Origin of the sequence: Pseudomonas sp. TNT2022 ID642 (genome assembly GCF_028656995.1) — a bacterium.
Taxonomy (GTDB): domain Bacteria; phylum Pseudomonadota; class Gammaproteobacteria; order Pseudomonadales; family Pseudomonadaceae; genus Aquipseudomonas.
On the sequence record NZ_JAMDGW010000015.1, the window covers coordinates 170,478 to 228,148 of the forward strand.

Sequence of the window (57,671 nt, forward strand, 5' to 3'; positions counted from 1 at the left end):
CGATGAACAGGCCGAGGCGTTTTATGCTGCGGTGACGGCGCTGCCGGAGGTGATTTCAGCGTTTCTGGTCTCGGGCGAGTCGGATTTTCTGTTGCAAGTGGTGGTGCCGGATCTGCGCGCGTATGACCGTTTTCTCAGCGGCTGTCTGTTGAAACTGCCGGGGGTGAGCGATATTCGCAGTAACTTTGCGATTCACACGGTGAAGACGCCGGGGGCGTTGCCGCTGGGGCATCTTCCGCTATAGACCGAGTCGCACCCTTCGCGAGCAGGCTCGCTCCCACATTCGACCGCAGTTCTTCAGAAGGAACACGGTCAACTGTGGGAGCGAGCCTGCTCGCGAAAGCGGTGTTTCAACCACCTGGATTTCAGAAGCCTACATCTGCGTCGCCATCCCCTCGACATTCATCGCCGCCTGGCGCAACGCTTCCGACCGGGTAGGATGAGGGTGACACGTCAACGCAATGTCTTCCGCCGAAGCACTGAACTCCATCGCCACACAGAATTCGCCAATCATTTCACTCACACTCGGGCCGACCAGGTGTACGCCGAGTACTTCATCGGTGCGCTCATCGGCGAGGACTTTGGCGAAACCCTCGGTCTCGTGGTTGATCTTCGCTCGGCTGTTGGCGGTGAACGGAAACTTGCCGACCTTGTAGGCGCGGCCCTCGGCCTTGAGTTGTTCTTCGGTCTTGCCGACGCTGGCCAGTTCCGGTTTGGTGTAGATCACGTTAGGGATCAGGTCGTAATTGACCTCGCCAGCCTTGCCGTGGATCTGCTCGACGCAGGCCATCGCTTCGTCTTCAGCCTTGTGCGCGAGCATCGGCCCGGAGGTCACGTCGCCGATCACCCAGATGCCGGTGGCTTCGGTGCGGTGTTGTTTGTTGGCGAGCATGCCGCGTTTGTCGGTGCTCAGGCCGACGTTCTCCAGACCGAGGTCTTTTGTGTAAGGGCGGCGACCGATAGCGACCAATACGTAATCGGCTTCAAGCAACTCGGCAGTGCCGCCAGCGGCCGGCTCGACGCTGAGCTGTACGCCGTTGGCGGTAGATGTGGCGCTGGTGACTTTCGAACTCAGTTTGAAAGTGATGCCCTGTTTGCTCAGCGAGCGTTGCAGGGTTTTACCGGCCTCACCATCAACACCCGGACAGATGCGGTCGAGGTATTCGACCACGGTGACCTGTGCGCCCAAACGCCGCCATACCGAGCCCAGTTCCAGACCAATCACCCCGGCACCGATCACTACCAGATGCTTGGGCACTTCGCTCAGCGACAGCGCGCCGGTTGAATCAATAATGCGCTGGTTGTCGATCTCGACGCCGGGCAGGGGAGTGGGCTCGGAGCCGGTGGCGATAATGATGTCCTTGGCGGTCAGTTCGATTTTGCTGCCCTGATCGTCGGTCACGGTGACTTTGCCCGGGCCGTCGATGTGGCCCCACCCCTTGATCCACTCGACCTTGTTTTTGCGAAACAGAAACTCGATGCCTTTGGTCAGGCCGGCCACGCTCTCGTCTTTCTGCTTCATCATTTGCGCGAGGTTTAGCGTCGGTTTGACCTCGATGCCGAGGTTGGCGAATTCCGCACCCATCGCCGCGTCGTACAGCTCCGAGGCATGCAACAGGGCTTTTGACGGCATGCAACCGACGTTCAGGCAGGTGCCGCCGAGCGTTGCCCGGCCTTCCACGCAAGCGGCCTTGAGGCCCAACTGGCCGGCGCGGATTGCTGCATTGTAGCCACCGGGGCCGCCGCCCAGAATCACCACGTCATAGTTGCTCATGCGCTTGCTCCTGTTTGATGGATGCGGATCGCTAAAAGTAGTTCCGGATGAAAATTACGAACGTAATATGTGCGTTTCCCCGCATTTCGGTCAAGGCTTCAGGGAAGCGACAGGTTGGGCATCTTTGAATAAGCGTAATTGTGTACGAATATTTCACCTATTTCGTTATATCGTAACGATATACAGGTGTGAGCCAATGAATTTGGGGTGATATGCAAGTCGATCTGGACGTAGAAGGCCCGCAAGTGACCGGACTGCCGCGCTTTCAGCAAGCAGCCGTGCAAAGCCGACGCCTGCGACGTTGGGCGATCGGTCTCGGCGGATTGGCCGGGGCAGGGTGGGTGCTGGCGTTCTTTGTCGGGCTGTTTGCCCCGCAGTCCTTGTGGCTGCCGCTATTGGTCAACCAGAGTGCGGCATTGCTGGTGCTGGTCGCAGGTCTGCAATCGGCGTGGTGGGTGACGCAATGGCGCGCGCAGGTGATCAATCCTGCTGTTGTGCTGGTGCCACTTACTGACGAGGAACAATCTGCGCCGCAGGGCTGGTACGAGCGGCTGTTGGAGCGCATGAGTCAAGGCAGTCTGCATCTGCTCAATCAGCTCGGTGCGGCGACGCTGTGGTTGGCGGGTTGGTCGCTGCTGGTGATGCTGAGCATCGAGCCGGTGTGGAACCTCGCGTTGCCCGCCGCTGCCGTGGGGGTGTCTGCCACTGTGGGTGCTGCGTTGGCGCTGTTGCTGGCGTTCGGTTTGCTGGTACTGGAGCGGCAACTCGCTCAGGAAAATCCGGCGCAATGGCCCGAAGCGGGAGTATTGGCGCAACTGACGCGCGTGGCGATCGTCAGTCTGGTGCTGGGCGCGTTGTGTTTGCTGTTCGCCGGCGAGAGCTCAGTGTGGCCGGTTCGCGTTGCCGTGCTGATCGGTATCTTGCCAGGATTGGTCTCGATCGAGCTGCTATTGCGCGCTGTTCTCTCGGTATTCAGCCCTCGCCGTGAGCGGCTTGAACCGACATTGTTGGCGCGCAGTTTTGTCGCCGATATGCTGCGTTGGCCACCACAGCCGTTACTCGCCTTGCAGCATGAATTGCACAACCGCTTTGGCATCGATCTGCGCCAGATCTGGGCGTTCAGTTACATGCGCCGGGCTTTTCTGCCGGTGCTGACCTTGGTCGCTGCAGTGGGCTGGTTACTCACCGGCGTCCATGAAATCCCGTTACAGGGACGGGGTATCTATGAGCGTTTCGGCAAACCGGTGCAGGTGTTCGGCCCGGGACTGCACACGGGTCTGCCGTGGCCGTTGGGGCGGGTGTTGATCGTTGAAAACGGCGTGGTTCATGAATTGGCAACCAGCGTCGGCGAGAACTCTGCGCCGCTGCAAGCCGACCCAGCTGAAGGTCCGGCGCCCATTACCGCCAACCGTTTGTGGGACGCCAGTCATATCAACGACAAGTCGCAAGTCATCGCCAGCAGCCATGGCGAGCAGCAGAGCTTTCAGATCGTCAACATGGACGTGCGCTTCGTCTATCGCATTGGCCTGACTGATCAGGCTGCGCTGGCCGCCACCTACAACAGTGCCGATGTGCCGACGCTGATCCGCAGCACCGCCAGCCGGATTCTGGTGCACGACTTTGCCTCACGCACGCTCGACGGTTTGCTCGGTCAAGACCGTGTCGGGCTGGGCGAGGAGATCGGTCGCGCGGTGCAAAGCGATCTGCAAAAACTCGACAGCGGTGTGGAAATTCTCGCCACGGTCGTCGAAGCCATTCATCCGCCAGCCGGTGCCGCCAATGCCTATCACAGCGTGCAAGCGGCACAGATTGGCGCCCAAGCCTTGATCTCCCGTGAGCGTGGCGCGGCGGCGGAAGCGAGCAATCAGGCGCAGTTGCAGGCCAGTCTTGCTCGTGACCAGGCCAGCGCTAATGCACGGGAAACCAGCGCTACGGCGCAGGCGGCGGATCTGAGATTCCGTGCCGAGCAAAAAGCCTTCGCCAGCGCTGGTCAGGCCTTTGTGCTCGAGCAATACCTCGGCCAGCTCAGCCAAGGCCTGAGCAAAGCCAAATTGCTGATACTCGATCATCGTCTGGGTGGCAGCAGCAATGCGCCGACCATCGACCTGCGTACGTTCTCGCTGCCGGCTGACCCGACGCCCGCGCGCACCACCGCTCAACCAGGAGTCGCCCATTGAGCCAGTCGCACACACACGATCATCATGACCACAGCGGCCACGATCACGGTCACGGCGGGCATCACCATCATCATGGCCATCATCACCATGGTGCACCGGAAGAGGCCGGGCCTTTTCCGTGGCGACGGATGGGCTGGGCAGCCTTGCTGGTGGCGTTTGCCATTGCGGCGGCGAGCCTGGTGCAAGTGCGTTCCGGCGAAGCCACGGTCATTACCCGTTTCGGTAATCCATCGCGGGTGCTGCTTGATCCGGGTTTGAGCTGGCGCTGGCCGGCACCGTTCGAGGCGGCGATACCGGTGGATTTGCGTCTGCGCACCACCTCCAGTGGCTTGCAGGATGTCGGCACGCGCGACGGTTTGCGCATCATTGTGCAAGCCTACGTCGCGTGGCAGGTACAAGGTGATCCGGACAATGTGCAGCGCTTTATGCGCGCGGTGCAGAATCAGCCGGATGAAGCGGCGCGGCAGATTCGCACCTTCGTGGGCTCGGCGCTGGAAACCACCGCCAGCAGCTTCGATCTGGCGAATCTGGTCAACACTGATGCCAGTCAGGTGCATATCGCTGAATTCGAAGCGCAACTGCGCGAGCAGATCGATCAGCAATTGCTCGCGACCTATGGCGTGCGGGTGGTTCAGGTTGGTATCGAGCGATTGACCCTGCCGTCGGTGACGCTGACTGCCACCGTCGATCGTATGCGCGCCGAGCGTGAAACCATCGCCACTGAACGCACGGCGATCGGCAAACGTGAAGCCGCGCAAATCCGTTCCGCTGCTGAACGCGATGCGCGGATTGTTCAAGCGGATGCGACGGTGAAGGTAGCAGAAATCGAAGCGCAATCCCGGGTCGAAGCGGCACAGATTTATGGCCGCGCCTACGCCAGTTCACCACAGCTCTACAATTTGCTGCGCTCGCTGGACACTCTCGGCACCATTGTCACGCCGGACACCAAATTGATTCTGCGCACCGACGCCGCGCCATTCCGCGTGCTGGTCGATGGCCCACCGACACTCGACAGTAAACCCGGATCGCAGCCATGAGTGATGAAGTTCCACGTGGAACACATTCGCTGAACAGTCCGTGGATTCAGGCTGGGCGTTTGGCGTTTTTTGCCCTGTATGCGGTGACAGTATTGGCCGCGCTGGCGTGGGCATTTTCTAATGTGCGGCAGATCGACCCGCAGAGTCGTGCGGTGGTTTTGCATTTCGGCGCACTTGATCGCATCCAGAATGCCGGTCTGTTATTGGCCTGGCCACAGCCGTTCGAGCAGGTGATTTTGCTGCCGGCAGCGGATCGGGTCATTGAACGTCGAGTGGAAAACCTGCTGCGCAGCGATGAAGCACTGAAGGCTGATCGTGTCGCTTCGTTCGCCGTACCGCTGAGCGATGCGCTGGCTGGATCTGGTTATTTATTGACCGGCGATGCCGGCGTAGTGCAGCTCGATGTGCGGGTGTTTTACAAAGTCAGCGACCCTTACGACTTCGTATTGCAGGCCGATCATGTGCTGCCAGCCCTGGATCGATTGGTCACCCGAAGCGCCGTGGCGCTGACTGCCGCGCGGGATCTGGACACCATTCTGGTCGCGCGCCCGGAGTTGATCGGCACTGACAATCAAGCGGCCGAACGCCGTGAAAGACTGCGCGGTGATCTGGTGCAAGGCGTCAACAAACGCTTGGCCGGGTTGAAGGCGAGCGGGCAGGGCATCGGTATCGAAGTGGCGCGGGTTGATGTGCAATCGAGTCTGCCGGCTCCAGCGGTCAGTGCGTTCAACGCGGTTCTCACAGCCAGCCAGCAAGCTGACAAAGCCGTGGCCAATGCACGCACGGACGCCGAGAAACTCACTCAGACTGCCAACGAACAAGCCGATCGCACGCTGCAAGTCGCTCACGCGCAGGCCGGTGAGCGTCTGGCCAAGGCTGCTGCCGACACCGCCACAGTATCGAGTCTGGCCAGCGCCACCGACCCGCAAATGCTCCTGCGCCTTTACCGCGAACGCATGCCGAAGATTCTCGGTGCGGCCGGTTCGGTGACCACGGTCGACCCGAAAGACGATTCCCGTCTGATCATTCAGGGAGCCAGTAAATGACTGCGACGACTGCCGCACCCAGCCTGTTGTCTTCTGCCGAACAACGCCGCGCTGCACGGCAATTGACCCTGGCCATGCTTGCGCTGGGCCTGCTTGGCCTGGGTCTGATCTGGCGCTGGTGGGTGCCGGAGCAAACCGGGGTCAGCCAATTGCTGCTCGGTTTTGCTTCCTTATTGGTGGCCGTACCGGTGATGCGTTCAGCGTGGTTCAGCCTTCGCTATCCGAGCCTGCATGGCATCACCGATCAACTGATTGCCCTGGCCATGCTCGGCGCGTGGGCGACCGGTGATCTGCTGACGGCGGCACTGCTGCCGATCATCATGATCTTCGGCCATGTGTTGGAAGAGCGCAGTGTCATTGGTTCGCAGGAAGCGATTCACGCCCTCGGTCAACTGACCCGCAGCCATGCGCGCAAGGTTCAGGCTGATGGCACGATCATCGAAGTGGATAACGCCACGCTGAAGGCCGGCGACATGGTCGAGGTACGTGCGGGTGATCGGGTGCCGGCGGACGGTCGGGTGCTGTCCGGCCAGGCGAGTCTCGATACGGCTTCTATTACCGGTGAATCGGTACCGGTCGAAGCGGGCGTCGGCATGACGGTGTTTGGTGGTGCGATCAACCTCGACGGTCTGCTGCGGATCGAAGTGACGCGCACTGGAGATGAGTCGACGCTGGGCAAAGTCATCGCCTTGATGCAAAACGCAGAGCGTTCGAAACCGCCGATCACGCGCTTGCTCGAACGTTATGCCGGCAGCTACATGGTGCTGGTGTTGCTGCTGGCGGCGGTGACCTGGTTTATCACCCACGATGCCCAAGCGATGCTCGCCGTTCTGGTCGCAGCCTGTCCGTGCGCGTTGGTGCTGTCGGCTCCGGCCACGGCGATTGCCGGTGTCGCGGTAGCGGCACGCCACGGCATTCTGATCCGCAGTTCGGCGTTTCTTGAAGAACTGGCTGACCTCACTTCTCTGGTCGTCGACAAGACCGGAACCCTGACTTACGGCACTCTCCGCTTGCAGTCGATCAATAGCCCGCGCGCAGAGTCTTCCACGGTCATGGCGCTCGCCGCCAGTCTCGGCGCGGCAAGCAGTCACCCGGTCAGTCGTGCGCTTGCGGGGTTGGTCGGTCAGGCAGAATGTTTACCGCTGAGCGATATTCACGAGCGCCAAGGCCTCGGCGTGGTGGCCATGACTTCGCAGGGCGAAGCGGCGCTCGGCCGACCGGAATTGTTCGCGCAGTTGGGGATCGCAACCACCGCGGTCCCTGAGCACGATGGACCGATCGCCGGACTGGCACTGAACGGTGAATTCCTCGCCTGGTTGTTGTTGGCCGACACGGTTAAGCCGGAAGCCCGCTTTGCCCTCGGCGAATTGCGTGAACTGGGCCTTGGTCGGCAACTGCTGCTGACCGGGGATCGTCAGAGCGTGGCCCAGACTCTGGCGCGTGATGTCGGTTTGCACGAAGTTCAGGCCCAGGCCTTGCCCGAAGACAAACTCAATCGCGTGCTCAAGGAAATCGACAACGGCTTCCGGCCAATGGTGGTGGGTGACGGCATCAACGATTCGCTCGCGCTCAAGGCGGGCGTGGTCGGTGTAGCGATGGGCGCAGGAGGGGCGGATATCGCGCTGGCCTCGGCTGACATCGTTTTGATTGGCAGCGATCTGCGTCGGCTCGGCACCTGCGTACGACTCAGTCGTCAGTGCCGCAGGACGTTGCAGGTCAACGTGATCATCGGGCTGGGCTGGACGCTGGCCATCGTCGTGTTCGCTGCCTTCGGTTGGCTCGGCGCTGCCGGGGCCATGATCGCCGCGCTGCTGCACAACCTCAGCACGTTGCTGGTGCTGGGTAACGCCGGTCGTTTGTTGCGTTTTCAGGAGCCTCTGCTAAAGATCAAAGAGCAGAATTGATCATTTTTTGAACTGCGCACCGGGCTGTTTGTCATCAGATCAGGCGCATTGAAAACGGATCAAGCAGCCTTCCAGGTTCATAGTCGGCGGCTATCAAATCGATAGCCTGCTATTTTTCAAGGATGGTCTACCCTCAGATCAGACGTCTGAAACAAGGGGGGATTTTCCATGCTCGCGCAACTTCCACCGGCCTTACAGAATCTGCAGCTACCGCTTCGACTGCGGCTCTGGGACGGCCATGAGTTCAATCTGGGGCCGGCGCCCAGCGTTACCATCGTGGTCAAGGACCCGCGGATGGTCACTCAGTTCACCCATCCTAGCCTTGATGCGCTCGGAGCGGCATTCGTTGAAGGCAAACTCGAACTGGAGGGCTCGATCAGCGAAGTCATCCGGGTCTGCGACGAATTGAGCAATGCTTTGCTCGGTGAAGATGAAGACAGTAACCCCGTGCGTTCGGTGCACGACAAGGAAACCGACGCCAAAGCCATCTCCTACCACTACGACCTGTCCAATGCGTTCTACCAGCTCTGGCTGGACAGCGACATGGCGTATTCCTGCGCGTATTTCGAAACGGGCAGCGAAACGCTTGAGCAGGCGCAACAAGCCAAATTCCGTCATCTGTGCCGCAAGCTGCGTTTGCAGCCGGGTGACTATCTGCTGGATGTCGGGTGCGGTTGGGGTGGGCTGGCACGGTATGCCGCTCGAGAGTTCGGCGCCAAGGTCTTCGGCATCACCCTGAGCAAGGAACAGCTTGAACTGGCACGTGAGCGGGTCACAGCCGAAGGCCTCGAAGACCAGATCGAACTGCAGTTGCTCGACTACCGCGATCTGCCCCAGGATGGGCGTTTCGACAAGGTCGTCAGTGTCGGCATGTTCGAACACGTCGGCCACGCCAATCTCGCCGAGTACTGCAAAACCCTGTTCGGCGCGGTGAAGGAGGGCGGTCTGGTGATGAACCATGGCATCACCGCCAAACACACCGATGGCCGTCCGGTGGGACGCGGTGCCGGGGAATTCATCGAGAAATATGTATTCCCCAACGGTGAGTTACCGCACCTGGCGATGATCTCGGCCGAGATCAGCGAAGCGGGCCTTGAGATTGTCGACGTCGAAAGTCTGCGGCTGCATTACGCGCGCACGCTGGATCACTGGAGCGAGCGGCTGGAGGACAATCTCGAAGCCGCTGGCAAACTGGTACCCGATCAAGCGCTGCGCATCTGGCGTTTGTACCTCGCCGGTTGCGCCTACGCGTTCGCGCGTGGCTGGATCAATTTGCACCAGATCCTCGCGGTGAAGGTGCACCCGGATGGCAGCCATGAACTGCCGTGGACTCGCGACGACATCTATAACCCTTAACACTGAATAATCCGCTCTCCCCGGGAGAGGGGTTTTTACAGAATCGGCGAAATCAGCCGGGCGATTCGCATACCGACCTGTTGCAGGCGGTGGATCTCCCGGCTTTCTTCTTTGGCGATTTCGTAGGCTTGTTCGAAATCTTCTTCGAGCATGCTTTCCACACTGGCGGCGAAGTCACTGTCGACGGTCAGCAGCATCACTTCGAAATTCAGCCGAAATGAACGGTTGTCCAGATTGGCGCTGCCGATGGCGCTGATCTCGCTGTCGATCAACACCACTTTCTGATGCAGGAATCCCGGTTCGTAGCGGAAAACCCGCACACCAGCGCGCACGGCTTCAAATGCGTAAAGGCTGGAAGCGGCGTAAACGATGCGGTGATCTGGACGCGACGGCAGCAGTAAACGCACATCCACTCCACGCAACACGGCCAGACGCAATGCGGCAAACACGGCCTCGTCGGGAATGAAATACGGGCTGGTGATCCATACCCGCTCCGTCGCTGCGTGGATCGCTTCGACAAAAAACAGCGAGCAGGTTTCGTACGCATCCGCCGGGCCGCTTGCGAGCAATTGGCAGAGCACGCCGTCATCCGGGTATTCATCGGGCAGGATCAGTGGCGGCAGGGTGCGCGCGGCCCAGAACCAGTCTTCGGCGAAGGATTCCTGCATACACGCGACGACCGGGCCACGTACCTTCACATGGGTATCGCGCCAAGGTGCCAACGGTGGTTTTTCACCCATGTATTCATCGCCCACGTTGTGCCCGCCGACAAATCCGACGACGCCATCGACCACGACGATCTTGCGGTGGTTACGGAAGTTGACCTGAAAGCGATTGAGCCAGCCGCTGCGTGTGGCGAATGCTTTGACCTCGACGCCGCCATCGCGCAATGCCTGCACATAACTGTGGGGCAGGGCGTGGCTGCCGATGCCGTCGTAGAGCAGGTGAATAGACACGCCTTCAGCAGCCTTCTTCAGTAGCAAATCACGCAAGCGCTGGCCGAGCCGATCATCGTGAATGATGAAAAACTGGATCAGCACCGCTTCTTTGGCTTGATCGATGGCCTGGAAGATCGCGTCGAAGGTGGCCGCTCCGTTTATCAACAGTTGCACTTGATTGTTCGCCAGGCACGGCATGCGGCCGAGCTTGGGCATTGCGCGTAACGAGGCGTAGGCATTCGAGGCGCGCGCAGTCAGTGCCTCTTCTACCCACGGGCGCCAGTTCAATTCGGAGATGGCCTGACGCATCTGTTCATTCGCCTGGCGCCGCGCCTTGATGTAACCATCAAAGGTGCTGCGGCCGAACACCAGGTACGGAATAAGCGTGAGGTAGGGAATGAAGATCAGCGACAATGCCCAGGCGATCGAGCCTTGAGCCGTGCGCACGGTGAGCACCGCATGGATGGCGGCGATCAAGCCAAGGGTGTGTATCAGGGCGATCAGATAACCGAAAATGTGCGGTCCAAAATAATCCATGGGGCAGCCTTGCTCCGGAAGATTCAATGCTTAACAGACCATGTTCCGTCGCGAATGTCGCTATTTAATTGGTGCATGAACCGAAGCAATCGGCCGACGTCTAACGGCCACTACTGATCAGGAGTTTTTCGATGAACGTTCGTCTGCTGGGTTTGGCGCTGGGCCTGGGTTTGGCATTGCCGGTGGTTGCGCAGGCGCAGATGCTGCAGCCGGGGCTGTGGGAAATGACATCGAGCAACGTCAAGGTCGATGATCAGCCAATGGATGTGCAATCGATCCTCGGCCAACTGCAAGGCCAGATGACCCCGCAACAGCGTGCGGCACTGGAAAAAAACGGCATCAATATCGGCGGCAAGGGTATTCGCGCGTGTCTGACGCCGCAGCAAGTGGCGACCAACGATATTCCGCTGGCCGATCCGCAATCAGGCTGCAAACAGCAGATCACCGAGCGCAGCGGCAACCAATGGAAATTCCGTTTCAGTTGCCCGAAAGCGCAGGGCACCGGTGTGGCGACGTTCCTCAGTGATCGCGAGTTCACGACTGTGGCCAACGGTACGTTCAACGCGATCGGGATCAACCAGAAGGGTAGTCTGGAGACCCGTGCGGTTTGGCTCGGCCAGGATTGCGGCGCTGTGAAACCCCGCGCTTAATGCGATCCCTGTAGGAGCTGCGGCACGCTGCGATCTTTTGATCTTGATTGTCAAAAACAAGATCAAAAGATCGCAGCCTCGTTTCACTCGTCAGCTCCTACAGGGTTTTTGAATCAACGCATAAATCGTAGCGCCAACCCCCGACACCCCTCGTTCACCCGTCCCTCCCGCCAGGCAATCTGCCCCGAGACAATCGTCGTACTCACCCGATGCCGAAAGCTGCGTCCGGCAAACGGCGTCCATCCGCACTGCGACAGAATGGGTTGCCGATCGACCTCCAGTGGTTGCCGTTCAACCAACACCAGATCCGCCCAGTAGCCTTCACGTAAATACCCACGATCGGGAATCGCAAACAGATCCGCGACTCTGTGGCTGGTCTTCGCTACCAACGTGGTGATTGGCAATACATCGTCCGCAACCAACTCCATCAGTGCCGGCAACGCGTGCTGTACCAGCGGTAATCCAGAAGGCGCCTGCGCATAAGCTCGCTGCTTTTCTTCCCAGGTATGCGGTGCATGGTCACTGCCAATCACGTCCAGTAGATTGCTGCTCAGGGCCGCGCGCAACGCATCGCGATCCGCCTGGGTCTTGATCGCCGGATTGCATTTGATCAGGTTGCCGAGGCTTGGGTAGTCGCGATCATCGAACAACAAATGATGCAGACAGACTTCAGCGGTAATGCGTTTCTGCGCCAGTGGTTTATCTTCGAACAACGCCAGTTCACGCGCCGTGGTCAGGTGCAGAACGTGCAGCCTTGTACCGTGGCGTTTGGCCAACTCAACCGCCAGTGAAGAGGATCGATAACACGACTCGGCGTTGCGGATGAGCGGGTGAGCATAGGGCGGGATTCGTCCGTCGTACACCTCACGCAGGTTGGCTGCGTTGGCGTCGATGCTCGGCGTGTGTTCACAATGCGCCAGCAGGATGGTCGGCACCTCGGCGAACAGTCGCTCAAGGATCTGCGGATCATCGACCAGCATGTTGCCGGTCGAGGCGCCCATAAACACTTTCACCCCGGCCACTTCACAGGGATTGAGCGCGGCTACCGTGTCGAGGTTGTCCCGGCTCACGCCAAAGTGAAAGCCGTAATTGGCCACCGAGTTGATCGCCGCCCGACGCTTTTTATCCGCCAGCGCTTCGAGGGTAAGGGTGGCCGGGTTGGTGTTGGGCATGTCCATGAAGCTGGTGATGCCACCGGCAACCGCCGCACGCGACTCGGTGTGAAGGCTGCCCTTGGCTGGCGCACCTGGTTCACGGAAATGCACCTGGTCATCAATCATTCCGGGAAGCAGCCATTGACCGTTCGCGTCGATTTCCACCGTGGCGTTTTCGCCTTCGATACTGCGCGCAATCTTGACGATGCGTCCGTTGCTGACCAACAGATCGCCGTCGAACTCGCGCCCTTCATTGACCAGTCTTGCGTTGCGAATCAGCACGCTGCTCATGATTCAGAACTCGTTCTGCAAGGCTTTGTAGCCGCGCACCAGATCGACATTGGTGCGTGCCACGTCTTCGGAAAACTCCGAGGCGCTGACACTCACCGGTGGGAACAATGAGAGGTCGGTGTTCGGGCCGATGCGAGTGGTGGAGGGTACGTAAAAGGCGTCCGGCAGATCCCGACCATCGACCACCGAGTTGTGCCGCACGACACAACCATTGCCGACAACGCAGTTGAACAACACGCTGTTGAAACCGATGAACACGCGGTCGCCAACCGCGCAGGGGCCATGCACGATCGAGCGGTGGGCGATGGAACTGAACTCGCCGATGGTGACTGCCGCGCCGGATTTGGAGTGGATCACCACGCCATCCTGAATGTTCGAGTTGGCGCCGATGGTGATTGGCTCCATCTCTCCAGACGCGTCCACTTCATCGGCGCGGATCACCGCGTAGGGTCCGACAAAAACGTTCTCACCAATCACCACCTTGCCGCAGATGATTGCGGTTTTATCGACATAGGCCGACTCGGCAATCTGTGGCAAATCACCTGAAGGGTTCTTGCGGATCATGGTTGGCTCAGTGCGTCGTAAAGGGTGTTGAGGTTGTATTCGAACAGACCCGTGAAGGTGCTGGCCGGGCCGTTGGCGGCGAGGGCGTCGGAGTAGAGCGTGCCGCCGATATGCGCACCGCTTTCGTCGGCGATCTGTTTGAGCAGGCGTGCATCCTTGATGTTTTCCATGAACACCGCTTTGACTTTGGCCTGACGAATCTGAGTGATCAGCGCCGCGACTTCAGCGGCTGATGGCTCGCGTTCCGTCGACAAACCCTGCGGCGCCATGAAGTCGATGCCGTACGCCTGGCCGAGATAACCGAAAGCATCGTGACTGGTGACGATCTTGCGGTTGCCCGGTGGCAACGAACCGAGTTTGGTTTTGGCTTCGGCGAGCAAGGCGTAGATCTGCTTCAGATAGGCTTTGCTGTTACGTTCGTAGTCGGCCTTGTTCGCCGGGTCGGCAGCGGTCAGTGCCTTGGTGATGTTGGCGACGTACAACTCGGCATTCGCCAGATTGTGCCAGGCGTGCGGGTCGGGAACGGTTTCGCCGTCCTCATCCAGTGATCGGGGAATCACGCCATGGCTGGCACTGATGACGGTGGCTTTGGTCTCGGTGCTGGTCACCAGTCGGTCCAGCCATGGCTCGAAACCGAGGCCGTTCTTGATGATCAGTTTGGCGCTGAGCAATGCCTTGGCATCGTCCGGTGTCGGCTCGTAGGTGTGTGCGTCGGCGTCCGGGCCGACCATGTTGGTGATCTGGATATGCTCGCCGCCGACCTGATGAACCATGTCGGCGAGAATGCTGAAGCTGGTGACCACCGGCAATTTTTCTGCCGCCGACAAGGACATCGACAGCATCAGGCTGAACAACACGACTAGAGCACGCATCGGGAAACACCTCATTGGGATGTGAGCAAGGGCGGGCGGCGCAGCAGACCGTGTACCGGTCCGAACACCACGGACAGCAGATAACCGAGACCGGCGACCAGCACGATGGCCGGACCGCTGGGCAACGAGTAATAGAACGACAGCAGCAGGCCGAACCAGACCGAGAGGCAACCGATGACGGCCGCGATGGCTATCAGGATCGGCAGGCGTCGGCTCCAGAATCGCGACGCCGCGGCGGGGAGCATCATCAGCCCGACCACCATCAGCGCGCCGATGGCCTGGAAACCGATGACCAGATTGAGCACGACCAGCGTCAGGAAGACGCCGTGGGCGAGGGGGCCAAGTCGGCTGACGGTTCTCAGGAACAGCGGGTCGAGGGTGTCGAGCAACAGCGGTTTGTAGATCAGCGTCATGGCGATCAGGCTGAATGCCGAAACCCATAACATGCCGTTGAGAGTCGGGCCGTCGACGGCCAATGCCGAGCCGAACAGCAGGTGCAACAGATCGAGGCGTTTGCCGGCGATGCCAAGAATCAGCACACCGCTGGCGAGGGAGATTGGGTAGATTGCGGCGAGGCTGGCGTCTTCGCGCAGACCGGTGCGACGGGTAATCCAGGCGGCGAGACCGGCCATGCTCAGACCCGCACCGAGGCCGCCGAGTGTGAGAGCGGGGAGACTCAGGCCGGCGAACCAGAAACCCAATGCCGCACCGGGGAGGATGCCGTGGGCGACTGCATCGCCGATCAGGCTCATCCGTCGCAGGATCAAAAATACGCCGAGTGGCGCCGTGCTGCACGCCAATACCACACCGCCAAGCAGGGCGCGGCGCATGAAGACGAACTCGTTGAACGGCTGCCAGAGGTGGGCGACGGCGAGCATCAGGCCACCTGCGTGTGAGGTGTTTGTTGAATGAGTTCCGCACTCGCGCCGAATACGCAGTCGCGGTTTTTGATCAGCAACGTCTTGGGAATGTGCTGGCGCACGGCGGCGAGGTCGTGGCACACCACAACCAGCGTTCGGCCTTCACCATGCCAAGCGTGGATGTGTTGCCAGAGCAACCGTTGGCCGAGTTCATCCAGTGCGGCGTGGGGTTCGTCGAGGATCAACACCGCAGCATCGGTCAGACTCAGTCGAGCGAGCAGGGCGCGTTGCAGTTCACCGCCGGACAGGGCCATCAGTGGACGCTGTTCGAGCCCGCTCAGGTGCCAGTTTTCCAGTGCGTCCTTCAAGCGTTGTGCGCGCAGTTGGGTTGAGAGTCGACGTCCCCAGAAACCCGCCGCGATCAGCTCTTCGAGGCTGATGGGGAATTGACGATCGAGATGTTGCTGTTGAGGGAGGAAGGACAATCCGCTTTGACGAGGAACACTCAGGGCGACGTTACCCGCCAACGGCTTTTGTAGTCCGGCGATGACTTTCAGCAGGCTGCTTTTACCGCAGCCGTTTGCACCAATGATGGCCGTCAGGCTGCCACTGTCGAGCTCAAGAGTCAGAGGAGCAGTCAGTGGGTTGCCGGGTGCGCCCCAACTCAGGGATTGGCAGCGGATCATGCTTGCTCACGCTGCCAGTTACTTTCGGCGACCGCGTCGTGAGCATGCAGGCTTTCGGCGTGGATCACTCGGAGGTGGAACTGGTTGACGCCGGGGGTTCGACGAAGTGCGAGATTCAGTCGGCGCGCAGCGTCTTCACAGAACATCAGGTTCTGCCCGTTGGCGAGTGCGAAGGCTTGTTCGTCTGCGCGTTTTACGGCGGTCTGTACAGCCGTCCCGAGCGCAGCCTCGGCGTCGTTGATGATTGTACTCAACGGCAACTCATCAATGAATTCGTCCAGGTGAAGGTGCAGTTGTGCAGTGCTGCGTTGGCTGTGGGGTGTGGCGACGATGCCTTGGGTCGAGCCGAGCCAAGCCAGAATGTCAGCGTGTTGAAGCGGCTTGTTGGCGAAGTCATCGATGAATTGCTGCTGAATCAACTGCCTCGCCAGCGCAGCTGAACATGGGCAAGTTGAGGAGTAGGGCACTTCGATTTTGAGTTCCACGTGGAACATTTGGTTTTTCAGGCTTGCGGAAATAGTCGCTGGATAGGATTTCCAGCCCGCTAACGGACTGACCAGTGCCGGTCTCTTCAGCAACAAATCAGTGTGAATATTCAGAAAGCCACAGTTGGATAAACCCGCGTGACTGTGCAAAAACTCCTCGAGAATCTGCCGCAACAAGGCAGGAGAAAGGTTCTCCCGCTCAAGCACTTCTAGCGCCAGATACAGGCGCGACATGTGAATGCCACGCGCCGCGCCATCATCCAGGCTGACGCCAGCGTCGGCCTTTGCGCTCAGTCGTTTTCCTTCCAGCAAGACAGGCAATGCGATGCCGTGCATGCCCACCCATTCGAGTGGTAAAGCTTGTCGGTTGGCCTGCGCGGCGATATCCGGGAGTGTCAGCGAATTCATGTACGGGACCATCGTGTTGATTGAAATCGATGTTACATTATAACAATTCAAATCACGATGTCTTTTTCATGAACGGGTTTTCATATGCGTCGACGTCACGTGCTCAATCTGATTCTGGCCTGCGCGGCTTTCGCTTTGCCCTTCAGTGCGTCGGCTACGCAAATTCGCAATGCGCGGCTTTGGCGTTCGGATGAAAAGCTGCGATTGGTCTTCGATTTGAGCGGGCCCGTATGCTACAAAACCTTCACGCTCAGCGCTCCGGAACGGCTGATTGTCGATGTAGTCGGTGCGAATCTGAGCGGTGACTTCAGTCAGTTGGTGCTCAGTGGCACGGTGATTCGTTCGATTCGATCCGGGCCTTTTGGTCAGGGAAACACGCGGATTGTTCTCGATTTGAGCAGTCCAGTGCTGCTGAGCAGCTTTCTTTTGGCGCCGCAGGATGGCCAGAGTCATCGGCTTGTTCTGGATTTAGTCAGCGCAAAAGCGGCGCCAACAACACCGATGGTTCCACGTGAAACACCCAGGATTGGCGCTCACCCGAAGCGCGACATCATCGTTGTTGTCGACCCGGGACACGGCGGGAAAGATCCCGGTGCGGTCGGCGCCAAGGGTGAAAGAGAAAAGGATGTGGTGCTTTCCATCGCACAATTGCTCGCCAAGCGTTTGAAAAAAGAGAAAGGCTTCGACGTAAAACTGGTGCGCAATGACGACTTCTTCGTGCCTTTGCGCAAGCGCGTGGAGATCGCCCGACGGCACAAGGCCGACATGTTTATCTCGGTGCACGCCGATGCTGCGCCGCGTCTGACGGCTTCAGGCGCGTCGGTCTATTGTCTGTCGGAAGGTGGTGCAACGTCGGCGACGGCACGTTTCATGGCGCAGCGGGAGAACGGCGCGGATTTGCTCGGCGCCTCCAGTCTGCTCAATCTGAAGGATAAGGACCCGATGCTCGCCGGGGTGATTCTCGACATGTCGATGAACGCAACGATCGCCGCCAGCCTGCAACTGGGCAATACGGTGCTAGGCAGTCTGGCCGGCATCACCACCCTGCATCAGAAGCGCGTGGAACAGGCCGGATTCGCCGTGCTGAAGTCGCCCGATGTGCCGTCAATTCTGGTGGAAACCGGCTTCATTTCCAATGCGCATGACAGTCAGCGTCTGGTCACGACGCGGCATCAGCAGGCCGTGGCGGATGGTTTGTTTGAGGGATTGCAGCGTTACTTCGAGAAAAATCCACCGATCGACAGCTATCTCGCCTGGCAGCAGGAGCAACGCAAAGCGCAGGCCTAGCAGCCAGCAATTCGGCTGCAAGTGAATTTCGCGCTACTCCCGCCCGAGCTGGAGAAGCGATTGATGGTCGTCCAGCCGACGCGGCGGGTGTAGCCGACCCAGGCTTCCCCGTCGGAGGCGATGCCAGTGAAGAACGTCAGTTGACCAAAACGGCTGTTGGTTTGTGCCCAATAACGCTGACCAGTCTTTTCGAATCCGCGCAGATAAAGCGTATTGCCGACGGTGTTGACGCTATACGCGTTGCCCTCGGCATCGACGCACGCCAGCAAGTTAGCGCTGCGTGTACAGCTCGCGAGCGCCGGTAGCTGCGCCCACGCGCTATCAGCAACCAGCAATCCAAGGCTCAAAAACCAGCATTTCAATACAGTTTTCATTACCAATTCCGGGTGTGAGGCTGGCTCAGCTTCCTGCTGTTTATCGCTAAGAACAAGAGCGGGCTGGTTTATTTGTGTTGTTATACTATAACATTAATATCAACTGAGCCTGAGCGGGCCGATTTCAAGCGTTTACCTCGTATGAGGTACCAAAACGCCAAGCGCTAGCAAAAGCGCCAGTCGGCTGCCTTTCTATGAGGATTATCCAATGTCAGCTGAATTGCCCGTTACCGTACTTTCAGGATTTCTTGGCGCCGGAAAAAGTACACTTTTGAATTACGTACTACGTAATCGAAGGGGTCTTCGCGTCGCTGTAATCGTTAACGATATGAGCGAAATCAACATCGATGGCAGCGAAGTCCAACGCGATGTCAGCCTTAATCGCGCAGAAGAAAAAATCGTCGAGATGAGCAATGGTTGTATCTGCTGTACGTTACGCGAAGATCTTCTGGAGGAAGTCAGCAGGCTGGCCCGTGACGGTCGCTTCGATTATTTGCTGATTGAATCCACCGGCATTTCCGAACCATTGCCCGTGGCAGAAACTTTTACCTTTCGCGATGAGCAGGGCCAAAGCCTCTCCGACATTGCGCGTCTCGACACCATGGTCACTGTAGTCGACGGTGTGAACTTCCTGCCGGACTATCAGGCGGCCGAAAGCCTCGCCTCCCGTGGCGAGATTCTCGGTGAGGAAGACGAGCGATCGATCACTGACCTGTTGATCGAACAAATCGAATTCGCCGACGTCCTGGTGATCAGCAAGATCGACCTGATCAGCCAGCGCGAGCGCGAGGAACTGGTCGCGATCCTCAAACGCCTCAACGCCCAAGCCGAAATCATCCCGATGGTGATGGGCGAGGTGCCGCTGGAGAAGATCCTCAATACCGGTCGCTTCGATTTCGACAGAGCCGCGCAGGCACCTGGCTGGCTGCAAGAGTTGCGCGGTGAGCACGTGCCGGAAACCGACGAGTACGGCATCGCGTCCACCGCCTACCGCGCGCGTCGGCCCTTTCACCCACAACGCTTTTTCAGCTTTATCGATCGTCCATGGCTGAACGGCAAACTGCTGCGTTCGAAAGGCTTTTTCTGGCTGGCCAGCAAACCCACTGATGCCGGCAGCTGGTCGCAGGCCGGTGGGTTGATGCGCCACGGCTTTGCCGGACGCTGGTGGCGTTTTGTGCCGAAAAACCAGTGGCCGCAGGATCAGGAAAGTACGGCGGCCATCATGGAAAACTGGACGGCGAGCGTAGGAGACTGCCGTCAGGAGCTGGTGTTCATCGGTCAGAACATCGATTTCCTACAGCTCTCCGCCGAACTGGATGAGTGCCTGCTGACCGATGAGGAGATGGCCCTTGGCGTGGAGGGCTGGCGATCACTGCCGGATCCGTTCGGCCCTTGGCATGAAGAGGCCGCCTGATGCTTGCCCTCAAACAAATGCAAATCCGCACGCGTCATCAGCACCAAGGCCCGACCCCAAAAACGCTGACGCGCATTCTGGACGACGACACCAATCTCGCCGTCTGGACGCGCCAACTGCCGTTGCACATCAGTGAATTCGCCCACTTGCTGCTGTCGCTCAATGAACCCTTGGCGGAATCGTTGTGCCTTGAATTGCCGGATGAGGACGCGGAGCCTGACCTCAGTGGCCTGGCCTCAGGGTTCCGCGATCTGGAGGGCTATGAAGGCTTTATTGCCGACCTGAAATGGCTGGTCGGCGCCTTCGCCTGTTTGCTGGGAGCCAAGCGAATCGGACTGCGTCTGCGAGTGCTCGATAAAGCCATGTGCCCACGTTTCCACGTCGATCACGTGCCGGTGCGGCTGATCACCACCTACGCCGGCGTCGGCAGCCAATGGCTCAAGGAAGGCGCGATGGATCGCAGTCAGCTGGGGCAGGCCAATGCCGAACCTCGAGCGCCAATCGAGCAACTGAGCAGCGGCGACGTCGCGCTATTGAAAGGCGAGAAATGGCACGGCAATGAAGGCTTCGGTTTGATTCACCGCTCGCCGCAACCGGACGCGGGAGAGCGTCGATTGATACTGACTCTCGACTGGCTCGGCTAATGCCTCAAGGCTTGAGCCACGAACCCTGGCTCTGGCCTTCGCAATACGGTTTCAGATATGCCGCGTCCGTGGCCACGCCGTAATAGTGGATGTCCTGGCGATAAGGCATATTGGCGACTTGCGCGTTGCTGCACACGCCAAACGCACCGCTCGGGCACTGATCGACGTATTGCACTTCGACTTTTTGCCCGGCCAGCGTTGGCTGGCAGAAACCGTCGTTGAACAGTTTCTCCGGGATATTGCGGTTCTGCTGACAGACTTTGACGTCGAGGCGCTCACCCTGACTGTGCACGACACAGGCCTGAGCCCACGCTTCGCTCGACAGCAGCGCCAACAGCAACGACCATCCCATCCAACGCATCTTTGAATCTCCCAAGAAAGCTCCCGGCCATGTTGCAGAACATTCCTACCCATGTCATTGCTGGCCCTTTGGGCGCCGGCAAGACCAGCCTGATTCGCCAGCTCATGGCCCAGCGGCCGGAAAGCGAGCGTTGGGCGGTGCTGATCAACGAGTTCGGCCAGATCGGCCTTGATGCTGCGCTGTTGACGAGTGACGCCGATGGTATCGCACTGGGCGAAGTGGCCGGTGGCTGCCTGTGTTGTGTCAATGGCGCGCCGTTTCAGATTGGCCTGGGGCGGTTACTGCGCAAGGCGAAGCCTGATCGGCTGTTCATCGAACCTTCCGGGTTGGGGCATCCGGCGCAGTTGCTCAAGCAATTGAATGAGGCGCCGTGGTTGGGCGTGCTGGCGGTTCAGCCGTGTGTGCTGGTGCTGGATGCTCAGTCGCTTGAAGCGGGGAGAGCATTGCCGGCAGCGCAACAGGCAGCTTTGCCCAGTGCGGGCTTGTTGTTGCTGAATAAAGCAGAGAACCTTGATGAAACTGCCCGAGCGCAAATCACTAGCCAGTTGCCGCCAGTCAGGCTGATCTGGACGCAACAGGCGCGATTACCGCTTAGCGAACTGCCGGGTGTGGCTGCGAAAGCGATCAGTGGAGTGGATCACCTGGCCGTGCCCAAGGGAATGGGACAAATGCCGGCAGTCTGGACTGATCCGACGCTGCCGATGTGTCTGAGTCAGGCACAGGAGGGAGGCTGGAGCATTGGCTGGCGTTGGCATCCGAGTCAGACGTTCGACAAGCAACGCATTGCTGAATGGCTCACCAGCCTCAATTGCAAGAGAGCGAAACTGGTTATCCACAGCTCGGATGGCTGGGTGTCTGCGAATGCCCTGGATAATGCCGACCTGAGCTGGCAGGCCAGTGAATGGCGGAAAGATTCGCGCATCGAGCTGATCTTCAGTGATGTGCAGGATGTTGAGGTGCTGCAGAGAGGGTTGTCGGGGTGCCGGGAGGGTTAAGATCAAAAGATCGCAGTCTTCGGCAGCTCCTACATGGCCTTCAGGGCTTCCATTTGGTGTGTTCCTGGCGCCACTGGCTTAGCTCGATGACTTCGGCGCGCGGCTTGTGCACTTCAACCACCGGTGGCGTGTCGTCGAACGGTGCCGGGTAGGGCGCCAGCTCGATTTGTGCACTGTGCGCACCAAACTGGGTGATGGTGCCGTTATGGCGGGTTTCGCCGGTCACGGTGAACTCGAAGTTGTACACCCGCGCCAGTCGTCGGCGACCGTTGGCGTCCTTGATGAAACCGATCTTCTTCAGGGCAACGTTGCCGTCGAGCAACTCGACCCGCACATTCAGGCAATGCTGTTTGACCCGCTCCAGCGCGCGTTCGCGCAAGCCGTGGTTGTGCCATAGCCAAGCGCCGGCAGCGGCGAACAGTATCAGCACAAAGATGTTTTCCAGGGTCAGCATCAACATCGAACTCCAAAAGATAGCGTCAGCTTAACTGCGTCGCCGGTCTGTCGTACAGGCTGCGTTTCGTCGCATACTGCGCGGCTTGAATTTCAATCGTTTTACGGAATGACCCGAATGAAACGTACGCCTCATCTGCTCGCCATTCAGTCCCATGTGGTGTTCGGCCACGCCGGCAACAGCGCCGCGGTTTTTCCGATGCAGCGGGTCGGGGTCAATGTCTGGCCGCTGAACACTGTGCAGTTTTCCAACCACACCCAGTACGGCCAGTGGGCCGGCGAAGTGCTGGCGCCGCAGCAGATTCCCGAGCTGGTCGAGGGCATCGCGGCGATTGGCGAGCTGGGCAACTGCGACGCAGTCCTGTCCGGTTACCTCGGCAGCGCGGCGCAGGGCCGGGCGATTCTTAGCGGTGTCGAGCGCATCAAATCGGTCAATCCGAAAGCGCTCTATCTATGTGATCCGGTGATGGGCCATCCGGAGAAGGGATGCAGCGTGCCGACTGAGGTCAGCGATTTTCTCCTGGAAGAGGCGGCGGCCGTAGCGGACATCATGTGTCCAAACCAGTTGGAGCTGGACAGCTTCTCCGGGCGCAAGCCGCAGTCGCTGTTCGATTGCCTGGCGATGGCGCGGGCACTGTTGGCGCGCGGGCCGAAAGCGGTGCTGGTCAAGCATCTGGATTATCCGGGCAAGCCAGCCGATGGCTTTGAAATGTTGCTGGTGACAGCCGAAGGCAGCTGGCATTTGCGCCGTCCGCTGTTGGCGTTTCCGCGTCAGCCGGTGGGCGTGGGTGATCTGACTTCGGGCTTGTTTTTGGCGCGGGTGCTGTTGGGCGATAGCCTGGTGGCGGCGTTCGAATTCACTGCTGCGGCAGTGCATGAGGTGCTGCTGGAGACTCAGGCGTGCGCCAGTTATGAGTTGCAGCTGGTGCGGGCGCAGGACCGGATTGCGCATCCACGGGTGAAGTTCGAGGCGACGGCGATCAGCCTGTAATCGCCTAATCGTTCAAAAAGATCGCAGCCTTCGGCAGCTCCTACATGGGAATGCAAAACCCTGTAGGAGCTGCCGAAGGCTACGATCTTTTGCTTTTGATCTCAGGCGTCGCCCTTGATCTCCTGATAGCGCTTCTCCAGCTCCTGACGAATCTGCCGGCGTTGCTGCGCCTGCATGTAGCGACGCTTGTCTTCGCTGTTCTGCGGTTGCAGCGGCGGCACCGCTGCCGGCTTGCGCTGGTCATCCACCGCCACCATGGTGAAGAAGCAGCTGTTGGTGTGGCGCACAGAACGCTCGCGGATGTTTTCGGTCACGACTTTGATGCCGACTTCCATCGAGGTGTTGCCGGTGTAGTTGACCGACGCAAGGAAGGTCACCAGTTCGCCGACATGGATCGGCTCGCGAAAAATCACCTGATCCACCGACAGCGTCACCACGTAGCGGCCGGCATAACGGCTCGCGCAAGCGTAGGCCACTTCGTCGAGGTATTTGAGCAGGGTGCCGCCGTGGACATTGCCAGAGAAGTTGGCCATGTCGGGGGTCATCAGTACCGTCATCGACAGCTGGGCGTTTCCGGGTTCCATAACGTTCTCACGGATCAAGGCTGGTTACTGGAAGCACCTCTGCGGGTGCCTGGTCGCTTTTCTAAAGCACCGTTATCGGGACGCCGGGCGACTCGCCGCCGTCACGCCGGAATCGATCTGTTTCCATATATTGCACCGCCTTCCAGCCGCAAGTCGCGGTGTTAACCTGCAAAAGCCCCTTACAAAGGCAATTCCCACACGAAAAGCGGATTTTTACTTCGCTCGCCCAGACATTTCTGACGTCTGCTGGCGAGCCTCGTCATTCAAGGAGCCCACGCCATGCATGCCATCAGTTTTATTCAGGATCTGGCAGTGATCATGTTGGTCGCAGGTGTGGTGACCGTGTTGTTCCACCGTTTCAAGCAGCCGGTGGTGCTTGGCTATATCGTCGCCGGCTTCATCATCGGCCCGCACACGCCGCCTTTCGGCCTGATCCACGACGAAGAAACCATCAAGACCCTCGCCGAACTCGGGGTGATTTTCCTGATGTTCTGCCTCGGCCTGGAGTTCAGCCTGCGTAAGCTGTTCAAGGTCGGCGCCACGGCGTTTATTGCGGCGTTCCTCGAAATCGTTCTGATGATCTGGATCGGTTATGAAATTGGCCGCTGGTTCGACTGGAACACCATGGATTCGCTGTTCCTCGGCGCCATCCTGGCGATCTCTTCGACCACCATCATCGTCAAGGCGCTCAATGACCTGAAGATGAAGAACGAGCGCTTTGCGCAGTTGATCTTCGGTGTGCTGATTGTTGAAGACATCCTTGGTATCGGCATCATTGCGCTGCTATCGAGCATCGCCGTCAGCGGCACGGTCAGCTCAGGCGAAGTGTTTTCCACGGTCGGCAAGCTGTCGCTGTTCATGATCGTCGCGCTGGTTATCGGCATCCTGTTGGTGCCGCGTTTGCTGGCTTACGTGGCGAAATTCGAGAGCAACGAGATGTTGCTGATCACTGTGCTCGGCCTGTGTTTCGGCTTCTGCCTGCTGGTGGTCAAACTTGAGTACAGCATGGTGCTCGGCGCGTTCCTGATCGGTGCGATCATGGCCGAGTCGCGGCAATTGCTGAAGATCGAGCGCCTGATCGAACCGGTTCGCGACCTGTTCAGTGCGATCTTCTTCGTTGCCATCGGCCTGATGCTCGACCCGATGATTCTTCTCGAATATGCGTGGCCGATTGCGGTGATCACCGTGGCCGTTGTCCTCGGCAAGATGTTGTCCTGTGGCCTCGGGGCGTTTATCGCCGGCAATGACGGACGCACCTCGCTGCGTGTGGGAATGGGTCTGTCACAGATTGGCGAATTTTCCTTCATCATCGCCGCGCTGGGCATGACCTTGCAGGTCACCAGTAACTTCCTTTACCCGGTCGCCGTGGCCGTGTCGGTGATTACCACGCTGTTGACGCCGTATCTGATCCGTGCGGCTGATCCGCTGTCGATCAAGCTGTCTGCGGCGGTGCCCAAGCCTCTCGGCCGTGTGTTGGGCATGTACGGTGAATGGCTGCGCAGCATCCAGCCGCAAGGCGAGGGCGCGATGCTGGCTTCCATCATTCGCAAGATCTTGCTGCAGGTCGGGGTCAATCTGGCACTGGTCATCGCGATCTTCTTCGCCGGCGCGTATTTCGCCGAACGCATCTCGCTGTGGCTGCAAGACTGGATCAGTGATCCGAGCTGGCAGAAGGCGTTGATCTGGGGTGGGGCGTTGCTGGTGTCGTTGCCGTTCCTGATTGCCGCTTACCGCAAGCTCAAGGCGCTGTCGATGCTGTTGGCGGAAATGGGGGTGAAACCGGAGATGGCCGGGCGTCACACGCAGCGAGTGCGGCGGGTGATCTCCGAAGTGATCCCGATTCTCTCGCTGCTGGTGATTTTCCTGCTGTTGGCAGCCTTGTCGGCCAGTATTTTGCCGACCAACAAGTTGCTGGTGCTGATCGCCGTGGTTGCGGCAGCAGTAGCGGCGCTGCTTTGGCGCTGGTTCATCCGCGTGCACACGCGGATGCAGGTGGCGCTGCTGGAAACCCTCGACAACCATAAAGAGTCGTCGGGGCATTGACCTGGCGGGGCGGCTGGCCGATCAGCTTTCCAGCCAGACGTCCCGCGCCCAGTGCCATACCGATTCCCAGGTTTCTTCGGCAATCAGCTCTTCTTCGGCCTGCCACAGCACCACCGTGCCATCTTCTTCGACGCAGTAGTAGTCATCGCCGTCCTGACAGATCGGGATCAGGCTGCGATCAACACCGACATCCCAGGCGTTGGCGGCAACATCCGGCAAGTAGGTGTGGGATTGCGGGTCGGTGACGGTCACCGGCTCAAGGCTGCCGTAAACCACATCGCTGACGGTCAGCAGAAACTCTTTGAAGACAAACGGAATGTCGATGAACAGTTGTTCTTCGATTTCGACCAGCAGATCTTCGTCAGGCAACTCCAAAGGAACCGGCACGGGTTCGTTGGCTTCACGCAGTTGTTCGATGATTTCTTCCACGTCCGGGATCCTCTTGCTTGAATGGCGCGGTTTATATGGGCCGGTTTATACAGTAGCTCGCTATAGATGCAACCGCGAAATAGAAAACCCCAGCCGAGGCTGGGGTTTTCTATTACGGCAAGTGACGCCTGGAAGGGATCAGCCGTTCTGGCGGATACCGGCCACCAGCCAAGGCTGGTTCTCGCCCTGCGGACGTTCCATGTTCCAGCTTTCGCTGAACACTTCGCCCTGGTCGAAGCGCGAGGTTTTCGACACACCGCTGAAGGTCAGGGTGGCGATGGTCTTGTCGGCACGGTCATCCACGCCGTCCAGTTGTACCTGGAGGTTGTCGATGTAGGTCGACTGGAACGCGTCGCCCAGATCTGCGCGCTCACGCTTGAGGAACTCGAGCATTTGCGGGGTCACGAACTCGGCGATCTTGTCCATTTCATTGGCGTCCCAGTGCTGCTGCAGCGACTGGAAGTGGCTGCGTGCAGCTTCAAGGAAGTTCTGCTCGTTGAACCAGGCCGGCGCGTTGATCACCGGACGGGCGGCAGCAGGTGCAGCCGAACCACCGAAGATCGAACCCATGGCGGCAGGCTTCTGCTCGAACACTTCACGCTGCATCGGCGCACCGGCCGGAGCGAATTGCTCTTGCTGCTTGCGGCGACGCGCGGCGATGAAGCGGAAGATCACGAACGCGATCACGGCCATGATCAGGATGTCGAAGATCTGCATGCCCTGGAAGCCGCCGCCCATGAACATGGAAGCGAGCAGGCCACCGGCGGCGATACCGGCCAGAGGGCCGAGCCATTTCGAAGCACCGCCGGCCTTGGCGGCAGCGCCTGCGGCACCGGCAGCACCAGCGGTCGCTGCTGCGCCGCCGACACCTGGAGAAGAAGGAGCCATCTGGCTGGTCTGGTGCGTCGGCGCAGCGCCGGCGCTTTTGCCACCACCAAAGCGCTTGGCGTTGGCGTCGAGGCTCATCGTCAGGCCGATGCACAACGCCATGGCGATGCTAAGAAAACGTTTCATAAAGGGTATTCCCGTTTGTGGAGACACGCGCGCCATGTTGCACAGCTGAAGTGTTACTGGCTAGCGAGAGAGTGTTTCGGGCTTTTGCCTGACAGGTCGCGTTCAGCTTCGCGAGGCAATAAGAGCGTGTACTTTTGGCTGTAGGAAAAGGAGATAGGTTCCGCAGGATTGTTGGACAGAACACCAAACCCTGGGAGCGAGCCTGCTCGCGAAAGCTGCACCACGGTCTATCAGATCAACCGCGGTGATTTCATTCGCGAGCAGGCTCGCTCCCACAGAAAAGCGAAATCGGCGTCAGATCGCTTCCAGCTTCGCGTAACCCAGCATCAGCCACTTGCTGCCTTCGCTGAAGTTCACCTGCACCCGCGCCTGCGCACCGGCACCTTCGAAGTTGAGGATCACGCCGTCGCCAAAGATCGAATGGCGCACCGTCTGACCCAGGCTGAAACCCGTTTCCGGAATCTCGCTGCCGCTGAACAGGTTGCTGCCGCTCATCGACTGATTGCCGCCGAACGGTCGGCTGACGCTGTTCGACAGGCGCACTTCCTGAATCAGCCCCTTCGGCACTTCGCGGACGAAACGCGAAACCTTGTTGTAGGTCTCGCTGCCGTACAGGCGTCGGGTCTCGGCATAGGTCATGACCAGATTCTGCATCGCCCGGGTAATGCCGACGTAAGCCAAGCGCCGTTCTTCTTCCAGACGTCCGGGTTCTTCCAGGCTCATCTTGTGCGGGAACAGGCCTTCTTCCATGCCCACGAGGAATACGTAAGGGAATTCCAGGCCTTTGGCGCTGTGCAGGGTCATCAGCTGAATGCTGTCTTCGTGCTCGTCGGCCTGAGTGTCACCGGCCTCCAGCGAAGCGTGGCCGAGGAACGCCGCCAGTGGCGTCAGCTCTTCGTCTTCTTCGGTGTTCTCGAAGTTACGTGCGGCGCTGACCAGTTCCTCAAGGTTTTCTACCCGGGCCTGGCCTTTCTCGCCTTTTTCCGCTTCGTGATAAGCGATCAGACCGGACTGCTCGATGACGGTTTGCGTCATCAAGTGCAGCGGCATTTCCATGCACTTGGCCGCGAGGTTTTCGATCAGCTCGATAAATGCACCAAGGGCACCCGCCGCGCGACCGGTCAGGCCTTTGTTGGCGACCAGTTGGCGCATTGCTTCCCACATCGACACATCACTGTGACGCGCGTGATCGCGGATGGCTTCGACGGTTTTCTCGCCGATGCCACGGGCCGGCACGTTGATCACTCGTTCCAACGCCGCATCGTTGCCGCGACCTTCGAGCAAGCGCAGGTACGCCATGGCGTTCTTGATTTCCGCACGCTCGAAGAAGCGCTGACCACCATAGATGCGATACGGAATGCGTTCGCGCAGTAAAGCTTCTTCCAAAACGCGTGATTGGGCGTTGGAGCGATACAGAATCGCGATATCGCTACGGGCCAAGCCGGTTTTCAGCGCGCTTTCGATGGTTTCGACAACGTAGCGTGCTTCGTCGTGTTCGTTGAACGCGGCGTACAGATTGATCGCTTCGCCATCGCCGCCGTCGGTCCACAGTTCTTTGCCGAGGCGCCCGGTGTTGTTGGCGATCAGGGCGTTGGCAGCCTTGAGGATGCCGGCGGTGGAGCGGTAGTTCTGCTCCAGACGAATGGTCACCGAATCCGCGAAGTCGGAGGAGTACTGATGAATGTTCTCGATCTTCGCGCCACGCCAGCCGTAAATCGACTGGTCGTCGTCGCCAACCACCATCAGGCTGTCGCCGCCCTTGCCGAGCAGGCGCAACCAAGCGTACTGCACGGCGTTGGTGTCCTGGAACTCGTCCACCAGAATATGCCGGAAGCGCTTCTGATAGTGCGCGAGCAGGCCCGGGTGATCGCGCCATAGATCGAGGGCGCGCAGCAGCAGTTCGGAGAAGTCGATGACGCCGGCACGCTGGCACGCCGCCTCATAGGCTTCGTAAATGCCGCGCATGGTCGCCAGATACAAGTCGCCGCTGGCCTGAATGTGTTGCGGGCGCAGACCCTCGTCTTTCTGGCCATTGATGAACCACTGCGCCTGACGCGCCGGCCAGCGCTGCTCGTCGAGGCCGAGCTCGCGGATCACCCGCTTGACCAGCCGTTGCTGGTCGTCGCTGTCGAGAATCTGGAAAGTCTGGCTCAGGCCCGCCTCCTGCCAGTGCGCCCGCAGCAAGCGGTGCGCCAGGCCGTGGAAGGTGCCGACCCACATGCCGGCCGGGTTGATCCCCAGCAACTGCTCGATGCGATGACGCATCTCGGCAGCGGCCTTGTTGGTGAAGGTCACCGACAGAATGGAGTGGGGCGAGGCGTTTTCGACCTGGATCAACCAGGCGATACGGTGCACCAGCACTCGGGTTTTACCGGAGCCAGCACCGGCCAGGACCAACTGACGGCCAACGGGGGCTGCTACGGCCTGGCGTTGGGCATCGTTGAGGGAGTTCAGCAGAAGGGAGAGATCATCGCGCATCGGGGCATTCTAGGGTGCGGCGCAGGCCCGGGCAAACCGAGCTTTGCATTAGCCGATGAAAGTGCTGCTGATGACGACCGGTCAGTCACTGGCTACAAGCATCGGCCCGCCGCGCTCCAAGGGTTTGGCCGGTGCCAAAGAGCGGAAAAGTTTCGCTGAAATTATGATCTGGGGCAGTTTGGCAACGGGATCGGCTTGTGTATGCTCCGTCCACGTTTCGGGTGCACGCCCGCCTTATAAGAACAAGAACGTTGCCCATGACCCTCAGCTCCGAACTGTCGGGCCCCTCTGTGGAACCCCGGGTTATCCGCAAGCACTATGCCGTCGAAATGGCGGTGGAGCGCACGCGTCTGCTGTATCAGGGCTCGTTGTTGCCCACGCTGTTCATGTTGATCAATGGTCTGGTCTGCGCCGGTTTGCTTTGGAGCCCGCAGCGCTACTTCGTGGTCAGCGTCTGGCTGGTGTGGTTGTTGTCGCTGGTGGCGTTGCGGGTGATTCAGGTCGCCGCGTTCGATTCGGCAATCCCTGACCGTCAGGCACAGCCGATCTGGCGGCGGATGTTTTTGCTCGGCTCGACCATGACCGGCCTGACCCTGGCCGGCGCCGGCATCGCTCTGGTGCCCGCCGACAACTTCATGCAACAGGCCTGGGTGTTCGGCCTGATCGGCGCCGCGACCTTGTCGGCCAGCGTCGCCTATGCGGTGAGCCTGCCGGCATTTCTGTCTTTTACTTTGCCGTGTCTGTTGCCAGCGATCGGTTATCTGTTCTGGGGCGGTGATGAGCAGGCGCGTGGCTGGGGCTGGCTCGGGTTGATCTTGCTTGGCTCGTTGAGCGTGGTGGCTTGGCAGGTCAATCGGCTTATCGATCGCGGCTTGCTGCGACGCTTCCAGAATCAGCATCTGATTGAACACCTGCAACGGACGCAGTCGCGCAGCGAGCAGCTCAATCAGGAGTTGGCCAAAGAAATCGAACACCGGCGTTGCGCCGAAGGAAAACTGCGCGAAGCTCAGGTCGAACTTGAAGATCGCGTTGCCCAGCGCAGCCGCGAACTGGATGCGGCCAATCAGGCCCTAAGCAAGAGCGAGGCGCGGCTGGCGCTGGCGTTGAAGGCCAGTGAGCTGGGTCTGTGGGACTGGAACCTGCAAACCGACGAAGTCCACCACACGCAGATTCAGGAACTGTTCGGTCTCGCCCCGGAATACGTTACGGCGATCCTTCGTGACCTCAAGCCACGCCTGCACCCGGAAGACGTGCCGTCGCTCAAACACGCATTGATCGAGCATTTGAAAGGTCGTACCGAGGACTATCAGATCGAATACCGCGTGCGCCATGGCGATGGCCATTGGGTGTGGATCGAAGACCGTGGCCGTGCTGTGGAACGTAGCGACAGCGGGCAGGTGATCCGCATGGTCGGTACCCGACGCGATATCAGTGCCAGCAAGCGTCTTGAAGAGCAGCAGCGCCTGGCCGCGACGGTGTTTGAAGCGGCCAGCGAAGGCATCGTCATTCTTGACCCGAACTACGCGTTGATCGCGATCAATCAGGCGTTCAGCCGCGTCACCGGTTACGACATCGACGACATGCTCGGGCGCAATGTCGTCGAGCTGCCATGCAGCCGCGATGCCCGGCGCCATTACGTGGCGATCCGCCATGCGCTGGAGCAGCACGGCAGTTGGCAGGGTGAACTGGTTGAGACCCGCAAGAGCGGCGAGCTCTACCCGCAGTGGCTGCAACTGAATGTGGTGCGCGATAGTCGAGGAGATGTGAGCCATATCGTGGGCTTCTTCGCCGATCTGTCAGCGCGCCGTGAATCCGAAGAGCGTATGCGCTACTTGACCCAGTATGACGAACTGACCGGGCTGGCCAACCGCTCGCTTTTCCGCGAGCGCTTGCACGAAGCGCATCAGCGTTCGCGTCAGGGCCGGCGCAGTCTGGCGTTGCTGCACATCAATCTGGATCGCTTCAAATTGCTCAACGACAGCCTCGGCCATGAGATTGCCGACCAGTTGCTGCAGAAAATGGCGCGCCGGCTGGTCAACGCCTTGCCGGAAGCCGACACCATCGCCCGTTTGTCCGGTGATGAGTTTGCCGTGCTGTTCGATGCCTACGGCAATCTGTCGAGTCTGGCCCGGGTTGCCACGCGATTGTCGTCCAAGCTGCGTTTACCGCTGACCGTCGAAGGGCACGAACTGGTGGTCAGCGCTTCCATGGGCATCAGCATGCTGCCGGACAATGCCCGGGAGATTTCTGCGCTGGTCAGCCAGTCGAACATGGCCATGCAACACGCCAAACACCTGGGCGGCAACAACTTCCAGTTCTACACCGACAGCCTGCAGGCCAGCACCCTTGAGCGCTTGCAGCTGGAAAACCAGTTGCGCAAAGCCATCGAGGAAAAACAGCTGAAGGTGTTCTATCAGCCCAAGCTGTGTCTGGAATCGGGACGGCTGAATGCCGCCGAAGCGCTGGTGCGTTGGGATCATCCGATCATGGGTCGAGTACCGCCGGGGGATTTCATCGGGCTGGCCGAGGAAACCGGTCTGATCGGGCCGATCGGCGAATTCGTCCTGCGTCAGGCGTGCTGGCAGGCCTGCGAATGGCAGCGCCAGGGGCTGGAGCCGATCCGCGTTTCGGTAAACCTGTCGGTGCATCAACTGCGCCAGGGCAAGCTGGTCAGTCTGGTGCGGCAGGTGCTGGAGGAAACCGGTCTGGCGCCGCACTTCCTCGAGCTGGAATTGACTGAAAGCCAGTTGCTCGACAGCGTCGAACACATCATCGCGACCTTCCAGCAACTGCGCGATCTGGGGGTGAAACTGGCTATCGACGACTTCGGCACCGGTTACTCGTCGTTGAGTTACCTCAAGCGCATACCGGTGGATTACGTGAAAATCGATCAGGCGTTCATTCGCGGCTTGGGTGAGGGTAGCGAGGATGCGGCAATCACTCGCGCGATCATTGCCATGGCCCATGGGCTGTCACTGAAGGTGGTCGCCGAAGGTGTCGAGCGGCAAGAACAGCTGGAATTTTTGCGGGCCGAGCATTGCGATGAAGTGCAGGGTTATTTGATCAGCCGGCCGGTGGAGGCGAGCTGTCTGGCCGGGCTTTTGCGCGAACAGGAAAAACCGTTTTAAGGGCTACATGCACCCCATCGCGCCTGATATGGGGACATGGAGTTACGCATTGAGCAGGCAAAAAGCCAATTCATGTAGTATAACTACAAGCGTGCTACATCCTTGCCCATAAGAAGAGTCCAGCCCCTTGAATCTGCTGCAACACATCGCCCAGTCACGTCACCTGTTACGCAAGTCGGAGCTCAAGGTCGCCGACCACGTGCTGCTTGACCCTGCGGCGGTGATGCACAGTTCCATGGCCGACCTGGCCCACAGCGTCGGCATCAGCGAGCCGACCATCGTGCGCTTCTGTCGCGCCATCGGTTGTTCCGGTTTTCAGGATCTCAAGCTCAAACTGGCGCAAAGCCTGGCCGCCGGTGCCAGCTTCGGCCAGTTCGCGATCCATGAAGACGACTCGGTTGCTGATTACAGCCTGAAGATTTTCGACACCACGTTGCACACCTTGATGGAGGTTCGCGAGAAGCTCGACCCGATCGAGTTGCAACGCGCGGTGACACTGATGTCGCAGGCGCAACGGGTCGAGTTCTACGGCTTCGGCGCGTCGGGCGCGGTGGCGGCGGATGCACAGCACAAGTTCTTCCGCCTGTTGCTGACCGCAGCGGCGTATTCCGATCCGCACATGCAGGCGATGTCGGCAGTGACGTTGAAGCCGACCGACGTGGCGATCTGCATTTCGCAGTCGGGACGGTCCAAGGATCTGCTGATCACCGCCAATCTGGTGCGTGAGAGCGGCGCTTCACTGATTACCCTGTGCCCGAGCCAGACGCCGTTGGCCGAATTGTCCACCGTCAATCTGGCGATCGATGTGCACGAAGACACGGAAATCTATACGCCGCTGACTTCGCGCATTGCTCACCTTGTGGTGATCGATGTGCTGGCGATGGGCGTGGCCATGGCGCGCGGGCCGAGCCTGGTCAATCACCTCAAGAGCGTGAAGCGCAGTCTGCGCAGCTTGCGCTTGTCGCCCAAGGCCGCCAAAGCCCTGGATGATTAAGATCAAAAGATCGCAGCCTTCGGCAGCTCCTACACGGATCAATGTAGGAGTTGCCGAAGGCTGCGATCTTTTGCTTTTTGGGCGGCAACTTTCATCAAACCGTCATCCCTCCCGCCTATCGTGAAACTCCCGTCATCGCCTTGGGAGAATCGAAATGGCTCAGCCCTACGAAGAACGCAACAGCGCCGCGAAAACCCGTCGTCAGCAGGAAGACCAGCGCCGCATGGAATTTCGCCGCGCTATCGAAGATCGCTTCGAACTCCGTCAGCTTCAGGCCGAAATCGGCGACTTTCCCGAGATCACTCACTGGCAGGCGGCACCCGCAGCTTCCCGTCGAAGCGCTCAACCAGCGCGCTGATCTGCACCCGTTCGCTGCGGATAAACGCCAGGAAGGCGTGTGCCACCGGGGACAAGCGTTTGGCTTTGGCTTGCACCAGGCACCAGCTACGCAAGAGCGGCAATTCCTCGACCGGCAACTCGACGAGGCCGCCGGTCGCCAGCTCCAGGTTCAGGGCGTGGCGCGTCAACAGCGCCAGGCCCAGACCCGCCTGCACGCATTCACGCTGAGCTTCGGCCGAGGCCACTTCCTGGGTCTGGGTGAAGTGCACGCGCTTCTCTTTGAAATATTCCTCGCACGCCAACCGCGTTCCTGAGCCGGGTTCGCGGATCAACAGCGTGTAAGGCTCAAGATCTTGCAGGCGTAGCGGCCCCATGTGCGCCAAAGGATGATCCGGGCGCGCCACCGCTACAATCGGGTTATTGAGGAATGGCAAGAACTCCAGGCCCATGTCCTGCGGCACCATCGACATGATCACCAGGTCATCGCGGTTGTCCGACAGCCTGCGAATCACCTGGCCACGGTTGACCACGGTCAGTTGCAGATTTACTTCCGGGTGCTGGCGCTTGAACGCGGCGAACAGGTGCGGCACGAAGTATTTGGCGCTGGATTCCACCGCCAGTTTCAGCTGACCTTGCAACGATCCCTGCATGTCCGACAGCTGCATATCGAGGTTTTCCAGGCGCCCGAAAATGTCCCGACTGGCACGCTGCAAGGCTTCAGCGGCCTCGGTCATGTAGAGTTTTTTACCGACATAATCGAATAATGGCTGGCCGATCAGCTCCTCCAGCTGACGAATCTGTAGGCTGACGGCCGGTTGAGTGAGGGACATTTCCTCGGCTGCGCGGCTGTAGGAGCGTAAATCACAGACTTCATTGAAGATCTGCAATTGACGTAATGTCATACGCATCAAGGACTTACGCATTTGTTATTGGCTCTGACGGCGGGCTGATGTTTCAACTATAAGTCTTTGCTTATGCCTGACCCAATTTTTATTCATTTTTGTTAATCCCTCATGAGCGCTAGTGTGGACCTGCGACTAAATTGAAACATTTGGTCACGCGTCGACCTGGGTCTAGCAGGTCGTGGTGCCACCGGCTCAAGGGAACCTCCAAGTGATAACAAAGATCCTGATCGCCAACCGTGGTGAGATTGCCGTACGAATCGTGCGAGCTTGCGCCGAAATGGGCATTCGCTCGGTTGCGATTTTTTCCGACGCCGACCGCCATGCGCTGCATGTGAAGCGTGCGGACGAGGCCCACAGCATCGGTGCCGAGCCACTGGCCGGTTACCTGAACCCGCGTAAGCTGGTGAACCTGGCGGTTGAAACCGGCTGCGATGCGTTGCACCCCGGTTACGGTTTCCTTTCGGAAAATGCCGAACTGGCAGATATCTGCGCCGAGCGCGGCATCAAATTCATTGGCCCGTCGGCGGAAGTCATTCGCCGCATGGGCGACAAGACCGAAGCGCGCCGCAGCATGATCAAGGCGGGTGTGCCGGTGACGCCGGGCACCGAAGGCAACGTTGCCGACATCGAAGAAGCCTTGGCCGAGGGCGACCGGATCGGTTACCCGGTCATGCTTAAAGCCACTTCCGGTGGTGGCGGTCGCGGTATCCGTCGCTGCAACAGCCGCGAAGAACTCGAACAGAATTTCCCTCGGGTGATTTCCGAAGCGACCAAGGCTTTCGGTTCTGCCGAAGTGTTCCTGGAAAAATGCATCGTCAATCCCAAGCACATCGAAGCGCAGATTCTCGGCGACAGCTTCGGCAACGTCGTGCACCTGTTCGAGCGTGATTGCTCGATCCAGCGTCGCAACCAGAAACTCATCGAAATCGCCCCGAGTCCGCAACTGACTCCGGAACAGCGCGCCTATATCGGCGACCTGTCGGTGCGTGCGGCCAAGGCTGTAGGTTACGAGAACGCCGGTACCGTGGAGTTCCTGCTCGCCGAGGGCGAGGTGTACTTCATGGAGATGAACACCCGGGTGCAGGTGGAACACACCATCACCGAAGAGATCACCGGGATCGACATCGTCCGCGAACAGATTCGCATCGCTTCCGGCCTGCCGCTGTCGGTGAAGCAGGAAGACATCCAGCACCGTGGTTTCGCGTTGCAGTTCCGCATCAACGCGGAAGACCCGAAGAACAACTTCCTGCCGAGCTTCGGCAAGATCACCCGTTACTACGCCCCCGGCGGTCCGGGTGTGCGCACCGACACAGCGATCTACACCGGCTACACCATTCCGCCGTTCTACGACTCGATGTGCCTGAAACTGGTGGTCTGGGCACTGACTTGGGAAGAGGCAATGGACCGTGGCCTGCGCGCCCTCGACGACATGCGTCTGCAGGGGGTGAAGACCACCGCCGCGTACTACCAGGAAATCCTGCGCAACCCGGAATTCCGTAGCGGCCAGTTCAATACCAGCTTCGTTGAAAGCCATCCTGAACTGACCAACTACTCGATCAAGCGCAAACCCGAAGAGCTGGCCCTGGCCATCGCCGCCGCCATCGCCGCCCACGCAGGCCTGTGAGGAATACAACAATGTCCAAGAAGATCTTTGTCACCGATACCATCCTGCGCGACGCTCACCAATCGCTGCTCGCCACCCGCATGCGCACCGAAGACATGCTGCCGATCTGCGACAAGCTCGACAAAGTCGGCTACTGGTCGCTGGAATGCTGGGGCGGTGCGACGTTCGACGCCTGCGTACGCTTTCTGAAAGAAGACCCGTGGGAGCGTCTGCGCCAACTGCGCGCGGCGCTGCCTAACACTCGTCTGCAAATGCTCCTGCGCGGGCAGAACCTGCTCGGCTATCGCCACTACAGCGACGACGTAGTCAAAGCCTTCGTTGCTAAAGCTGCGGTAAACGGCATCGATGTGTTTCGTATCTTCGACGCGATGAACGACGTGCGGAACCTGCGTGTGGCCATCGAAGCGGTGAAGGCTGCCGGCAAACATGCACAGGGCACCATCGCTTACACCACCAGCCCGGTGCACACCATCGATGCGTTCGTCACTCAGGCCAAGCAGATGGAAGCCATGGGTTGCGACTCGGTGGCGATCAAGGACATGGCTGGCTTGTTGACCCCGTACGCCACCGGAGAACTGGTTCGTGCGTTGAAGGCCGAGCAGTCGCTGCCGGTGTTCATCCACTCCCACGACACTGCCGGTCTGGCGACCATGTGCCAGCTCAAGGCTATCGAAAACGGCGCCGACCACATCGACACCGCGATCTCCAGCTTCGCGTCGGGCACCAGTCACCCGGGCACCGAGTCGATGGTTGCTGCACTCAAGGGCACCGAGTACGACACCGGCCTGAACCTCGAGCTGCTGCAAGAGATCGGTCTGTACTTCTACGCCGTGCGCAAGAAGTACCACCAGTTCGAAAGCGAATTCACTGCCGTCGACACCCGGGTGCAAGTCAACCAGGTGCCGGGCGGGATGATCTCCAACCTCGCCAACCAGTTGAAAGAGCAGGGCGCACTCAATCGCATGGGCGAAGTACTGGCGGAAATCCCGCGTGTACGTGAAGACCTCGGCTTCCCGCCGCTGGTGACCCCGACATCGCAGATTGTCGGTACCCAGGCGTTCTTCAACGTATTGGCCGGTGAGCGCTACAAGACCATCACCAACGAAGTGAAGCTGTATCTGCAGGGCGGCTACGGCAAAGCGCCGGGCGTGGTTAACGAAAAACTGCGTCGTCAGGCGATCGGCAGTGAAGAGGTTATCGATGTGCGTCCGGCCGATCTGCTCAAGCCGGAAATGACCAAGCTGCGTGCCGACATCGGCGCACTGGCCAAGTCCGAAGAAGACGTGCTGACCTTCGCCATGTTCCCGGACATCGGTCGCAAATTCCTCGAAGAGCGTGCTGCCGGCACCCTGACGCCGGAAGTGCTGTTGCCGATTCCGGAAGCGGGCGGTGTGACCAAGGCGGGTGGCGAAGGCGTGCCGACCGAATTCGTCATCGACGTCCACGGCGAAACCTACCGCGTCGACATCACCGGTGTCGGTGTGAAGGCGGAAGGCAAGCGTCACTTCTACCTGTCCATCGACGGCATGCCGGAAGAAGTGGTGTTCGAACCGCTCAACGAATTTGTCAGCGGAGGCAGCAGCAAACGCAAGCAGGCCTCGGCGCCGGGCCACGTCAGCACCACCATGCCGGGCAACATCGTCGATGTGCTGGTCAAGGAGGGCGATACCGTCAAGGCCGGCCAGGCGGTGCTGATCACCGAAGCAATGAAGATGGAAACCGAAGTCCAGGCTGCGATTGCCGGCAAGGTCACCGCGATTCATGTGGCCAAGGGTGATCGGGTCAATCCGGGTGAAATCCTGATCGAGATCGAAGGCTGAGATAACGGCCGCGATCCAACGCTTTAAACCTCGGGGGGGGCATGTGCTCCCCTTTTTTTTGCCTGAATTTTTCACCTGTAGGAGCTGCCGAAGGTTGCGATCTTTTGATGTTGTTTTGGGTTAATAAAAACAAAGATCAAAAGATCGCAGCCTTCGGCAGCTCCTACAGAAAATGTTGTGTCAGTTAAAACGCCATGCGCCATTGACCCATCACGCCATGAGTGCGGCTGTCAGTGGCCATTTCTCCGGTGAGACCCACACCGATCGTATGATTGGCAGACAGCCCGAGGTCGAGGCCGGCATCCACGGACAGGCTATTGCGATCCATTGCTGCGCCGGCAATTTCAAAGCGTTTTCCACCCTTGACCATTTGCTGGCGGGTGTCGTTTTCGATCTCGCCAAAGGTGTGTTTCCAGCCCGCACTGAATCGCGGCGTCAGCGTCATGCCATTATCCAGTCGATTGATTTTTGCCGTACGCAGGCCGAAGGTGCTGCTGAGGTTGTCGCGGGTTTGCCCAAAGACTTTCAGCGCCGCATCCCCTCCTTTTTCGCTGTAGCTGTCGCGCTGGTAGCGCTGATAACCGAGGCTGGCGAACGGTTCGAGCGTCGCGTTGTGCCGGCCAACATTGACCGCCAGTTCGGCAAAGGCTTGCTGGGTGTTGGCGTCGTAATTGCCCTTGAGGCGATCGCTGAAGCCGTTGAAGGCCACGCGACGTTTGCTGTCGCCGTCATGACTGGCATAGGTTGCCCCGAGCCGCAGTGAGAACGGTCCATCCTGGCGCACGGCGTAGGCGCCGAGGTGCCAGCTGTCGAGGTCGCCATCGTATTGCCGGGCGTCGAGTCTGGTCTGCGATTTACCGCCGACCAGGCCGATATGCCATTGCTCATCGAGCCGCCAGTCGGCGCCCATGACCAAACCTTGGGTGGCGTGTTTCAGGGTGCTGTCGAAATTGCGATCGACCTTGCCGCCATGGCCGAGCGCCTGAATCCACACTCGCCCGGAATCGGCGCCGCCGGCGGCCTGACGCGGCGAGTTGCCGGAACCGTAGGCAGAGCCGTAACGGCTATTCAGTTGTTGCATGGCCGAAAGCATGCTCGCACTGACGGGGGTGATGCTGCTCAGCGTGGCTTTGGCGAGGTTGGCGTTGCTGCCGGCGGCGAGTTGTTCGAGGGCGACAGGTGCGGTGGTTTTGTCGCTGGCCAACAACGCCGCGACGGCGATGTTCGAGGGCTTTGTTGCTTGAGGTGATGTCGGCTGGGCGGCAGCGTTAGTGCGTTTCACCTCTGTGGTTGCGCGCACCGTCGGTTCGACAATACTGTTGGCGACTGAACGTCCATTGCGGGTCTTTGCAAGGTCTGCGAGCGCAACTGCACTGCGGGTGTAGTTCAGGTTCACCCTTTGTTCTTCATAGGACAGCGTCGGAGTCATATAGGCGAGGTTGGTACTGACCTTGCCGAATTCTCCTTCAATGGCGTCGGCGGTCAGAATCAAGTGTTGGGTGTTGTCCGCGTAGTTACCGGGCACACCGTGAACCTGGACCTGAGCGCCTCCCAAAATTGCGGTACCTTTGACGACCACGGGGTCTGATCCACCATCGGTAGAGACGCCATAGGAAAATATTGCGCCTTCAGCGAACTCCAGATCGCCCTGAATTTGGGGCGCTCCATGCGGCCTGGTCGCCACCAGCGATCCGCCGACATACAAGTTGGCAACATCGCCGGAACCACCGAACACCGCACCTTTGTTTACGGTAACCCCGCCAATCGAGCCGTAGTTGATCAGTCCTGCGCCCGACTTGACGTCTGCATCACCGGCAAACTCTTGGCTGAGCGTCCATAGGCCGCGGGCGACACGCAGATTCGAAAAATTGCGCGTCTCACCGATCTCGCCGCCCTCGGTTCCGTTGAGTTGCAAGCCATTGATGCCGGTGCCACCGTCCAGGCGCCCACTCCAGCGGGCACCGTTATTGATCACCAGTAAATCGTCTCCTTCGCCCAGTTGCAGGGACACACCATCGACGCTCTCAACCGGATGGGAAAGAAACGAAACTGCCGTTGTGTAGGCATACATGTCCCGATCAAAAGGATCGAGCAGGTCAAATTCGCCATCAGCCTGTTCTTCCATGACGATCTCAGGGAACTCCAGGTCTGCGTAAAAGGCATCGTCAAACTGAACCGTTGCGACGGGCTTTCTCATATCTCTGAGGAACGGTGCTGTGTGTTCGAGCGGTCCGATAAATTCCTCGATTGCGAAGAGGTCCTCTATCGGTTCCATCACGTCTTCTGTAACAGCGGGTGTTGCTGCTTTGGGGACACGCGTCTTTTTTTTCGGCTTGCTGTCTTCTACTTCTGCGACAGCGGGTATTTCGGGTTGTTGTGCTATCGAGGTCTCTACACAGCCGATTGCCAGTGCAATCGCCAGAGCCAGATGTTTTGGTTTGCAGTTGTTTTGAACAGACATTCAATTGGATCTCTTTTAGTAAGAGACCCAACTCTATTGATGCCCAAAAAAATCCGATGTCGGCTGCTTCCCGCAGGCTTGCAGGCGACATCGGATCATTTTGTAGAAAATGTCCGAGAGATCCGCAACCAGGATTTTTACTCGGTTGTAGCGGTCCTTTTTCCTACAACCAATCAAGACCCCGCCGGCTGTTCAACCCTCAAAAGCTCATCTGCCACTGCCCAATCAGCCCGTGATTGCGGCTGTTGTTGCCGATCTCGCCGCTGTACCCCACACCCAAGGTATGCCGTGCCGAGACCCCTACATCCAGCCCGGCCTCCAGCACGAGGCTGTCGCGATCCAGCGAGCTGCCATCGACACTGAACGCCGTGCCGCCAGTCACAAACGCCTGCCGCGTCGAGCTGCCGACATCGCCGTAAGTGTGCTTCCAGCCAGCGGCCAAGCGCGGCGTTACGCTGATGCCGTTGTCCAGGCTGCTCAGGTGTGCCAGGCGCAGGCCGAAGGTGCTGCTGAAGTTGTCCTGGGTCTGGCTGTCGACTTGCAGCGCGGCGGCGCCACCTTTTTCCTGATAGCTATCGCGGTGGTAACGCTGATAACCGAGGCTGGCGAACGGTTCGGCGCTGAGGCGGCCGCTGCCCATGGCATAGCCGAGTTCGGCGAAGGCTTGCTGGCTATCGGCGTCGTAGTCGCCTTTCGGGCGGTCGCTGAAACCATTGAAGGCGATGGTGCGTTTGCTTTCGCCCTGATGGCCGCTGTACGCCGCGCCGAGACGCAGCGAGATCGGGCCGTTTTGATGTAACGCGTAGACACCGGCGTGCCAGCTCTCGACGTTGCCGTCGACGCCGGTCGCGTCCAGATCGGTTTTCGAATAACCGCCCAGTACGCCCAGGCGCCATGCTGGATTCAGTGACCAGTCGGCGCCCAGCACGCTGCCTTTGGTGCGTTGCTCCAGACCACTGCTGCCGTGTTCACCATCGAGCTTGCCGTAGCCGCCAATGCCTTGCAGCCAGAGGCGGCCGCGAGCGTTCGGATCATTCAGATTGCGCGCCTCGGACGGCACGCCGTTGGCCGCCAGCACGGGGGTGTCGCGTTGATCAAGGCCGACCAGCAGTCCCGGGCTGCCGCCCATTTGCTGCATGGCCGAGAGCATGCTGCTGCCGACCTGACTGCTGGCGCCGAGGGTGGCGCTGGTCAGGTTGGCGTTGCTGGCACCGGCCAGTTGCTCAATCGCCGCGCCAGCGCTGCTTTGGCTGGTATTGAGCAAGGCGTTGTACAACGCGTTGTCTTTGCCGATCGAGGCGAGGCTGTTGGCGGCGTTGCTGCCGTTGGCAGTAGCGGCGAACTCATTGAAAGCCACGTCATTGCGGGTGTAGGTCAGGTCGACCTGGGTTGGCGTGTAGGCGAGGGTCGGCGTCAGGAACGCATAGTCGCTGCTGACCTTGCCGAAAGTGCCGTTGACCTGTGCCGCTTGCAGCACGGTGTAGTGGCTCTGCCACGGATACGTGCCGCTGCCGGGATTCACCGCGAGGGTTGCGCCGTTGAGATTGGCGATGCCGCCGACCTGTACCGGCGCGCTGCTGCCGTCGGCGTTGACACCGTAGGCGAGGGTGGCGGTGCTGGCCATGTTCAAATCACGAACGATGGCTGCGCGACCGAGGCGGGTGTCGGTGCGCAATGTGCCGTTGACGTTCAGATTGCCCACCGAACCGCCACCGGCATACACACCGCCGGCGTCGACGATCAGGTTGCCAGCAATATTGCCCTGGTTGACCAGTGTTGCGCCGTTGCGCACTGCACCGCCGTCGCTGAAGTCGCCGCTGCCGGTGAGTGTCCACGCGCCTTGCTTGACCTCCAGCCATTCGAAGTTGCGACTGGCGCCGAAGCTGCCACCGGCCGCGTCATCCATCACCACCCGGTCGTAACCGCTGCCGCCATCCACCACGCCGACAAAGCGACTGCCGTTGCGCAGGGTCAGACTGTCGTTGCCGCCACCCAGATCCAGCGCCAGGCCATTGCTGCCACTGATCGTGCCGCCGTTGATGACGTTGTCGGCGAACTCGCCGACGAGCTTCACACCGAAACCGTTGAGGCCTTGAATGGTGCCGAAGTTTTCCAGCGTGGTCGCCGCCAGTCCCGAGCCGCCGCTGCCATCGTCGACCAGAATGGCGCTGTCGGCACCGCTGATCAAAGCGTTGCTGGCGTTGAGGATGTAACCGCCACCCAGCGCGATACCCTCGCTGCCGTTGGCGAAACCACCCTTGTCCACACCGCCCGCGCCGACGCCCTGAATAGTCCCGTAGTTTTCGATGTGGGCGATCTTGTCGATGTCCACGCCGTCGCCATCACCGTTCGCTTGCAAGCCTGAGTAAGCCCCGGTGATGGTGCCGTGGTTAATCACCGTGCCATCGCCGTCGGAACCGAAGCCGGAACCATTACGGCCGGTGATCTGCCCGTAGTTGATCAGCGTCGCGCCAAGATCGGTGGTGATGCCGTGCCGGCCACCGGAAATCACCCCGTAGTTGGTCACACTGACGCCGCTCGCGGAATCGATATCGATGCCGTCGAATTTCTCGTCGGCATTGTGCGAATCGCCGGTCGAAATCTCGCCATAGTTGCTGATCGTCGCGTTGGCGCCGGTCTTCATGCCGTCGCTGGCGTCGCCGCGAATCAGCCCGCCGACGCGGTTGATAATGGTGGTCTTCACGCCGTCACTGCGTAGCGCGTCGAGGTCCAAACCCTGGCCGGTGGTGGAGCGAATCACGCCGCTGTTATCGATCACCAAACTGCCGCTGACGAAATTGCTGTCGATGCGCAAGGCGTCGTTGGCGCCGAGAATCTGACCGCCGCTGCGGTTGTAAATCGTGTAGTTGCGCGCCTGGGTCAGGTCGCCACTGCTGTCGATGGCCCGGCCACCGCTGGAAACGATTTTGCCGGCGTTATCGATCACCACACCGGCACCACTGGTCTTGTCTTTCAGGCTCACGGCCTTGCCGCTGTTGGTGATGCTGCCCGGCGCGGAAATCGTTAACGTGTCGCTGCCACCCAGCGTTTGTGCTGCCGTGGTGGCGGTGTCGATCTGCACGGTTTTGCCGTGGGCTGCCGTGGCAGCGATCAACAGGGCAATGGCAAGAGACAGACGCTGGGGCGGGAACGGCATGGTCGGACGGCCTTTTTGTTATAAGCGGGCCGTCCTGTATAGCGAAGGGTTTTTACAGAATGATGTCGGTGGCTGATCTGCATTATTTTGCATTCAGATTTCGCTTGCCAGGAGTAAATCTGCATTTTGTTGCAGATTTTGGCGTTCTATCAGGCTTTGAATGCACTACATTGCATCCGGCATCAATGAAGGCTCTGTTGAAATGTATTTAAAAGTAGAGGAAATGAAAGCGTGGGATCTGCAATGAGCCTGACGGTAGCTGAGCGCATGGCGCTCATCGAAAGCATCCAAGAAGCGCTGGCCGACGGGACATTGGACATCAGCGAAGCCGTCCGCCGTTTACGAGTGGAGGTGACAGGGCTGCATCAAATCCAATTCGCTAAGATGTGCAAAATTTCGGTCCGCACGTTGATACACATAGAGCACGCTGAGGGTAATCAGACGTTGAGGTCGTTGGACTCAATATTCCGATTGTTTGGCCTGAAAATGGGCGTCGTGCGGATACGCCGAGAGCCCCATTAAAACCCGACGCAGCCCGCAATGTGCTGATCGCCCTAGCTACGCCGCACATATGCCTTTCCATAATGGCGTTCCATTTTCGCCTGAATCAACTCCAGCCCAATCGACATCAACCAGTAAATGATCGCCGCCGTCGTCAGCATTTCGATGTAGCGGTAGCTTGAGCGCCCGTATGACTGGGCGAGAAACATCACTTCCCAGACGCCCATTACCGAAATCAGCGACGAGTCCTTGAGCATCGAGATGAACTGGTTGGTCGTGGGCGGGATGATCGTGCGCATGGCTTGCGGCAGGGTGATACGCCAGAAAATCACTGTCTCGCGCATCCCCAAGGCCAGCGAAGCTTCGCGCTGGCCGTGGTCGACACCGAGGATGCCGGCGCGGAAGATCTCGCTGAGATAGGCGCCGTAGTTCAACGACAAGGCAATGATGCCCGCGACGATGGCGCCAGGCACGATGCCCAGTTGCGGCAAGCCGAGGTAGATCAGCAGGATCTGGATAAGCAGTGGCGTGCCGCGAAAGAACGAGGTGTAAAAACTGGCGATGCCGAACGCCACGGCGCTTTTCGACAGGCGTGCCAATGCCGTGATAAAGCCCAGCAGGGACGAAGCGACAATCGAGCACACGCAGAGGAACAGAGTCAGCGCTGCACCCTGCAAGAAGCCGTTGGGCGCCAGGTGCAGGCCGACCAGATTGGGCAGTTTGTCGAGGATGATCGAGAACTTCAGGTCGAAGCTCAGGAAGAACCCGGCGAACAGGCAGAACAGCGTTGCCCAGGTCAGGTACAGCCGCGTACAAAACCCGAACATCCGTTGCAGGCGTGATTCAGCCACCGGTTGCGGTGGCTGTGGCGGTGTCGGGAAAGAAGTCATTGGCTGATATCAGCGCCGATCCATTTTTGCGACAGCTTGCTCAGGGTGCCGTCCTGCTTCAGTTGCGCGAAGACTTCACGCACCTTGGCGTCCCATTGCGCATCACCCTTTTCGATGGCCACCGAGTTCGGCTCCGAGTACAGCGGTGCGCCGGCCAGTTTGAAGCGTTTGTCCTGGTTCAGACGTGGCTGTGCGGTGACGAGGTTGGTGAGGATTGCATCCAGGCGCACGCCGGCGCCCAGGCCCAAGTCCTGGAAGGCGACGTTGTCGGTGTCGTACGGCGCGATCTGCACATCGTCGAACGGGTACTGCAGCTGCGTGTCTTCGGCGCCTTCAATGACCAGGTTCTTGTTCAGATAACTTTCGTAACTGGAAGCGCTGGTGAGGCCGACTTTTTTGCCACTCAGATCCTTGGCGTCGTGGATCCGCTCATCCTTGGCGTTGACCACGATCACTGCCGGCGAAGCGTAGTACTCGACCGGGAAATCGAACACCTCGGCGCGGGCCTTGCTCGGCGTCATCGAGCAGATGCAGATATCGTAGCGCCCGCTCCAGCGGCCGGCGGCAATGACGTCCCAGGACGGCGTTTCCAGTCGTAACTTGACGCCCAGTTTTTCAGCCACGGCCTTGGCGACATCCACGTCGAAGCCGTCTAGTTGGTTCTGGTCGTTGAGAAACGAGAACGGTGGATAGCTTTCCATCAGCACGCCGACCAGCTCTTTTTTCTGCTCGATACGATCCAGCGTCGTGCCACCAAAGGCTTGAGTGGAGGCGGCCAGAATGGTCAGGCCCAGGGCCAGTAGCGGTTTAAATTTCACAGTCGATCCCTGGGTAAAAAAGAGGTTGTTTTTAACGGAATGGTGCGTATTAAATAGTTATAAGAACGACTCTGATAGTGAGTTATTTTCATAAGCATATGAGTGAAAAGCATATGGGCGCAGGCAGCACGATTATTCTCGATGGCGGCATGGGCCGTGAATTGCAGCGCGCCGGTGCGCCATTTCGCCAGCCGGAGTGGTCGGCGCTGGCCTTGAGCGAGGCGCCGCAAGCGGTCGAGGCGGTGCATGCCGCTTATATCGCCAGTGGCGCCAATGTGATCACCACCAACAGTTACGCCGTGGTGCCGTTCCATATTGGCGAAGAACGTTTCGCCGCCGAAGGGCAGGCGCTGGCTGCGTTGGCCGGTGAGCTGGCGCGGCGTGCGGTGCAGGCCTCGGGGAAATCCGTGCGGGTGGCCGGCTCATTGCCGCCGCTGTTCGGCTCCTATCGTCCGGATCTGTTCGAGGCCGCACGAGTAACCGAGTTGCTGACGCCCTTGGTCAATGGCCTGACACCGCACGTTGATCTGTGGCTGGCGGAAACCCAAAGCTCGATCATCGAGGCGCGAGCCATTCACGCGGGATTGCCGAAGGATGGCAAACCGTTCTGGTTGTCGTTCACCTTGAAGGACGAAGACACTGATGAAGTGCCGCGCCTGCGCTCTGGTGAGCCAGTCGCCGAAGCCGCTGCAGTGGCGGCTGAATTGGGCGTCGAGACGTTGTTGTTCAATTGCAGTCAGCCAGAAGTGATCGGTGCCGCGATTGATGCCGCGCGTGAAACCTTCGAGCGTCTGGGGGTGAAGATAAACATTGGTGCTTACGCCAATGCGTTTCCGCCGCAGCCAAAAGAGGCTACGGCCAATGACGGACTCGATCCGTTGCGCGATGACCTGGATCCGCCGGGTTACTTGCACTGGGCGATTGACTGGCAGCAGCGCGGTGCGAGCCATTTGGGTGGTTGCTGCGGGATCGGGCCGGAACACATTGCGGTGCTGGCGCAAAAATTGGGCTGAAAATAGATCAAAAGATCGCAGCCTGCGGCATCTCCTACAGGGTGAACGTCAATCCCGTGTAGGAGCTGCCGCAGGCTGCGATCTTTTGCTTTTCAGGTAATCACGATCGGCATTCAACCAAGCCTTTCACCTGCCCGTCGGGCGTCTGATTTTCATCCGACAGCCACCTTTCGAAACCTGCCGCAATCGCCGGCCACTCTCCATCCAGAATCGAGTACCACGCAGTGTCGCGGTTCTGTCCCTTGACCACCATGTGCTGGCGGAACACGCCTTCGAAGCTGAAACCCAAACGCTCGGCGGCGTACTTGGAGCGGGCGTTGCCGTTGTTGCATTTCCATTCGAGGCGACGGTAGCCGAGGTCGAAGGAATATTTGGCCAACAGGTACACCGCTTCGGTGCTTCTCGGCGAGCGTTGCATCGGCGCGCCGAAGGTGACGTGACCGATTTCGATGCGGCCCTGGGCCGGGACAATCGACATCAGGCTGAGGATGCCTTGCACCTGACCGCTGGCGCGATCAACGACGCTGAAGAAATACGGGTCGCTGGCGGCCGCGTGGTTGTTCAGCCAAGCGTCGAACGCCGTGCGCTCCGGGAATGGGCCATAGGGCAGATAATCCCAGAGTTTCGGATCGGCACCGGGGCCTTCGAGTGCGGCGAACAGCGGGTCACCGTGACGCGCCGGGTCGAGTCTTTCCAGGCGAATGAAACGCCCTTCAAGCAATGTGGCGGTGGGGGCGGGGACGCCTTTCCAGTCTGCGAGTGATGCGGTCATGCGTGCGTCTCCTTAAAGGGCTTTGCGAAACTGGATGAAGCCCGGGCGTTCAGCGATGCGCTCGTAGAGCTGGATCGCGGTGGCGTTGGTTTCGTGGGTCAGCCAGTGCACTTTGCAGCAGCCGTCAGCCTTGGCCGTGGCGTAAACGTGTTCGATCAGCAGACGGCCGACGCCAGTGCCGCGAGTTTCTGGCGCAACCAGCAAATCTTGCAGGTAGCAGGAGTTTTCAATGCTCCAGTTCGAGCGATGGTAGATGTAATGGACCATGCCCACGGCTTTACCGTCGGCCCACGCCAATGCTGCGTGGGTTGGCTCGCTCGGGTCGAGAAAACGCTGCCAGGTACTTTGCGTCACAGCTTCCGGCAGTTCGGTGTTGTAGAAACGCAGATAAGCCTGCCACAGCGGTAGCCACGCGGCGTGGTCGTCGGCGCTGACCTGGCGAATGTCGATCTGACTCATGGTGATTTCCTTAGCGCATCAATCGGGCGAGGGTTTGATCATTGATTTCCGGGCTGGCCGTCAGGCCTTCGCGCACGCCGGCAATGTCTTCGGCGCTGCGGTTCTGGCTGAGCTTGCGTTTGCCTTCGAGGCGGTCGATGGGAATGGCGAAACCGACAATCGCTTTGAGCATGCCGTCGATGTAATCGGCGGGCGCATCGGCGACGGACCACGGTTGCGCGCGGCCGGCTTCATGACGGTCGGTGAGGGTGCTGACGATGTCGAGCAGGCGTCCGCCGTCGCTGAAAGTTTCGGCGTGGCCATAGGCATGCACGGCGATGTAGTTCCAGGTCGGCACGACTTTGCCGTGCTCGGCCTTGCTCGGATAAAAACCCGGGCTGATGTAGGCATCGGCGCCGGCGAAGATCAGCATGGCTTCGGCACCGTCGCGCAAGTCTTTCCACTGCGGGTTGGCGCGGGCCAGGTGCCCGTACAGCGTGCCGTACTCGCCTTGTTCGCAATGCAGCAGCACCGGCACATGGCTGGCCTGCAAGCCACTTTCGCCATGGGTCACCAGAATGGCGAGGCGGGTGGCGAGAATCAGTTCGTGCAGTTGGGACAGGTCTTCGATGGCAAAGGCGCGTGGCGTGTACATGGACAGATTTTCCTTGGCGAATGCCAGCATCGTAGGCAGGCTATTGGTCTGTTGTAAGAGCCATTGATGACCAATTTCATAGGTCCATTGTCATGACCGATTCGCCGACGTTATCCATGCCCTTCAACCCTGCAGGTATCGAGCTTGATCGCCGTCAGGGTTTGAGTCGTCAGCTCTATCAGGCGTTGCGCCTGCGGGTTCTGGATGGACGACTGGCGAGTGGCACGCGTTTGCCGGCCAGTCGCGATCTGGCAACGGCGTTGGGGATTTCGCGCAACAGTGTCGTGCGTGCCTACGATCAGCTCTATGCCGAAGGGTTTATCGAAGGGCGAGTAGGGGACGGCACCTACGTCGCGCAATTGATGCCGGTAGCGGCCTCGTCGAAAAAACTATCCACAAAAGTATCCACAGGGTTTTCAACAGGCTTACCCACAGCCTTATCCACAAATTGGCTGGATTTGCCTGTGATTCCATCCAGTAAAGTTATCCACAGCGAGACTTTTTCGCGCATCGAAAAGAACCATTTGCCCAGACCACCGAGTGGCCCACCGCGTGCCTTTCGGGTCGGGGTTCCGGCGTTTGATCTGTTCCCTTTTGAGGTGTGGGCCAAGCTGAATGCGGCTTTTTGGCGTAAACCGGATCTGGAGCAACTGTGCTACGGCGATCCGTCCGGCGATGCGCGTCTGCGTGCAATGATCGCCGCCTATCTGCGCAGTTCGCGCGGCATGCAGTGCTCGCCTGAGCAAATTGTGATCACCAGCGGCGCACAACAAGGTATTAGCCTTTGTGCACAGTTGCTGGTGGAGCCGGGCGAAGGTGTGGCGATCGAGAATCCGGGCTACCGCGCGGCCGGTCATGCGTTCGCTGTGGCGGGAGGTCGTTTGCACGGCATTGCCGTGGACGAAGAGGGCATGGATTGCTCGGCGTTGTCGGCCACCGGGAATTGTCGGGTGGCGTATGTGACACCCTCTCATCAGTACCCGACTGGCGTGGTGATGAGTCTTGCGCGACGCCTTGAGCTGCTGGCTTGGGCCGAGCGCAGCCAAGGCTGGATCGTCGAGGATGACTACGATGGCGAGTACCGCTACACCGGTGCGCCGCTGGCACCCTTGGCAGCACTCGATCGCCAGGGGCGGGTGCTGTATGTCGGTACTTTCGGCAAGGTCGCGTTCCCGGCGTTGCGCCTCGGTTATCTGGTGCTGCCCCCAGCGCTGGTCGATGCGTTCTCGCAACGCCGGGCGGTGGATGTCCGGCATTCCGAGGTGAGTACCCAAGCCGTAATGGCCGAGTTCATGGCGGCCGGGCATTTCCAGCGGCATATCCGGCGCATGCGCCGCGCCGCCCTGAGCCGTCGCAACACCTTGCTCGACGGTTGGCCGGCAGCCATTGCCGGTGTGGGCGATTTACCCGCGGTATCGGCCGGGCTGCATCTGACCGTGGCCGTTGACAACATCGAACGCGAGCAGCAGTTGATTGCGCAGGCTGCTCGCGTCGATGTAGAGATAAACGGCTTGAGCCGCTACTGGCTGCCTGATTCCACGACACCTCTGGACCAGCGTGCCGGGCTGGTGCTGGGTTTTGCTGCAGTCCCTGAACCGGCGATCAAAGCGGCGCTGAGTCGGTTGCGACAGGCGTGGCAGGTGTGAGAAACAGCGCTCGTGCAGACTTGTCGGAAATGCCGCTGCGATGTATTTCGATCAGCGCCTGGTTGCTCAGAAAACGGGGCTCATAGGCCCCGCCCATACGTCGCTGAGCCACGGTTTTCATATGCCCGTCGGGAAACGGTGTCACGGGGGCTTGCGCGCTGCTGTAGTGGAAATGTGCGTAGCACAATACCTTGTTGGTGTGAGCGTCGCGTATTTCGTACTCGTCGAGGAAACCCAGATCCTGACCTTTGAGCCGGCGTCGAGTCACGGTTTGTGAGATCTTCACTTCGCCTTTTTCTTTCAACCACTGGACCCCAGCCCCAGTCGGTGGCTGTTGCTTGACCATTTTGATACGGGTGCTGGTGCCTTTTTCGTCAAGGGATCTGGCGGCGTCGTCAAGCTTGTGCCCGAGGGCCTCGGTTGGCTTCTCGAAGTCGGCGGTCTCGTTGTTGACGGTCAATGCTTCATCGAGTGCCGCGTTGGCTTTGCGCAAGACAGCGGCATGCTTGTGGTATTCCTCCTCGACCTCGACAGGAATGCGCCGCCCCCGCTTGAGTTGGGCCTCGATACGGCGGTGGAATGCGGCCAACCCGTCGATCAGGGCCTGGCCTTCACGAATGCTGGCATTGAGAGTGGCACTGGCCTTGGGCGGTTTGAGTTTTGCCGTGCGTTGTTCGACCCAGACACCGGGTGACTCTTCCTCGAATGTTGCGATGACCCCTTTCAGGGTGCTCCGTACTTCCACCACGTCGGAGTTTTGACCTTCGATGCGCTTTTTCCGATCACCGACCACCGTGCCTCTGGATTTGGTTTTTATGATCTGGCGCGTCGATGATCTCGGCTTCGAAGGTTTCGATGTCGGTCCCAGCAGGTGCTTGTAGCGCAGCAATTCGGCCAGTTTTACATCCGTGCGTGTCTTGAACGCGATCACTCGTTTGCGCACATTTTCCAGTCGCTCGGTGTTGACGTGCTCGGGGTAGTCGATGAGCAAATCGCCCAAGCGTTGATCAATGGAGGAAAACTGTTCGGCCACATTGCTCAAGACATCCGTGCGTTCGCGCAGGTTGTCCAGACTTTCATCTGCGGTCAGATTCAACGTGCTCTGGATGCTCAGCGTCGCGTCTTCGATGAGACTGGCAAGCGCCTGATAGGCGTTGGCACCAGTCGCCGTTTCAAGGCGCTTGATGCAGATCTCCTGGCCGAGACTGATCTGCAAAAGTTTGAGATCGTTCAATTCATAGTTGGGCAGTTCCTTGGTATAGGTGCGAACAACCTCGACAGCTTTTTTTCCCAGCAACTTCAGTTCAGCAAAGTGGGTTTCGGCCAACTCCATTTTTTCAATGATGGCCTGAGTCTGATCCGTCATTTCTTCAAAAATCCGAACAAATGATCGCTGTTCGAAACCGGCCTCGTCGGCAAGCATCGTCCGCATGGTTTTCAAGTTGGCGTCGAACTCTGTGGAGTGAATCTCAAGCCATTCATGCCCAAAAAACAACTGCATCTCCAGGCGCTGAATCATGGCTTTGCGGTAGTTGGAAACGGGTTGTTTCTGATGCAGCGCCTTGATCTGTTCGACGGTCGTACTGTACGCCTTGCGCTGGGATTCGAGCGTAGCCAGATACTGCTGGCGCGCTTGTGCTCGTGCTGACGGAAGCGCCTTTTTGAACGCGTCGTGTTCGGCGTCAATTTGCAGCCGTTTGGCTTCCATCGTGGCGTCAAAGGCGCTGATTTCGGTGATCAGTTGTGTCGCGCTCAGTTTATTGGTGTCCTGAATCTCCTGATGGGCGCTGTCGAGTCCGCCGCCTCGCAAGCGCAATCGAAGGTCGATCACCCATTGACCGTTGGCGGTGCGGGCCAGCGTTGGTCCCTTACGCGGCGGTTGCTGGCGTGAGTCGATGATCTGGACCTCGGCATGTTCATTGAGCATGACTTCGAACCAGCGCTTGCCCACGGAGGTGAACCATTGCTTCTGACGCGGATACAAGTGTCTGTGCGTGCCCTCCGTGGCGACATCGCCGATGCCTCTGGGTTTGGCGATCTGGAAACTGTCGAGCAGCGCGGCCAGCGCGACGGGCGATCGTTTCAGTGCAGTAAAAGGGTTGACCACCATCTCATGCGTGATGGGCAGTTCGGTGCTGGAGATGTCCGCCAACTGCACCGGTTTGCTGACGGCTATGTCGGGTGTGACCGTCGGTGTGGATTCTTTCTGCGGGATCGACTCGCTGATTGGCTGGTCGCCAACCGCTGCGCGATGGGCGAGTACCATGCCCAACGCCAGAAGAATGTCGGCCAGTGCGGTCCAGGCGATCTTGCCGGACTGCTCATTGGCGACGTCGCTGATCTCTTCCAGGTCGTCCATGATCTGCCAGATCCACGCCGCTGTACCGACGCTGCGTCCCAGGAATGGCAATGCTGCATTGAACAGCATCCAGCCGCCGTGCTTGAGTGTCGCCCAACGTGCTTCTGCATCGGAGACCGACTGGCGGTCAGCCTGGGTAATGACCGCCTGCACGTTGCTGTCATGCAGCGTCGCCAGTACATCGTATTCAATCGTCGCAGTCGCCAGGGTGACAGGGCCGGACATGTCGAGGGCGGTGAAGGGGTTCACCAGCGATTGCGGGATCGTCCAGACCGAAGGCAGTCGGGCGGTGAAGACGAACTGGCTGTAGTTGAAGCGCACATCGTCCGGCAACCAGGCCAGCACCGACTCGCGCAGATGTTGCGAATGCTGGATCTCGTACAGCAGATTGGCGTGGGAGGGGAACTGCATCAGCGCCATTTCGAACAGTGGCCGGTAAAGCACGCAGGGCCCTTTATCCACTTCGCGCGGGCCGATGACGAACATGTTGTTGACGGTGTCAGCCTGTGAACGGCTGCGGTGGGCCATGAACGCCAGTGGGCGAATGACGATTTCATCGCGATCGACATGACGTTCATCGCCGGTGTTGGCCAGCGCGGCAACGACATAGCGGTAACCCTGCTCGGTGATGCCGGCCTTGCCTTGTATCTTGTGTTGCAACGCCAGCAGCGGCAGCTCGATGGGTAACTGGCTGGTGTAGAGCGCCTGCAACGCCGCCGCCTTCTCGCTGTCGTCGACCAGCAGGTTTTGCAGGTGCGCCGGGTAGGTCTTGCCGATATCGACGCTGCTCACCAGTTGTTCCAGGTAGCTCACGGTCATCCACGCAGGCAACACGCTGCCATCCTTGTAGCGCACGGTTTTATTGCCAGTTGGCTGCCCCGCGAGGTTCTGCAGGGCGAGTTCCATGAGCGACAGCGTCTGGGTCTGTGTGTTGCCCGGCAAGACGAACGTGCCCCAGACCACCAGACTGGTGATGCTGATTTCGATGTCATCGATCTTCACCTCGCCGGCCAGTGGATGATCCTTGAGTATCTGTTTTTTCAAGGCGTCACGGGTGAAGGCTTGCAGGCTGATGACTTCGCTCTGGAAGGATTTTCCCTTGTTCGTATGCTGCACCATGGTCAGGTCCAGCAGATGTCGGCTGTAACGGGTTTGATCGGCGGGGACGGCGCTGTCGAGCCAGGCTGGCAGCATCGGACGCAGACGATCGATATGGGGTTTAAGGCGCGGTGTCGGTTCTCGAGGATTGCCAACCGTCCCGGTGTGCGGGTAAAGCTCGCTGGCGTTCGTGCCCTGGAAAAAATTGATCGCACCCAGCGCCTCGGCTTCCAGGGCGATCAGCGTGCAGGCCTGATAGTCGAAGAAATTGCCTTGCGGTTCGACCAGACGCCATTTCAGTCCGGCACCGGAGGCGCCTTTCCAATAACGATCGGGCAGGGCTTCACCGAGTTTTTCCAGCGACTCGAAGTTCTCGAAACCCTTGATCACCGAGTGGGTCATGATCAGCGTGCGCTCGCCGCTGGTGCCGATCAGGACCGCGGTATCGAGCAGGGTCACGTGGTTCTGGTCATCTCCATCGCCGCGGTCCAGATCGATCAGGCAGGCGCGTGTCTTGTATTTGTCGGTGGTCAGCCGCTGGTTTTTGTCCGGATGCTTATAGACCGCCTCGACCATGGCGCGCTGGTCGGCATCCCAGTCAGTAGTCGCGTCGACCTTCCACAAGTTGTTCAGGGCCTGCGACATCTGTTGCCAGCGCGGTTGTCCCGGGTAGGTGAAATCGTCCCAGTAATTGACCTGGTGTTCCTTGTAGGCGACAAACAGCAACGGTGCCAGCTCATTGAGCAGCTTGCCGATCGCGCTGATTTTCACCGGTAGCTGGATGGCTGAGGGCAGGTCGGGCTGCAAGGTCAGATAATGTTCACCATCGAGATACGCCACGGCGGTGCCGGAGAGGCCCAGACGTACCAGTGTGTCGGTCAGCGATTCGATCAAATGACGGCCGGGGACGACTTCATCACCTTCGATGACCCAGGTCGGCCTCACGACCATAGCCAACTGCGGGTCGAGATCGAGGTCCGGATACAGTGTCTTGAGGGCCGGGCGCAGCGTTTTCGAAGCGACTTCTTGCAACGAAGGGCCGGTCACCATTTGCGTCACGATGTCGACGGCACTGGGCGAGGGGATTTCTGGCATGGGCAACTCCTGCTCTGATGGGCGCGCCGCTAAGGCGGCAGTTCCGGGCAAGGTAGAGGCGGGCAGCGGGATGCGTGCGGTACATACGTATTGCGGGCAAAAAAAGACCCGCATGGGCGGGTCTGGTTTTATGTGGGCGACTTGCTTCTGGCTACTGCTCGAATCCTTCCAGCACGTTCACTGCGTTGATGCCGATTTCTTCCACGGCGTAACCGCCCTCCATGACGAATAACGTCGGTTTGCCAAGGGCAGCGATGCGCTTGCCCATCGCCAGATAATCCGGGCTGTCGAGCTTGAACTGCGAGATCGGGTCGTCCTTGAAGGTGTCGACGCCCAGCGATACGACAACGACGTCGGCGCCGTAACGGTCGATTTCATCGCAAGCCTGATCCAGCGCCGCACTCCACACGTCCCAGCCGGAGCCGGCGGCTAGCGGATAGTTGAAGTTGAAACCTTCCCCCGCGCCTTCGCCACGCTCATCGTCGTAGCCGAGGAAGAACGGGAACTCCGCTTCCGGGTGGCCGTGGATCGAGGTGAACAGCACGTCGCTGCGCTCATAGAAAATCCACTGCGTACCGTTGCCGTGGTGGTAATCGACGTCGAGGATCGCGACTTTCCTGTGGCCCTGATCGAGAAAGGCTTGTGCGGCGATGGCGGCGTTGTTGAGGTAGCAATAACCGCCCATCAAATCGCTGGCAGCGTGGTGTCCCGGTGGCCGGCACAAGGCGAAGGCAGCGCGCGCGCCACGCTGGATTTCTGCTTGCGCAGTCAGGGCAACCTGCGCCGCGCTGTACGCCGCTTGCCAGGTGCCGGCGGTGATCGGTGCGCCGCCGTCGAAGCTGTAATAGCCGAGCTGGCCGTGCAGGCTGGTCGGTTTGATTGCACGCAGGGTGCGCGCCGGCCAGGTGTAGGGCAGCAAGTCGCCATCGGTATTGAATTCAGTCCAGCGATCCCACGCGCCTTTGAAGAAGTCGAGGTAGTCGCGGCTGTGGATCCGGGCGATAGGTTCCAGGCCGAAGTCCTTCGGCGCTTCGACCGGGCCGAGGTTCTGGTTTTTAACGCGTTGCAGGACGTGGTCGGCGCGCGACGGCATCTCGAAGCACGGCTTGAGCTGGCCATCGATGAGTTCGCAGCGGCCGTGGTGCAGGTGGTGATCGTCCGAGTAGATCGTCAGCATTTGTTGTTCTCCGCAGGGCTGATTCGGTTGCTCTCAGTGTTGCGGCGCGAGGCGAATCGGAGAACGGCAGGAAAGGCCAAAAGGGGACTGATATGGCCAAAAAAACTGACCGCAATTCGCCCCTGCTTCAGGCCCTGAACTGGCTCGGCGCCACGCCGCTCCAGCGCACGAAGGCATGGCGGAAACTGGCGGTCTCGCTGAACCCGAGCGTTTCGGCAATGCGATAGATCGGCAATTGATCCTCACACAACATCTGCTTGGCTCGCTCGAAGCGCAGTTCGTCGAGCAGTTCCTGATAGCTGCTGCCCATGTCCTTGAGATGGCGGCGCAGGGTGCGCGGCGAGCACTTCATCTGTTGTGCCAAACCCTCCAGCCCTGGCGCGGCGTTGAGTTGGGCGCTGAGCAATTGGCGGATGCGCCCCAGCCATGCCTGACGTCCAGTGAACTCAAGGTTCTGCTTGCGGCATCGCTCGGCCATCGCTTGATGGGTGATGGCATCGGCCAGCGGCAGCGGTTGATCGAGCCAGTGACGGTCGAAGGCGAAGGCGTTGTCCTTCGCAGCGAAGTGCAACGGTGCGTTGAAGTGTTCGGCATAGCTGTTGCGATAGTCTGGCGCGGCGTGCTCGAACCGCGTCGCGCGCAAGGGCAGCGGATGCCCGAGCAAGTCATCGCAAATGACTTTCAAAGACACCAGGCAGAACTCGGCATTGAACACCGCCATCGCCGGACTCTCGCGATAATCGGCGGCGACGAACCAGACGTGCTCGCCATCATCTTCCAGACTCAGTTCAAATAGTGTTCCCAACAGCGCCGGATAACGGATCGCCAGGCGTAAAGCGTCACCGAAGGTGGCACAGGTCAACAGTGCGTAACCGAGGATGCCGTAGCAGGAAACATGCATGCGCCGGCCCAATTCCAGACCGATATCGTGCTTGAGCGCGACCGCGTTGGCGCAGACCTGCATCTCCTGATTGG

Annotated in this window: 47 protein-coding genes (2 of these 47 cut by a window edge); 21 read left to right on the top strand and 26 right to left on the bottom strand. The window is 59.5% G+C overall.

Annotated elements, in window-relative coordinates:
• Positions 1–244, top strand: partial view of an Lrp/AsnC family transcriptional regulator gene (locus tag M5G26_RS15935; RefSeq protein WP_007960832.1) — the 3' portion only. It extends 230 nt beyond the left edge of the window; 244 of the gene's 474 nt are visible here — the last part of the coding sequence; its start codon lies off the left edge, out of view; the stop codon is at positions 242–244.
• 129 nt (positions 245–373) lie between these two features.
• Here the strand turns inward: M5G26_RS15935 and lpdA are convergent, their stop codons facing one another.
• Positions 374–1,774 (bottom strand): dihydrolipoyl dehydrogenase, encoded by a 1,401-nt coding sequence (gene lpdA, locus M5G26_RS15940; RefSeq protein ID WP_273915916.1) that lies wholly within the window; start codon positions 1,772–1,774, stop codon positions 374–376.
• A 212-nt stretch (positions 1,775–1,986) separates the two neighbouring features.
• On the opposite strand from lpdA, the gene hflK (M5G26_RS15945) reads away from it, so the two are divergent.
• From hflK (M5G26_RS15945) to cfaB, 5 genes are all read left to right on the top strand, one after another.
• On the top strand, positions 1,987–3,951 hold the full coding sequence (hflK, locus tag M5G26_RS15945) for a protease modulator HflK (protein ID WP_273915917.1): 1,965 nt from the start codon (positions 1,987–1,989) through the stop codon (positions 3,949–3,951).
• The gene (gene hflC / locus M5G26_RS15950) at positions 3,948–4,988 is read left to right on the top strand and encodes a protease modulator HflC (RefSeq protein ID WP_273915918.1); all 1,041 of its coding nucleotides are present in this window, start codon (positions 3,948–3,950) and stop codon (positions 4,986–4,988) included. Before hflK (M5G26_RS15945) ends, hflC begins: the two co-directional genes overlap by 4 nt.
• The gene (gene hflK, locus M5G26_RS15955) at positions 4,985–6,034 is read left to right on the top strand and encodes a protease modulator HflK (RefSeq protein ID WP_273915919.1); all 1,050 of its coding nucleotides are present in this window, start codon (positions 4,985–4,987) and stop codon (positions 6,032–6,034) included. The genes hflC and hflK (M5G26_RS15955) overlap by 4 nt, the downstream gene beginning before the upstream one ends.
• Positions 6,031–7,938: a heavy metal translocating P-type ATPase gene (locus tag M5G26_RS15960; protein WP_273915920.1), complete on the top strand. Its 1,908-nt coding sequence runs from the start codon at positions 6,031–6,033 to the stop codon at positions 7,936–7,938. The genes hflK (M5G26_RS15955) and M5G26_RS15960 overlap by 4 nt, the downstream gene beginning before the upstream one ends.
• Before the next feature lie 168 nt (positions 7,939–8,106).
• Positions 8,107–9,294, top strand: coding sequence for a C17 cyclopropane fatty acid synthase CfaB (cfaB, locus tag M5G26_RS15965; protein WP_273915921.1), 1,188 nt, complete (start codon positions 8,107–8,109; stop codon positions 9,292–9,294).
• Between the two features lie 35 nt (positions 9,295–9,329).
• On the opposite strand, the gene cls is transcribed toward cfaB, so the two are convergent.
• On the bottom strand, positions 9,330–10,769 hold the full coding sequence (gene cls, locus M5G26_RS15970; RefSeq protein ID WP_273915922.1) for a cardiolipin synthase: 1,440 nt from the start codon (positions 10,767–10,769) through the stop codon (positions 9,330–9,332).
• A gap of 131 nt (positions 10,770–10,900) precedes the next feature.
• On the opposite strand from cls, the gene M5G26_RS15975 reads away from it, so the two are divergent.
• Positions 10,901–11,419, top strand: coding sequence for a DUF3617 domain-containing protein (locus M5G26_RS15975; protein WP_095119725.1), 519 nt, complete (start codon positions 10,901–10,903; stop codon positions 11,417–11,419).
• A gap of 113 nt (positions 11,420–11,532) precedes the next feature.
• On the opposite strand, the gene M5G26_RS15980 is transcribed toward M5G26_RS15975, so the two are convergent.
• From M5G26_RS15980 to folE2, 6 genes are read right to left on the bottom strand one after another with little or no spacing between them, the layout of a single operon-like run.
• On the bottom strand, positions 11,533–12,864 hold the full coding sequence (locus M5G26_RS15980; protein WP_273915923.1) for a dihydroorotase: 1,332 nt from the start codon (positions 12,862–12,864) through the stop codon (positions 11,533–11,535).
• A gap of 3 nt (positions 12,865–12,867) precedes the next feature.
• Positions 12,868–13,428: a gamma carbonic anhydrase family protein gene (locus M5G26_RS15985; RefSeq protein ID WP_273915924.1), complete on the bottom strand. Its 561-nt coding sequence runs from the start codon at positions 13,426–13,428 to the stop codon at positions 12,868–12,870.
• Positions 13,425–14,300, bottom strand: a complete 876-nt coding sequence (locus tag M5G26_RS15990; protein ID WP_273915925.1) for a metal ABC transporter substrate-binding protein — start codon at positions 14,298–14,300, stop codon at positions 13,425–13,427. The genes M5G26_RS15985 and M5G26_RS15990 overlap by 4 nt, the downstream gene beginning before the upstream one ends.
• An 11-nt stretch (positions 14,301–14,311) precedes the next feature.
• Entirely contained in the window at positions 14,312–15,178 is an 867-nt protein-coding gene (locus M5G26_RS15995; protein WP_273915926.1) for a metal ABC transporter permease, read from the bottom strand.
• On the bottom strand, positions 15,178–15,846 hold the full coding sequence (locus M5G26_RS16000) for a metal ABC transporter ATP-binding protein (RefSeq protein ID WP_273915927.1): 669 nt from the start codon (positions 15,844–15,846) through the stop codon (positions 15,178–15,180). Before M5G26_RS16000 ends, M5G26_RS15995 begins: the two co-directional genes overlap by 1 nt.
• A complete protein-coding gene (gene folE2, locus M5G26_RS16005) occupies positions 15,843–16,739 on the bottom strand; it encodes a GTP cyclohydrolase FolE2 (RefSeq protein WP_273915928.1) in 897 nt (298 codons plus the stop codon). The genes M5G26_RS16000 and folE2 overlap by 4 nt, the downstream gene beginning before the upstream one ends.
• Positions 16,740–16,823: 84 nt before the next feature.
• Between folE2 and M5G26_RS16010 the strand changes: the two genes are divergently transcribed.
• Positions 16,824–18,026, top strand: coding sequence for an N-acetylmuramoyl-L-alanine amidase (locus M5G26_RS16010; RefSeq protein ID WP_273915929.1), 1,203 nt, complete (start codon positions 16,824–16,826; stop codon positions 18,024–18,026).
• Here M5G26_RS16010 and M5G26_RS16015 read toward each other — a convergent pair.
• Positions 18,023–18,400: a glutamine synthetase gene (locus M5G26_RS16015; protein ID WP_134176467.1), complete on the bottom strand. Its 378-nt coding sequence runs from the start codon at positions 18,398–18,400 to the stop codon at positions 18,023–18,025. The genes M5G26_RS16010 and M5G26_RS16015 overlap by 4 nt on opposite strands.
• Before the next feature lie 208 nt (positions 18,401–18,608).
• Between M5G26_RS16015 and zigA the strand changes: the two genes are divergently transcribed.
• Positions 18,609–19,814 carry a zinc metallochaperone GTPase ZigA gene (gene zigA, locus M5G26_RS16020; RefSeq protein WP_273915930.1) on the top strand — a complete coding sequence of 402 codons (1,206 nt, stop codon included), beginning with the start codon at positions 18,609–18,611 and terminating at the stop codon, positions 19,812–19,814.
• A complete protein-coding gene (locus M5G26_RS16025) occupies positions 19,814–20,458 on the top strand; it encodes a DUF1826 domain-containing protein (protein WP_273915931.1) in 645 nt (214 codons plus the stop codon). Before zigA ends, M5G26_RS16025 begins: the two co-directional genes overlap by 1 nt.
• A gap of 4 nt (positions 20,459–20,462) precedes the next feature.
• Here M5G26_RS16025 and M5G26_RS16030 read toward each other — a convergent pair whose 3' ends face one another.
• Positions 20,463–20,819 carry an NADH:ubiquinone oxidoreductase gene (locus M5G26_RS16030; protein ID WP_122596787.1) on the bottom strand — a complete coding sequence of 119 codons (357 nt, stop codon included), beginning with the start codon at positions 20,817–20,819 and terminating at the stop codon, positions 20,463–20,465.
• A 29-nt stretch (positions 20,820–20,848) separates the two neighbouring features.
• Here M5G26_RS16030 and M5G26_RS16035 point away from each other — a divergent pair, with 29 nt between their 5' ends.
• A complete protein-coding gene (locus M5G26_RS16035; protein ID WP_273915932.1) occupies positions 20,849–21,814 on the top strand; it encodes a CobW family GTP-binding protein in 966 nt (321 codons plus the stop codon).
• A 40-nt stretch (positions 21,815–21,854) separates the two neighbouring features.
• Here M5G26_RS16035 and M5G26_RS16040 read toward each other — a convergent pair whose 3' ends face one another.
• The gene (locus tag M5G26_RS16040) at positions 21,855–22,268 is read right to left on the bottom strand and encodes a DUF3301 domain-containing protein (protein ID WP_026000521.1); all 414 of its coding nucleotides are present in this window, start codon (positions 22,266–22,268) and stop codon (positions 21,855–21,857) included.
• A 117-nt stretch (positions 22,269–22,385) separates the two neighbouring features.
• Between M5G26_RS16040 and pdxY the strand changes: the two genes are divergently transcribed.
• Positions 22,386–23,258 carry a pyridoxal kinase PdxY gene (gene pdxY / locus M5G26_RS16045; RefSeq protein ID WP_007912061.1) on the top strand — a complete coding sequence of 291 codons (873 nt, stop codon included), beginning with the start codon at positions 22,386–22,388 and terminating at the stop codon, positions 23,256–23,258.
• Between the two features lie 101 nt (positions 23,259–23,359).
• Here pdxY and M5G26_RS16050 read toward each other — a convergent pair whose 3' ends face one another.
• Entirely contained in the window at positions 23,360–23,842 is a 483-nt protein-coding gene (locus M5G26_RS16050; protein WP_003229693.1) for an acyl-CoA thioesterase, read from the bottom strand.
• Between the two features lie 279 nt (positions 23,843–24,121).
• Between M5G26_RS16050 and M5G26_RS16055 the strand changes: the two genes are divergently transcribed.
• The gene (locus M5G26_RS16055; protein ID WP_007912064.1) at positions 24,122–25,885 is read left to right on the top strand and encodes a cation:proton antiporter; all 1,764 of its coding nucleotides are present in this window, start codon (positions 24,122–24,124) and stop codon (positions 25,883–25,885) included.
• A 21-nt stretch (positions 25,886–25,906) separates the two neighbouring features.
• Here the strand turns inward: M5G26_RS16055 and M5G26_RS16060 are convergent, their stop codons facing one another.
• The 3 genes from M5G26_RS16060 to uvrD all read right to left on the bottom strand — a co-directional run bounded on the left by M5G26_RS16060 (position 25,907) and on the right by uvrD (position 29,806).
• Positions 25,907–26,314, bottom strand: a complete 408-nt coding sequence (locus tag M5G26_RS16060) for an SMI1/KNR4 family protein (protein ID WP_038359443.1) — start codon at positions 26,312–26,314, stop codon at positions 25,907–25,909.
• 138 nt (positions 26,315–26,452) lie between these two features.
• Positions 26,453–27,328, bottom strand: coding sequence for a Tim44 domain-containing protein (locus M5G26_RS16065; protein WP_038359440.1), 876 nt, complete (start codon positions 27,326–27,328; stop codon positions 26,453–26,455).
• Positions 27,329–27,622: 294 nt separating this feature from the next.
• Positions 27,623–29,806, bottom strand: coding sequence for a DNA helicase II (gene uvrD / locus M5G26_RS16070; RefSeq protein WP_134176461.1), 2,184 nt, complete (start codon positions 29,804–29,806; stop codon positions 27,623–27,625).
• A 257-nt stretch (positions 29,807–30,063) separates the two neighbouring features.
• Here uvrD and M5G26_RS16075 point away from each other — a divergent pair, with 257 nt between their 5' ends.
• The 3 genes from M5G26_RS16075 (at position 30,064) to M5G26_RS16085 (ending at position 34,286) form a co-directional block, all read left to right on the top strand.
• Complete coding sequence (locus M5G26_RS16075; protein WP_273915933.1) at positions 30,064–32,934, top strand: putative bifunctional diguanylate cyclase/phosphodiesterase; 2,871 nt, start codon at positions 30,064–30,066, stop codon at positions 32,932–32,934.
• Positions 32,935–33,061: 127 nt separating this feature from the next.
• Complete coding sequence (gene hexR / locus M5G26_RS16080; RefSeq protein WP_008078846.1) at positions 33,062–33,928, top strand: transcriptional regulator HexR; 867 nt, start codon at positions 33,062–33,064, stop codon at positions 33,926–33,928.
• A gap of 154 nt (positions 33,929–34,082) precedes the next feature.
• A complete protein-coding gene (locus tag M5G26_RS16085) occupies positions 34,083–34,286 on the top strand; it encodes a PA3496 family putative envelope integrity protein (RefSeq protein WP_008078845.1) in 204 nt (67 codons plus the stop codon).
• On the opposite strand, the gene M5G26_RS16090 is transcribed toward M5G26_RS16085, so the two are convergent.
• The gene (locus M5G26_RS16090) at positions 34,228–35,190 is read right to left on the bottom strand and encodes a LysR family transcriptional regulator (protein ID WP_008078844.1); all 963 of its coding nucleotides are present in this window, start codon (positions 35,188–35,190) and stop codon (positions 34,228–34,230) included. The genes M5G26_RS16085 and M5G26_RS16090 overlap by 59 nt on opposite strands.
• Before the next feature lie 190 nt (positions 35,191–35,380).
• Here M5G26_RS16090 and M5G26_RS16095 point away from each other — a divergent pair, with 190 nt between their 5' ends.
• Together M5G26_RS16095 and oadA are read left to right on the top strand one after the other, a co-directional pair.
• Positions 35,381–36,796 (top strand): acetyl-CoA carboxylase biotin carboxylase subunit, encoded by a 1,416-nt coding sequence (locus M5G26_RS16095; protein ID WP_025112637.1) that lies wholly within the window; start codon positions 35,381–35,383, stop codon positions 36,794–36,796.
• 11 nt (positions 36,797–36,807) lie between these two features.
• Positions 36,808–38,616 carry a sodium-extruding oxaloacetate decarboxylase subunit alpha gene (gene oadA, locus M5G26_RS16100; protein ID WP_273915934.1) on the top strand — a complete coding sequence of 603 codons (1,809 nt, stop codon included), beginning with the start codon at positions 36,808–36,810 and terminating at the stop codon, positions 38,614–38,616.
• A 184-nt stretch (positions 38,617–38,800) separates the two neighbouring features.
• On the opposite strand, the gene M5G26_RS16105 is transcribed toward oadA, so the two are convergent.
• Together M5G26_RS16105 and M5G26_RS16110 are read right to left on the bottom strand one after the other, a co-directional pair.
• On the bottom strand, positions 38,801–41,077 hold the full coding sequence (locus M5G26_RS16105) for an autotransporter outer membrane beta-barrel domain-containing protein (protein ID WP_273915935.1): 2,277 nt from the start codon (positions 41,075–41,077) through the stop codon (positions 38,801–38,803).
• Positions 41,078–41,276: 199 nt separating this feature from the next.
• Positions 41,277–44,234 (bottom strand): autotransporter outer membrane beta-barrel domain-containing protein, encoded by a 2,958-nt coding sequence (locus tag M5G26_RS16110; protein WP_273915936.1) that lies wholly within the window; start codon positions 44,232–44,234, stop codon positions 41,277–41,279.
• A 243-nt stretch (positions 44,235–44,477) separates the two neighbouring features.
• On the opposite strand from M5G26_RS16110, the gene M5G26_RS16115 reads away from it, so the two are divergent.
• The gene (locus M5G26_RS16115; RefSeq protein WP_095049626.1) at positions 44,478–44,756 is read left to right on the top strand and encodes a helix-turn-helix domain-containing protein; all 279 of its coding nucleotides are present in this window, start codon (positions 44,478–44,480) and stop codon (positions 44,754–44,756) included.
• 32 nt (positions 44,757–44,788) lie between these two features.
• Here the strand turns inward: M5G26_RS16115 and M5G26_RS16120 are convergent, their stop codons facing one another.
• Together M5G26_RS16120 and M5G26_RS16125 are read right to left on the bottom strand one after the other, a co-directional pair.
• Complete coding sequence (locus tag M5G26_RS16120) at positions 44,789–45,625, bottom strand: amino acid ABC transporter permease (RefSeq protein WP_273915937.1); 837 nt, start codon at positions 45,623–45,625, stop codon at positions 44,789–44,791.
• Complete coding sequence (locus M5G26_RS16125; protein WP_273915938.1) at positions 45,622–46,443, bottom strand: ABC transporter substrate-binding protein; 822 nt, start codon at positions 46,441–46,443, stop codon at positions 45,622–45,624. The genes M5G26_RS16120 and M5G26_RS16125 overlap by 4 nt, the downstream gene beginning before the upstream one ends.
• A gap of 113 nt (positions 46,444–46,556) precedes the next feature.
• On the opposite strand from M5G26_RS16125, the gene M5G26_RS16130 reads away from it, so the two are divergent.
• Positions 46,557–47,456, top strand: a complete 900-nt coding sequence (locus M5G26_RS16130; protein ID WP_134176454.1) for a homocysteine S-methyltransferase family protein — start codon at positions 46,557–46,559, stop codon at positions 47,454–47,456.
• 100 nt (positions 47,457–47,556) lie between these two features.
• Here M5G26_RS16130 and M5G26_RS16135 read toward each other — a convergent pair whose 3' ends face one another.
• Genes M5G26_RS16135 through M5G26_RS16145 form a run of 3 tightly spaced genes read right to left on the bottom strand, consistent with a single transcriptional unit; the run spans position 47,557 to position 49,321 of the window.
• Positions 47,557–48,228, bottom strand: coding sequence for a GNAT family N-acetyltransferase (locus M5G26_RS16135; RefSeq protein WP_134176453.1), 672 nt, complete (start codon positions 48,226–48,228; stop codon positions 47,557–47,559).
• Positions 48,229–48,240: 12 nt separating this feature from the next.
• On the bottom strand, positions 48,241–48,687 hold the full coding sequence (locus tag M5G26_RS16140) for a GNAT family N-acetyltransferase (protein ID WP_134176452.1): 447 nt from the start codon (positions 48,685–48,687) through the stop codon (positions 48,241–48,243).
• Positions 48,688–48,697: 10 nt separating this feature from the next.
• A complete protein-coding gene (locus tag M5G26_RS16145) occupies positions 48,698–49,321 on the bottom strand; it encodes an FMN-binding negative transcriptional regulator (RefSeq protein ID WP_273915939.1) in 624 nt (207 codons plus the stop codon).
• A gap of 92 nt (positions 49,322–49,413) precedes the next feature.
• Here M5G26_RS16145 and pdxR point away from each other — a divergent pair, with 92 nt between their 5' ends.
• Entirely contained in the window at positions 49,414–50,967 is a 1,554-nt protein-coding gene (gene pdxR, locus M5G26_RS16150) for a MocR-like pyridoxine biosynthesis transcription factor PdxR (RefSeq protein WP_273915940.1), read from the top strand.
• Here pdxR and M5G26_RS16155 read toward each other — a convergent pair.
• The 3 genes from M5G26_RS16155 to M5G26_RS16165 all read right to left on the bottom strand — a co-directional run.
• Positions 50,924–55,519 (bottom strand): dermonecrotic toxin domain-containing protein, encoded by a 4,596-nt coding sequence (locus M5G26_RS16155; protein ID WP_273915941.1) that lies wholly within the window; start codon positions 55,517–55,519, stop codon positions 50,924–50,926. The genes pdxR and M5G26_RS16155 overlap by 44 nt on opposite strands.
• 151 nt (positions 55,520–55,670) lie before the next feature.
• A complete protein-coding gene (locus tag M5G26_RS16160) occupies positions 55,671–56,696 on the bottom strand; it encodes a histone deacetylase family protein (RefSeq protein WP_273915942.1) in 1,026 nt (341 codons plus the stop codon).
• A 127-nt stretch (positions 56,697–56,823) separates the two neighbouring features.
• On the bottom strand, positions 56,824–57,671 hold the 3' portion of the coding sequence (locus tag M5G26_RS16165) for an AraC family transcriptional regulator (protein WP_273915943.1). It continues 145 nt past the right edge of the window; 848 of the gene's 993 nt are visible here — the last part of the coding sequence; the start codon falls outside the window, past its right edge; the stop codon is at positions 56,824–56,826.

Coding starts and splice junctions, on each gene's coding strand:
- M5G26_RS15990 (WP_273915925.1), bottom strand. CDS start 14,300: ATGCGTGCTCTAGTCGTGTTGTTCAGCCTGATGCTGTCGATGTCCTTG.
- M5G26_RS16035 (WP_273915932.1), top strand. CDS start 20,849: ATGTTGCAGAACATTCCTACCCATGTCATTGCTGGCCCTTTGGGCGCC.
- M5G26_RS16090 (WP_008078844.1), bottom strand. CDS start 35,190: ATGCGTAAGTCCTTGATGCGTATGACATTACGTCAATTGCAGATCTTC.
- M5G26_RS15995 (WP_273915926.1), bottom strand. CDS start 15,178: ATGCTCGCCGTCGCCCACCTCTGGCAGCCGTTCAACGAGTTCGTCTTC.
- M5G26_RS16145 (WP_273915939.1), bottom strand. CDS start 49,321: ATGTACACGCCACGCGCCTTTGCCATCGAAGACCTGTCCCAACTGCAC.
- lpdA (WP_273915916.1), bottom strand. CDS start 1,774: ATGAGCAACTATGACGTGGTGATTCTGGGCGGCGGCCCCGGTGGCTAC.
- M5G26_RS16050 (WP_003229693.1), bottom strand. CDS start 23,842: ATGGAACCCGGAAACGCCCAGCTGTCGATGACGGTACTGATGACCCCC.
- M5G26_RS16030 (WP_122596787.1), bottom strand. CDS start 20,819: ATGCGTTGGATGGGATGGTCGTTGCTGTTGGCGCTGCTGTCGAGCGAA.
- M5G26_RS16040 (WP_026000521.1), bottom strand. CDS start 22,268: ATGCTGACCCTGGAAAACATCTTTGTGCTGATACTGTTCGCCGCTGCC.
- M5G26_RS16055 (WP_007912064.1), top strand. CDS start 24,122: ATGCATGCCATCAGTTTTATTCAGGATCTGGCAGTGATCATGTTGGTC.
- cfaB (WP_273915921.1), top strand. CDS start 8,107: ATGCTCGCGCAACTTCCACCGGCCTTACAGAATCTGCAGCTACCGCTT.
- M5G26_RS16105 (WP_273915935.1), bottom strand. CDS start 41,077: ATGTCTGTTCAAAACAACTGCAAACCAAAACATCTGGCTCTGGCGATT.
- M5G26_RS15985 (WP_273915924.1), bottom strand. CDS start 13,428: ATGATCCGCAAGAACCCTTCAGGTGATTTGCCACAGATTGCCGAGTCG.
- M5G26_RS16130 (WP_134176454.1), top strand. CDS start 46,557: ATGGGCGCAGGCAGCACGATTATTCTCGATGGCGGCATGGGCCGTGAA.
- M5G26_RS16075 (WP_273915933.1), top strand. CDS start 30,064: ATGACCCTCAGCTCCGAACTGTCGGGCCCCTCTGTGGAACCCCGGGTT.
- hflK (WP_273915917.1), top strand. CDS start 1,987: ATGCAAGTCGATCTGGACGTAGAAGGCCCGCAAGTGACCGGACTGCCG.
- M5G26_RS16155 (WP_273915941.1), bottom strand. CDS start 55,519: ATGCCAGAAATCCCCTCGCCCAGTGCCGTCGACATCGTGACGCAAATG.
- cls (WP_273915922.1), bottom strand. CDS start 10,769: ATGGATTATTTTGGACCGCACATTTTCGGTTATCTGATCGCCCTGATA.
- pdxR (WP_273915940.1), top strand. CDS start 49,414: ATGACCGATTCGCCGACGTTATCCATGCCCTTCAACCCTGCAGGTATC.
- M5G26_RS16025 (WP_273915931.1), top strand. CDS start 19,814: ATGCTTGCCCTCAAACAAATGCAAATCCGCACGCGTCATCAGCACCAA.
- M5G26_RS16000 (WP_273915927.1), bottom strand. CDS start 15,846: ATGATCCGCTGCCAATCCCTGAGTTGGGGCGCACCCGGCAACCCACTG.
- M5G26_RS16015 (WP_134176467.1), bottom strand. CDS start 18,400: ATGAAAACTGTATTGAAATGCTGGTTTTTGAGCCTTGGATTGCTGGTT.
- M5G26_RS16120 (WP_273915937.1), bottom strand. CDS start 45,625: ATGACTTCTTTCCCGACACCGCCACAGCCACCGCAACCGGTGGCTGAA.
- oadA (WP_273915934.1), top strand. CDS start 36,808: ATGTCCAAGAAGATCTTTGTCACCGATACCATCCTGCGCGACGCTCAC.
- M5G26_RS15975 (WP_095119725.1), top strand. CDS start 10,901: ATGAACGTTCGTCTGCTGGGTTTGGCGCTGGGCCTGGGTTTGGCATTG.
- uvrD (WP_134176461.1), bottom strand. CDS start 29,806: ATGCGCGATGATCTCTCCCTTCTGCTGAACTCCCTCAACGATGCCCAA.
- zigA (WP_273915930.1), top strand. CDS start 18,609: ATGTCAGCTGAATTGCCCGTTACCGTACTTTCAGGATTTCTTGGCGCC.
- M5G26_RS16140 (WP_134176452.1), bottom strand. CDS start 48,687: ATGAGTCAGATCGACATTCGCCAGGTCAGCGCCGACGACCACGCCGCG.
- pdxY (WP_007912061.1), top strand. CDS start 22,386: ATGAAACGTACGCCTCATCTGCTCGCCATTCAGTCCCATGTGGTGTTC.
- M5G26_RS16135 (WP_134176453.1), bottom strand. CDS start 48,228: ATGACCGCATCACTCGCAGACTGGAAAGGCGTCCCCGCCCCCACCGCC.
- folE2 (WP_273915928.1), bottom strand. CDS start 16,739: ATGAATTCGCTGACACTCCCGGATATCGCCGCGCAGGCCAACCGACAA.
- M5G26_RS16065 (WP_038359440.1), bottom strand. CDS start 27,328: ATGAAACGTTTTCTTAGCATCGCCATGGCGTTGTGCATCGGCCTGACG.
- M5G26_RS16160 (WP_273915942.1), bottom strand. CDS start 56,696: ATGCTGACGATCTACTCGGACGATCACCACCTGCACCACGGCCGCTGC.
- M5G26_RS16085 (WP_008078845.1), top strand. CDS start 34,083: ATGGCTCAGCCCTACGAAGAACGCAACAGCGCCGCGAAAACCCGTCGT.
- M5G26_RS15960 (WP_273915920.1), top strand. CDS start 6,031: ATGACTGCGACGACTGCCGCACCCAGCCTGTTGTCTTCTGCCGAACAA.
- M5G26_RS16115 (WP_095049626.1), top strand. CDS start 44,478: ATGAGCCTGACGGTAGCTGAGCGCATGGCGCTCATCGAAAGCATCCAA.
- M5G26_RS15980 (WP_273915923.1), bottom strand. CDS start 12,864: ATGAGCAGCGTGCTGATTCGCAACGCAAGACTGGTCAATGAAGGGCGC.
- M5G26_RS16010 (WP_273915929.1), top strand. CDS start 16,824: ATGCGTCGACGTCACGTGCTCAATCTGATTCTGGCCTGCGCGGCTTTC.
- M5G26_RS16110 (WP_273915936.1), bottom strand. CDS start 44,234: ATGCCGTTCCCGCCCCAGCGTCTGTCTCTTGCCATTGCCCTGTTGATC.
- hflK (WP_273915919.1), top strand. CDS start 4,985: ATGAGTGATGAAGTTCCACGTGGAACACATTCGCTGAACAGTCCGTGG.